The 56,894-nt window shown below is 72.9% G+C and carries 47 protein-coding genes and 3 pseudogenes (1 of these 50 cut by a window edge); 17 read left to right on the forward strand and 33 right to left on the reverse strand.

From position 1 onward, the window contains the following. Positions 1-27: 27 nt before the first annotated feature. Both ACO1BR_RS11670 and ACO1BR_RS11675 read right to left on the reverse strand, forming a co-directional pair. A complete protein-coding gene (locus tag ACO1BR_RS11670; protein ID WP_043263348.1) occupies positions 28-525 on the reverse strand; it encodes a hypothetical protein in 498 nt (165 codons plus the stop codon). Positions 526-599: 74 nt separating this feature from the next. Then, positions 600-944 (reverse strand): annotated as a pseudogene (locus ACO1BR_RS11675) (CGNR zinc finger domain-containing protein); the annotation flags it as partial. A gap of 184 nt (positions 945-1,128) precedes the next feature. On the opposite strand from ACO1BR_RS11675, the gene ACO1BR_RS11680 reads away from it, so the two are divergent. Together ACO1BR_RS11680 and ACO1BR_RS11685 are read left to right on the forward strand one after the other, a co-directional pair. After that, positions 1,129-1,638, forward strand: a complete 510-nt coding sequence (locus ACO1BR_RS11680; RefSeq protein ID WP_426794975.1) for a maleylpyruvate isomerase family mycothiol-dependent enzyme — start codon at positions 1,129-1,131, stop codon at positions 1,636-1,638. 269 nt (positions 1,639-1,907) lie between these two features. Further along, positions 1,908-3,398 carry a carboxylesterase/lipase family protein gene (locus ACO1BR_RS11685; protein ID WP_426794976.1) on the forward strand — a complete coding sequence of 497 codons (1,491 nt, stop codon included), beginning with the start codon at positions 1,908-1,910 and terminating at the stop codon, positions 3,396-3,398. Between the two features lie 90 nt (positions 3,399-3,488). Here ACO1BR_RS11685 and ACO1BR_RS11690 read toward each other — a convergent pair whose 3' ends face one another. From ACO1BR_RS11690 to ACO1BR_RS11710, 5 genes are all read right to left on the reverse strand, one after another. Continuing rightward, positions 3,489-3,731: a DUF397 domain-containing protein gene (locus ACO1BR_RS11690; protein ID WP_426794977.1), complete on the reverse strand. Its 243-nt coding sequence runs from the start codon at positions 3,729-3,731 to the stop codon at positions 3,489-3,491. Positions 3,732-3,829: 98 nt separating this feature from the next. Next, positions 3,830-4,996 carry a thiolase domain-containing protein gene (locus tag ACO1BR_RS11695; RefSeq protein ID WP_426794978.1) on the reverse strand — a complete coding sequence of 389 codons (1,167 nt, stop codon included), beginning with the start codon at positions 4,994-4,996 and terminating at the stop codon, positions 3,830-3,832. Continuing rightward, positions 4,993-6,102, reverse strand: coding sequence for a thiolase domain-containing protein (locus tag ACO1BR_RS11700; RefSeq protein WP_426794979.1), 1,110 nt, complete (start codon positions 6,100-6,102; stop codon positions 4,993-4,995). Before ACO1BR_RS11700 ends, ACO1BR_RS11695 begins: the two co-directional genes overlap by 4 nt. Beyond that, the gene (locus ACO1BR_RS11705) at positions 6,102-7,049 is read right to left on the reverse strand and encodes a Zn-ribbon domain-containing OB-fold protein (protein WP_426794980.1); all 948 of its coding nucleotides are present in this window, start codon (positions 7,047-7,049) and stop codon (positions 6,102-6,104) included. Before ACO1BR_RS11705 ends, ACO1BR_RS11700 begins: the two co-directional genes overlap by 1 nt. Before the next feature lie 23 nt (positions 7,050-7,072). Further along, positions 7,073-7,918, reverse strand: a complete 846-nt coding sequence (locus ACO1BR_RS11710; RefSeq protein WP_426794981.1) for a crotonase/enoyl-CoA hydratase family protein — start codon at positions 7,916-7,918, stop codon at positions 7,073-7,075. Positions 7,919-8,090: 172 nt separating this feature from the next. Between ACO1BR_RS11710 and ACO1BR_RS11715 the strand changes: the two genes are divergently transcribed. After that, the gene (locus ACO1BR_RS11715; RefSeq protein ID WP_426794982.1) at positions 8,091-9,719 is read left to right on the forward strand and encodes an acyl-CoA synthetase; all 1,629 of its coding nucleotides are present in this window, start codon (positions 8,091-8,093) and stop codon (positions 9,717-9,719) included. 16 nt (positions 9,720-9,735) lie between these two features. On the opposite strand, the gene aroQ is transcribed toward ACO1BR_RS11715, so the two are convergent. After that, positions 9,736-10,371: a gamma subclass chorismate mutase AroQ gene (gene aroQ / locus ACO1BR_RS11720; RefSeq protein ID WP_426794983.1), complete on the reverse strand. Its 636-nt coding sequence runs from the start codon at positions 10,369-10,371 to the stop codon at positions 9,736-9,738. Between the two features lie 408 nt (positions 10,372-10,779). Between aroQ and paaK the strand changes: the two genes are divergently transcribed. Continuing rightward, complete coding sequence (gene paaK, locus ACO1BR_RS11725; protein ID WP_426794984.1) at positions 10,780-12,108, forward strand: phenylacetate--CoA ligase PaaK; 1,329 nt, start codon at positions 10,780-10,782, stop codon at positions 12,106-12,108. Between the two features lie 2 nt (positions 12,109-12,110). Here paaK and ACO1BR_RS11730 read toward each other — a convergent pair whose 3' ends face one another. The 5 genes from ACO1BR_RS11730 to ACO1BR_RS11750 all read right to left on the reverse strand — a co-directional run bounded on the left by ACO1BR_RS11730 (position 12,111) and on the right by ACO1BR_RS11750 (position 19,097). Next, positions 12,111-12,911, reverse strand: a complete 801-nt coding sequence (locus ACO1BR_RS11730; protein ID WP_426794985.1) for a VOC family protein — start codon at positions 12,909-12,911, stop codon at positions 12,111-12,113. A gap of 81 nt (positions 12,912-12,992) precedes the next feature. Further along, entirely contained in the window at positions 12,993-14,564 is a 1,572-nt protein-coding gene (locus tag ACO1BR_RS11735) for a fatty acyl-CoA synthetase (RefSeq protein WP_426794986.1), read from the reverse strand. 167 nt (positions 14,565-14,731) lie between these two features. Then, entirely contained in the window at positions 14,732-16,282 is a 1,551-nt protein-coding gene (locus ACO1BR_RS11740) for an acyl-CoA synthetase (RefSeq protein WP_426794987.1), read from the reverse strand. Between the two features lie 44 nt (positions 16,283-16,326). After that, the gene (locus tag ACO1BR_RS11745; protein WP_426794988.1) at positions 16,327-17,430 is read right to left on the reverse strand and encodes an NAD(P)H-dependent flavin oxidoreductase; all 1,104 of its coding nucleotides are present in this window, start codon (positions 17,428-17,430) and stop codon (positions 16,327-16,329) included. Positions 17,431-17,528: 98 nt separating this feature from the next. Next, entirely contained in the window at positions 17,529-19,097 is a 1,569-nt protein-coding gene (locus tag ACO1BR_RS11750; RefSeq protein WP_426794989.1) for a phytoene desaturase family protein, read from the reverse strand. A 180-nt stretch (positions 19,098-19,277) separates the two neighbouring features. On the opposite strand from ACO1BR_RS11750, the gene ACO1BR_RS11755 reads away from it, so the two are divergent. Beyond that, positions 19,278-20,570 (forward strand): glycoside hydrolase family 27 protein, encoded by a 1,293-nt coding sequence (locus ACO1BR_RS11755; RefSeq protein ID WP_426794990.1) that lies wholly within the window; start codon positions 19,278-19,280, stop codon positions 20,568-20,570. Between the two features lie 18 nt (positions 20,571-20,588). Here ACO1BR_RS11755 and ACO1BR_RS11760 read toward each other — a convergent pair whose 3' ends face one another. The 7 genes and pseudogenes from ACO1BR_RS11760 to ACO1BR_RS11790 all read right to left on the reverse strand — a co-directional run. After that, on the reverse strand, positions 20,589-22,577 hold the full coding sequence (locus ACO1BR_RS11760; protein ID WP_426794991.1) for a protein kinase domain-containing protein: 1,989 nt from the start codon (positions 22,575-22,577) through the stop codon (positions 20,589-20,591). Positions 22,578-22,605: 28 nt separating this feature from the next. Next, on the reverse strand, positions 22,606-23,520 hold the full coding sequence (locus ACO1BR_RS11765) for an oxygenase MpaB family protein (RefSeq protein ID WP_426794992.1): 915 nt from the start codon (positions 23,518-23,520) through the stop codon (positions 22,606-22,608). Positions 23,521-23,542: 22 nt separating this feature from the next. Continuing rightward, the gene (locus ACO1BR_RS11770) at positions 23,543-24,742 is read right to left on the reverse strand and encodes an acyl-CoA dehydrogenase family protein (RefSeq protein ID WP_426794993.1); all 1,200 of its coding nucleotides are present in this window, start codon (positions 24,740-24,742) and stop codon (positions 23,543-23,545) included. A 170-nt stretch (positions 24,743-24,912) separates the two neighbouring features. Continuing rightward, a complete protein-coding gene (locus ACO1BR_RS11775) occupies positions 24,913-25,371 on the reverse strand; it encodes an SH3 domain-containing protein (protein WP_159505011.1) in 459 nt (152 codons plus the stop codon). A gap of 190 nt (positions 25,372-25,561) precedes the next feature. Further along, positions 25,562-26,326, reverse strand: a complete 765-nt coding sequence (locus ACO1BR_RS11780) for a VOC family protein (RefSeq protein ID WP_426794994.1) — start codon at positions 26,324-26,326, stop codon at positions 25,562-25,564. A 128-nt stretch (positions 26,327-26,454) separates the two neighbouring features. Beyond that, positions 26,455-27,639, reverse strand: coding sequence for an FAD-dependent oxidoreductase (locus ACO1BR_RS11785; RefSeq protein WP_426794995.1), 1,185 nt, complete (start codon positions 27,637-27,639; stop codon positions 26,455-26,457). Between the two features lie 566 nt (positions 27,640-28,205). Continuing rightward, a pseudogene (locus tag ACO1BR_RS11790) lies at positions 28,206-28,520 on the reverse strand (methyltransferase domain-containing protein); the annotation flags it as partial. A 480-nt stretch (positions 28,521-29,000) separates the two neighbouring features. Here ACO1BR_RS11790 and ACO1BR_RS11795 point away from each other — a divergent pair. Together ACO1BR_RS11795 and ACO1BR_RS11800 are read left to right on the forward strand one after the other, a co-directional pair. Then, entirely contained in the window at positions 29,001-29,237 is a 237-nt protein-coding gene (locus ACO1BR_RS11795; protein WP_426794996.1) for a DUF5133 domain-containing protein, read from the forward strand. Between the two features lie 117 nt (positions 29,238-29,354). Then, complete coding sequence (locus tag ACO1BR_RS11800; RefSeq protein WP_426794997.1) at positions 29,355-31,784, forward strand: phosphoketolase family protein; 2,430 nt, start codon at positions 29,355-29,357, stop codon at positions 31,782-31,784. Between the two features lie 33 nt (positions 31,785-31,817). On the opposite strand, the gene ACO1BR_RS11805 is transcribed toward ACO1BR_RS11800, so the two are convergent. After that, a complete protein-coding gene (locus ACO1BR_RS11805) occupies positions 31,818-32,477 on the reverse strand; it encodes an endonuclease (RefSeq protein WP_426794998.1) in 660 nt (219 codons plus the stop codon). Positions 32,478-32,744: 267 nt separating this feature from the next. On the opposite strand from ACO1BR_RS11805, the gene ACO1BR_RS11810 reads away from it, so the two are divergent. After that, positions 32,745-33,137 (forward strand): DUF7144 family membrane protein, encoded by a 393-nt coding sequence (locus ACO1BR_RS11810; RefSeq protein ID WP_426794999.1) that lies wholly within the window; start codon positions 32,745-32,747, stop codon positions 33,135-33,137. Positions 33,138-33,249: 112 nt separating this feature from the next. Beyond that, positions 33,250-34,272, forward strand: a complete 1,023-nt coding sequence (locus ACO1BR_RS11815; protein ID WP_426795000.1) for a Ku protein — start codon at positions 33,250-33,252, stop codon at positions 34,270-34,272. 97 nt (positions 34,273-34,369) lie between these two features. Here ACO1BR_RS11815 and ACO1BR_RS11820 read toward each other — a convergent pair whose 3' ends face one another. Both ACO1BR_RS11820 and ACO1BR_RS11825 read right to left on the reverse strand, forming a co-directional pair. Further along, positions 34,370-36,007 (reverse strand): alpha/beta hydrolase, encoded by a 1,638-nt coding sequence (locus tag ACO1BR_RS11820; RefSeq protein WP_426795001.1) that lies wholly within the window; start codon positions 36,005-36,007, stop codon positions 34,370-34,372. Between the two features lie 135 nt (positions 36,008-36,142). Continuing rightward, positions 36,143-37,057, reverse strand: a complete 915-nt coding sequence (locus ACO1BR_RS11825) for an NADP-dependent oxidoreductase (RefSeq protein ID WP_426795002.1) — start codon at positions 37,055-37,057, stop codon at positions 36,143-36,145. A 156-nt stretch (positions 37,058-37,213) separates the two neighbouring features. Between ACO1BR_RS11825 and ACO1BR_RS11830 the strand changes: the two genes are divergently transcribed. Further along, a complete protein-coding gene (locus tag ACO1BR_RS11830) occupies positions 37,214-38,485 on the forward strand; it encodes a LuxR C-terminal-related transcriptional regulator (RefSeq protein WP_426795003.1) in 1,272 nt (423 codons plus the stop codon). A gap of 438 nt (positions 38,486-38,923) precedes the next feature. Next, positions 38,924-39,880: a DMT family transporter gene (locus tag ACO1BR_RS11835; RefSeq protein WP_426795004.1), complete on the forward strand. Its 957-nt coding sequence runs from the start codon at positions 38,924-38,926 to the stop codon at positions 39,878-39,880. On the opposite strand, the gene ACO1BR_RS11840 is transcribed toward ACO1BR_RS11835, so the two are convergent. From ACO1BR_RS11840 to ACO1BR_RS11870, 7 genes are all read right to left on the reverse strand, one after another. Then, positions 39,874-41,490, reverse strand: coding sequence for a purple acid phosphatase family protein (locus ACO1BR_RS11840; RefSeq protein WP_426795005.1), 1,617 nt, complete (start codon positions 41,488-41,490; stop codon positions 39,874-39,876). The two genes, ACO1BR_RS11835 and ACO1BR_RS11840, sit on opposite strands and share 7 nt — an antisense overlap. A 244-nt stretch (positions 41,491-41,734) precedes the next feature. After that, positions 41,735-42,928: a macrolide family glycosyltransferase gene (locus ACO1BR_RS11845; RefSeq protein ID WP_426795006.1), complete on the reverse strand. Its 1,194-nt coding sequence runs from the start codon at positions 42,926-42,928 to the stop codon at positions 41,735-41,737. Between the two features lie 431 nt (positions 42,929-43,359). Next, positions 43,360-44,337 carry a TauD/TfdA dioxygenase family protein gene (locus tag ACO1BR_RS11850; protein WP_426795007.1) on the reverse strand — a complete coding sequence of 326 codons (978 nt, stop codon included), beginning with the start codon at positions 44,335-44,337 and terminating at the stop codon, positions 43,360-43,362. Continuing rightward, positions 44,334-45,569, reverse strand: a complete 1,236-nt coding sequence (locus tag ACO1BR_RS11855; RefSeq protein WP_426795008.1) for a cytochrome P450 — start codon at positions 45,567-45,569, stop codon at positions 44,334-44,336. Before ACO1BR_RS11855 ends, ACO1BR_RS11850 begins: the two co-directional genes overlap by 4 nt. Beyond that, positions 45,566-46,318 carry a thioesterase II family protein gene (locus ACO1BR_RS11860; RefSeq protein ID WP_426795009.1) on the reverse strand — a complete coding sequence of 251 codons (753 nt, stop codon included), beginning with the start codon at positions 46,316-46,318 and terminating at the stop codon, positions 45,566-45,568. The genes ACO1BR_RS11855 and ACO1BR_RS11860 overlap by 4 nt, the downstream gene beginning before the upstream one ends. A 14-nt stretch (positions 46,319-46,332) precedes the next feature. Continuing rightward, entirely contained in the window at positions 46,333-46,638 is a 306-nt protein-coding gene (locus ACO1BR_RS11865; protein WP_426795010.1) for an acyl carrier protein, read from the reverse strand. Next, entirely contained in the window at positions 46,632-48,491 is a 1,860-nt protein-coding gene (locus ACO1BR_RS11870) for an amino acid adenylation domain-containing protein (protein WP_426795011.1), read from the reverse strand. The genes ACO1BR_RS11865 and ACO1BR_RS11870 overlap by 7 nt, the downstream gene beginning before the upstream one ends. Positions 48,492-49,110: 619 nt before the next feature. Between ACO1BR_RS11870 and ACO1BR_RS11875 the strand changes: the two genes are divergently transcribed. Then, positions 49,111-49,845, forward strand: a complete 735-nt coding sequence (locus ACO1BR_RS11875) for a hypothetical protein (RefSeq protein WP_426795012.1) — start codon at positions 49,111-49,113, stop codon at positions 49,843-49,845. A gap of 683 nt (positions 49,846-50,528) precedes the next feature. Here the strand turns inward: ACO1BR_RS11875 and ACO1BR_RS11880 are convergent. Together ACO1BR_RS11880 and ACO1BR_RS11885 are read right to left on the reverse strand one after the other, a co-directional pair. Then, positions 50,529-51,209, reverse strand: coding sequence for a hypothetical protein (locus tag ACO1BR_RS11880; RefSeq protein WP_426795013.1), 681 nt, complete (start codon positions 51,207-51,209; stop codon positions 50,529-50,531). 315 nt (positions 51,210-51,524) lie between these two features. After that, positions 51,525-51,728: pseudogene (locus ACO1BR_RS11885) on the reverse strand (transposase); the annotation flags it as partial. Between the two features lie 498 nt (positions 51,729-52,226). Here ACO1BR_RS11885 and dhaK point away from each other — a divergent pair. The 3 genes from dhaK to ACO1BR_RS11900 all read left to right on the forward strand — a co-directional run bounded on the left by dhaK (position 52,227) and on the right by ACO1BR_RS11900 (position 54,332). Further along, positions 52,227-53,219, forward strand: coding sequence for a dihydroxyacetone kinase subunit DhaK (gene dhaK, locus ACO1BR_RS11890; protein ID WP_426795014.1), 993 nt, complete (start codon positions 52,227-52,229; stop codon positions 53,217-53,219). A 109-nt stretch (positions 53,220-53,328) separates the two neighbouring features. Next, on the forward strand, positions 53,329-53,925 hold the full coding sequence (gene dhaL / locus ACO1BR_RS11895; protein WP_426795143.1) for a dihydroxyacetone kinase subunit DhaL: 597 nt from the start codon (positions 53,329-53,331) through the stop codon (positions 53,923-53,925). Further along, positions 53,922-54,332, forward strand: a complete 411-nt coding sequence (locus tag ACO1BR_RS11900; RefSeq protein WP_426795015.1) for a PTS-dependent dihydroxyacetone kinase phosphotransferase subunit DhaM — start codon at positions 53,922-53,924, stop codon at positions 54,330-54,332. Before dhaL ends, ACO1BR_RS11900 begins: the two co-directional genes overlap by 4 nt. A gap of 37 nt (positions 54,333-54,369) precedes the next feature. Here ACO1BR_RS11900 and ACO1BR_RS11905 read toward each other — a convergent pair whose 3' ends face one another. Then, entirely contained in the window at positions 54,370-55,188 is an 819-nt protein-coding gene (locus tag ACO1BR_RS11905; RefSeq protein WP_426795016.1) for an SAM-dependent methyltransferase, read from the reverse strand. A gap of 340 nt (positions 55,189-55,528) precedes the next feature. Between ACO1BR_RS11905 and ACO1BR_RS11910 the strand changes: the two genes are divergently transcribed. Together ACO1BR_RS11910 and ACO1BR_RS11915 are read left to right on the forward strand one after the other, a co-directional pair. After that, a complete protein-coding gene (locus ACO1BR_RS11910) occupies positions 55,529-56,131 on the forward strand; it encodes an RNA polymerase sigma factor (RefSeq protein WP_426795017.1) in 603 nt (200 codons plus the stop codon). A gap of 15 nt (positions 56,132-56,146) precedes the next feature. Further along, positions 56,147-56,894 carry the 5' portion of a hypothetical protein gene (locus ACO1BR_RS11915; protein WP_426795018.1) on the forward strand. 35 nt of this gene lie beyond the right edge of the window, so the window shows 748 of its 783 coding nt (coding positions 1-748); the start codon lies at positions 56,147-56,149; its stop codon lies beyond the right edge, outside the window.

Consider the following 56,894-nt stretch of genomic DNA (forward strand, 5'->3'; position numbering starts at 1 on the left):
CGCTGCCCGCGGTATGTCCGCTCCGGGTCAGCCCTGTTGGAAGAGCTCCGCGGGCAGCGGCTTGAGCAGCGCGTAGAGGTCGTCGGTGATCGGGCGGTCCCAGCTGGCGATGGTGACCAGCACGCCGTCACTGCGGTCGAACTGCGCGCAGGAGATGCGGCTCTCGGAGCACTTGATGCGTTTGACGATGAGGAGGTTGTCCTCGTGCATCACGGGGGTGTCCTCGCTCTCGACGACCGTCACCGGCTCGTCGTTGCCGAGCGCCGCGAGCAGCTGGGCCACCTCGAAGGGCACCTGGCCCTCCTCCAGCTCGCGGGCCGGTGAGCCCTCCGGCAGATTGCCGATGATCATCGCGGGGCCGCGCCCGCCGAACAGGTCGTAGCGGAGGAAGACGCCCTGGCAGCTCCCGTCGGGCGCGGGCAGCAGCCCGGCCCCGAGATTGCCGGGCCAGTCCCCGGGGTCCATGGCGAGTACGTCGAAGTCTGGACCGGCGGGCGTGGCGCTACGGCGGCGGAGGAAGGACATGCCGCCATCGTACGTGGCCCGGCCCCGGTAGCCGCGCGGACGTCGGCCGTGACGCGTCGACGGGCGCGGCACCGTCAGCCGGTCGGATTCCCGGGCGTGCCGCCGTGTTGCTCCCGGTGCCGTTGGTGGTGCCGGGCGACCCGGGCGCGGTTGCCGCAGGAGGGCGTGCACCACTCCTGGCGGGGGTGGTCCTTGACGAAGTAGCGCACACAGCGCGGGGCCGGGCAGGCGCACAGCCGTTCGCGGTCCGGACCGTGGAGGAAGGCGATGGCGGCGCGGGCGAGCGCGGCGGTGAGCCGGTCGGCGGCCGGCGGGGAGCCAGCCGGGAGGTCACGCAGTGCGGGCTGTGCGCCCGGCTCCCAGCTGAGCCGGGGTGCGGTCGGGACCCGGGCCGCGGCGGCGCCCACCCCGCCGACCGCCGAGGCGGTACGCGACGAGGTCGAGGCCGGTCACGCGCGGCTCCGCGCCCTGCTCCCGGCCCTCACCGACACCGCCGCCCGCGAGCCCGCCGCACTGCCCGGCCCGCGCCCACGTCCTCTCCCACATCGAGGGCATCGGCCGCGCCATGGCCCGCCAGGCCCGCCACGCGGCGAGCTGATCGCCGTGTACGACGGCGGATTCCCGGCCCGGACCGCCGCCATCGAGGAGGGTTCCCGGCGCGACGCGGCGGCCCTCCGCCAGGCCGTGACGGACACCCTCGCCGAGGCGTCCGCGGCCTGGGCCGCGGTCGGCCCCGCGGACTGGTCACGGCCGGTCGGGTACCGCGACGACGACCTGCGCGGCGCACTGCTGTGCTGGTGGCGGGAGTTGACGATCCATACGGCCGATGCGCTGCTCGGCGACGGCCCCGCTCACTGGCGCCCGGCCCTGTGCCACCACCTCCTGGACCACCTGGCCCCCCGCGCTCCGAAGGACATCCGCCTCGCCCTCGAAGCGACCGACGACGCGGCGCCACCTCCGCCGTACGGACCGGCGGACGCGCCCACGGCGACCGTGCGCGGCACCCTCACCGACCTCGCCGCCTGGCTGGCCGGCCGGGCCCCGCGCGGCCCCCTCCACTGCACCCGCGCGGGAACCGGCTCCCCCCTTCCCGCACTGCGCGACTGGCCCTGAGGCCGGTCCGGCGGCGCCTCAACCACCGCCGGAAGAGGACGAGTTCCACCCCGAGCGGCTCCGCGCGCCCCTCGCCGCCGTCGAACGGCCGGTCCACGCACCGGTCTTGGTGCCGGTCCCGGTACCGGTCGATGGGGGCGAGGGCGTGGCGGGGCTCGTTCGCGCGCCCCACCCGTTTCGCCCTCGCCGACCCCTCCAGCCCTTCTCCATACACTTGACATAATACAGGTGGCCGATAACCCTGGGGGCCTATGGAGGAAGGGAGTTGCATGTCCGAGCAGCCGACAGTACGTACCGCGGAAGGCGTGTTACGAGGGCGTCGCCGGCGGGGGCACGCGGTGTTCCGCGGCATCCCCTACGCCGCACCGCCGGTGGGAGCGCTGCGGTTCGCCGCACCCGCGCCGGTGCCGCGCTGGGACGGGACGCGGGAGGCCGCGGAGTTCGGGCCGGCGGCACCGCAGTCCGGGCCGGTTCGGGCGAGTACGGAAGAGCGCACGGACTGGCTGACGCTCAACGTCTGCACGCCGGACCCGGGTGCGGCGGGGCTGCCGGTGCTGGTGTGGATCCACGGGGGCGCCTATATCGCGGGGACGTCGAGCGACCCGATGTACGACCCCGCGGCGCTGGCCGCGGCGGGACTCGTCGTGGTGAGCGTCAACTACCGGTTGGGCGCCGAGGGTTTCGCCTTCCTCGACGGCGCCCCGGCCAACCGCGGGTTCCTCGACCAGATCGCGGCGCTGCACTGGGTACGGCGGAACATCGCCGCGTTCGGCGGGGACCCCGACCAGGTCACCGTGGCCGGGCAGTCCGCCGGGGCGGGATCCGTCGCCGCCCTGCTGACGATGGAGCCGGTGCGCGGCCTGTTCCGACGCGCCATCGCCCACTCCGTGCCGGGCGGCCACTGCACACCGGCACTGGCGGAGCAGGTCACCGCCGCGCTGGCGGGCCGGCTCGGCACGGCGCCCACCGCCCGGGCCCTCTCCGGCGTCTCCCCCCGGCGCCTGGCCGCGGAACTGACATCGCTCGGCACCGAACTCCCCCGGTATCTGGAGAGTTGGGGACCGATCTCCCGCACCGGTGTGGCCGTCCATCCCGTCGTCGACGGCGAGCTCCTCGCCGTATCGCCCTGGCAGCCGCCGGCCGGTGGCCGAGCCGACGGGATCGAACTCCTCGTGGGCCATACCCGCGACGAGTTCCGGCTGTTCAGCGTGATGAGCGGACGGGCGAAGGGGTTCACCGAGGAGGAGGCCACCACCGCCCTGGAGCTCTTCGCCCCGGCGCCGGACGGTCCGGCCGCCTACCGCGCCGCCCACCCGCAGGCCACCCCCGCGGAACTGCTGGAGACGGTCTACTCGGACGCCGTCTTCCGCATGCCGTCACTGCACCTGGCCCAGGCGAACGCCGCGGCCGGCGGCACCTCGTTCCTCTTCGAGCTGCGGCTGCCGTCCCCGGCCGTCGGAGGCGCCCTGGGGGCCTGCCACGGCCTCGACGTCCCCCTGGCCTTCGGCACGCTGGACAGCCCCACCGGCAGGGATCTCGTCGGCGACCCGCCCGCCCCCGGGGCCCTCGCGGTGTCGCGGGAACTGCACCAGGCGTGGGTGCGTTTCGCCACCACCGGCGACGCCGGCTGGTCCGCCTACACCGCGGACCGGCACCTCACCCGGCTCCTGGACGCCGAACCCACGACCGCGCCCTACCCCGAAGAAGCCTCCCGCCGCATCTGGGACGGCCACGCGCTCGCACCCTTCGCTCCGGCGTAGCAGTGGGCGCGGTGGGAGGGACTTGCCCGATGAGGTGCCCGAAGCGCGACGCGGCAGCGCCGCCGTCCCGCGCTCGTCCGTTGCGCCAGGTCAGGTCAGGTCGAACTCGCCCTCGCGGGCGCCGAGGACGAAGCCGCGCCATTCGGCGGGGGTGAAGATGAGGGCCGGTACGTCCGGACTGCGGCCGTTGCGCATGGCGATATAGCCCTCGATGAACGCGACCTGGACATCGCCGCCCACCCCTTGGCTGCTCGACTGCCATTCAGCGCGCGTCAGGTCGAGTTCGGGCCTGGGCCCGCCCGTGAGCCGCTGGTCGGTGATGCTGTCGGCCACGTAACCGCTCCTCCCGGTCGTCGTCCGGGCCAGCGTAACGACTGCGCCCGGGGACCGACAGGGGACGTCGGGCGGCGGTCCGCGGGCGCGGTCGGACGTCAGCGGGCGGGCGGTTCGGCGCCCACCAGCCACATGGCGAAGAACTGGGAACCGCCTCCGTAGGCATGTCCCAACGCCCTTCGGGCGCCGTCCACTTGGTGCTCACCGGCCTGGCCGCGCACCTGGAGGGCGGCCTCGGCGAAGCGGATCATGCCGGAGGCGCCGATGGGGTTGGTGGACAGGACGCCGCCGGAGGGGTTGACGGGGAGGTCGCCGTCGAGTTCGGTGACGCCGGCCTCGGTGAGCTTCCAGCCCTCGCCCTCCCGGGCGAAACCGAGGTTCTCCAGCCACATCGGCTCGTACCAGGAGAACGGGACGTACATCTCGACGGCGTCGATCTGGCGGCGCGGGTCGGTGATGCCGGCCTGGCGGTAGACGTCGGCGGCGCAGTCCTTGCCGGCCTGCGGGGAGACGAAGTCCTTGCCGGCGAAGAGGGTGGGTTCGCTGCGCATCGCCCCGCCGTGCACCCAGGCCGGCGGGTGCGGGGTGCGGGCGGCGCCGGTGCGGTCGGTGAGGATCATCGCGCAGGCGCCGTCGGAGGACGGGCAGGTCTCGGAGTAGCGGATCGGGTCCCAGAGCATCGGCGAGGACTGGACCTTCTCCAGGGTGAGGTCGTGCTCGTGGAGGTGGGCGTAGGGGTTCTTGAGGGCGTTGCGGCGGTCCTTGTACGCGACGAGGGAGCCGACGGTGTCGGGGGCGCCGGTGCGCCGCATGTACGCGCGGACGTGCGGGGCGAAGAATCCGCCGGCGCCGGCCAGCAGCGGCTGCTGGAAGGGGACGGGGAGGGACAGGCCCCACATGGCGTTGGACTCGGACTGCTTCTCGAAGGCGAGGGTGAGGACCGTGCGGTGCACCCGGGCGGCGACGAGGTTGGCCGCGACCAGGGCGGTGGAGCCGCCGACGGAGCCGGCGGTGTGCACCCGCAGCATCGGCTTGCCGACGGCGCCGAGCGCGTCGGCGAGGTAGAGCTCCGGCATCATCACCCCCTCGAAGAAGTCGGGGGCCTTGCCGATGACCACGGCGTCGATGTCCGCCCAGTGCAACGCGGCGTCATCCAGGGCGCGGCGGGCGGCCTCGCGCACCAGGCCGGCGAGGGAGACGTCGCGGCGGGCGGCGACGTGCCTGGTCTGGCCGATGCCGACGACGGCCACGGGCTCCTTGCTCACTGCCCCTCCTCGGGTTGTCCGCCGGTGTCCGGTCGCGGGTCCCCTTCGAGGACGGCGACCAGGTTCTGCTGGAGGCACGGGCCCGACGTGGCGTGTGCCAGGGCGCGGTCCGACTCGCCGCGCCGGATACGGGCGGCGGCCTCGCCGATCCGGATCAGGCCGGCGGCCATGACGGGGTTGGCGGCGAGCGCGCCGCCGGACGGGTTGATGCGGACGTGCGCGCCCCGCGGCCCGTCGAGGCTCAGCGCGCGGCGCAGGACGACCTCCTGAGAGGCGAACGGGGCGTGCAACTCGGCCGTGTCCACGGGGCGTTCGAAGGCGCCGGCGCGCTCCGCGGCGAGCCGGGTGGACGGGGAGTCGGTCAGGTCGCGGACACCCAGGCTGTGGGCCTCGATGCGGTGGTCCAGGCCGCGGATCCAGGCGGGGCGGTCGGTGAGCCGGCGGGCGGTGTCCCCGGCGGCGAGGACGACGGCCGCGGCGCCGTCGACGACGGGCGGGCAGTCGCCGGTGCGCAGCGGCGCGACCACGTACTCGCCCGGTGGCCGCGCCGGCTCGCCGCGGCGCCGGGCGGCCGTACGGGCCGGCTCGCGCTCGTCGGTCAGTCCGGCGTCGATCAGCGCCCTGGCCTGGAGCGCGGCGAGCGCGACGGAGTCGGGCCACAGCGGGGCGACGTAGTACGGGTCGAGCTGGCGGGTGAGGACCTCGCGGACGTCGCCGGGTGAGGACTTGCCGTACGCGTAGACCAGTGCGGTGTCGGCCTCGCCGGTGAGGATCTTCACCCACGCCTCGTAGAGCGCCCAGGCGCCGTCCATCTCGACATGGGATTCGGAGATCGGCGGCCAGGCGCCGACGCCGTCCAGGGCCATGGTGAAGGAGAAGGCCCGGCCGGCGAGGTAGTCGGAGGATCCGGAGCAGGTGAAGTCGATGTCCCGGGCGCGGAGTCCGGTCTGCGCCAGGACGTCGTGGAGTACCGGCAGCAGCATCTCGACCTCGGAGGTCGCCGCGCTGTCGCGGACGTGCCCGCTCTGTGCGAAGGCGACGACGGCGACGTCCCGCGCCGCGTCCCGGACCGGTTCCCGCGCCGCCGCGCGCGCTGGCTCGGGCATCAGATCAGCTCCTTGTAGCTGTCGTAGTCGGCGTCGGGCTCGCCGGTGGGCCGGTAGTGGTCGGGGTAGCGGGCGCCGTCGGTCCAGACCGGTTCGACGCGCAGCCCCATGCGGACCTGGTCGTACGGGATCCCGCCGATCCGGGCGTGCAGGGCCAGGTCGGCGCCGTCCAGGGCGATGTGGGCGTAGACGTAGGGGACCTCGATGTCGAGGTTGCGGGCCTTGATGTTGACGATGCAGTAGGTGGTGACGGTGCCGCCGGGGCCGACCTCGACCTGGGTACCGGTCGCGACGCCGCAGGTGGGGCAGGCGCCGCGGGGCGGGACGTAGACCTTGCGGCAGGAGGGGCAGCGTTCGCCGATGGTCCGGTGGTCGGCGAGGGCCTGGAGGTAGCGGGACTGGGCGCGGCCGGGCGAGTAGGTGTAGTCGAGCCGGGCCGGGGTGGTGATCCCGGTCAGCGGGTCGTCGAACTCCCCGCTGTGCGGGATGGGTTGATGGACCGTCCGGTCGCCTTCCGCCGGTTCGAAGCAGGCGATGTCGGTGATCGCGCCGGTGCGCTCCGCGGCCCAGCGGATGCGGACCCGCATGCCGGTGCGTACCGCCTCGGGGCCGGGGGCGTCCAGGGCGTGCAGCAGGGCGGTGTCGGCGCCGTCGAGCCGGACCAGGACCCAGGCGAAGGGCGCGGCGAGGGGCTGGCCGCGGCGCGGGGACGGGTTCCACGCCCAGGTGGTGACCGTGCCGCTGGTGCCGACCTCGACCAGGTCGCGGATCTCGTCGGCGGTGACCGGATCGTATTCGACCGGCGGTACGACCACCCGCCCGTCGGTCGCCCGGACCCCGAGCACGCACCGCTCGCGCAGCCCTGTCAGGAAGGCGCTCTGGACGGGGCCCAGCGAGCGGGTGAACGGGAATTCCACGACGAGCGGCGCCGTGAGGACCTCTGACATGCGGACTCCTCGGTCTTGGGGGGTCAGGCGCGCCGGAAGACGGGTGGGCGCTTCTCCGCGAAGGCGCGGGAGCCCTCCTTGGCGTCGGCGGTGTCGAACACGGGCCAGCCGCGGGCGAGTTCGGCGGCGAGCCCGTCGGCCTCGGTCATCCCGGCGGTCTCGTACACGGACGCCTTGACGGCCTCGACGGCGAGCGGGCCGCAGGCGTTGATCCGCTCGGCGATCTCCAGCGCCTTCGGCAACGCGCCGCCGTCGGGCACGACATGGCCGATCAGCCCGATGCGGGCGGCCTCGGGTGCCGGGTACGGCCGCCCGGTGAGCAGCATCTCCAGGGCGTGGGTCCGCGGGATCTGGCGGGCGAGGCGGACGGTGGAGCCGCCGATCGGGAACAGTCCGCGCCGGACCTCGAAGAGCCCGAACGTGGCGCTCTCGCCGGCGACGCGGATGTCGGTGCCCTGGAGGATCTCGGTACCGCCGGCGACGCAGTGGCCCTCGACGGCCGCGATGACCGGCTTGCGCGGACGGTGGTGCCGGAGCATCGCCTTCCAGTGCAGATCGGGGTCGGCGCGCAGCCGGTCGCGGTACCGCTCACCGGCCATTCCGCCGCCGGCGAGCGCCTTGAGGTCCATACCGGCGCAGAAGGCACCGCCGGCGCCGGTCAGCACGATCGACCGGATCCCGTCGTCCTCGTCGGCGGCCAGCCAGCCGTCGTACAGGCCCACCAGCATCGGCAGCGAGAGCGCGTTTTGGGCCTCCGGCCGGTTGAGGGTGAGCACCAGTGTCGCGCCGACGCGCTCCACGGTGAGGTGTTCGGTGCCCTCGGCCCGCTGCGGTCGCGGTGTGGTCGAGGGTCGTTCGGTCCCGCCCATTGCGTCCTCCCGTCTCACGACGAGAACAGGTTGCAGTAGCGGCACGGCGAGTTCAAGGCTTTTCTGACGCGCAGTCAGTTTTCTTGGCCGCGGCCCTTCCCTGCTCCTCCCCGCGGCGCTCTAATGACCGCCGGGCCGCCGTCCGCCGCCGTCCGCACGATCTGGAGGAGACGTGGAGTACAACCTTGCCGACCTCTTCGAATCGATCGTCGACACGGTCCCGGACCGCGAGGCGCTGGTGTACCTCGACCATCCCGGCACCGGCGCGGAGCGGCGGCTGACCTATGCGCAGCTCGACCGCGCCGCCAACCGCCTCGCCCACCACCTCGGCGACCGGGGCATCGGCCCCGGCGACCACGTCGGGCTGCACCTCTACAACGGCGTCGAGTACCTCCAGGCCGTCTACGCCTGCCTGAAGATCCGCGCCGTGCCGGTGAACGTCAACTACCGCTACGTCGAAGAGGAGTTGGTCTATCTCTACCGAGACGCCGACCTGGTGGCGCTGGTCTTCGACGCGGAGTTCACCGAACGGGTCGCCGCCGCCCTGCCGCAGACCACGAAGCTGCGGCACCTCGTCCGGGTCGGCACCCCGCCCCCCGGCGTCCCCGAGCCACGGCTCGCCCCCGTCCCGCTCGCGGACGCCGAGGCGGCCGGCTCGCCGGAGCGCGGCTTCGGCCCCCGCTCCGCCGACGACCGGATCGTCATCTACACCGGCGGCACCACCGGCATGCCCAAGGGCGTGGTGTGGCGCCACGAGGACATCTTCTTCTCCGGGATGGGCGGCGGCGCACCGACCGGAGAGCCGGTCGGGCGCCCCGCCGAACTGGCCGAACGGGTCGCGGCCGGCGGCGACGGCCTCGTCTTCTTCCCGACGCCGCCGCTGATGCACGGCACCTCCACCCTCACCGCGTTCATCGCCTTCCACTTCGGCCAGAAGGTCGTCCTCCACCGCAAGTACGTGCCCGAAGAGGTCCTGCGCACCGTCGAGCGGGAGCGGGTCACCAGCGTCTCGCTGGTCGGTGACGCGATGCTGCGCCCCCTCGTCGACGCGCTCGGCGGGCCCCTCAAGGGGACGGACTGCTCCTCCCTCCTCAGCGTCAGCAGCTCCGGCGCGATCCTCTCCGAGACGGTGCGCGCGCAGTTCCGCGCACTCGTCCCGGACGCGATGCTGCTGAACAACTTCGGCTCCTCCGAGTCCGGCTTCAACGGCACCGCGACGGACGACTCGGGGCCGCGGAACGGATTCCGGCTGAACGTCAACTCCCGTACGGCCGTGGTCGATCCGGTCAGCCGCGAGCCGGTGGCGGTCGGCGAGCCGGGCCGTATCGCGCTGCGCGGCCACGTACCGCTCGGCTACCACAACGACCCCGCCAAGACCGCCGAGACGTTCTTCGAGGCGCACGGCGACCGGTGGGTGCTGCTCGGCGACATGGCGACCGTCGACGCGCAGGGCGTCGTCACCGTCCTGGGCCGCGGCTCGCAGTGCATCAACTCCGGTGGCGAGAAGGTCTATCCGGAGGAGGTCGAGCAGGCCCTGAAGTCCCATCCGGATGTCTACGACGCGCTGGTGGCGGGCGTTCCGGACGAGCGCTGGGGACATCGCGTCGCCGCCGTCGTCCAACTCCGCGACGGGGCGGACGTGCTGGACGCCGCGGGGATCCAGGCCCACTGCCGGGCCCGGCTCGCCGGCTACAAGATCCCGCGCGACGTCGTCTTCACCGACCGCATCCAGCGCTCGCCCAGCGGCAAGGCGGACTACCGCTGGGCGAAGGCCGTGGTGTCGGGCGAGCGGGGGGTGTGAGAGCCGGGGCCGCGACTCAGCCTCCGCAGACCGACCGCAGCGACCGGGCCAGCCCCACCGCGTGCAGGACGTCCAGGTGGTGCCGATGGCCGACCCGCACCGCGGACACCGCGAGCCACGGCACACACCCGGAGCCCGAACGCGCCTGCGGGGACACGGCGATGGCCCGCACCAGCTCGCCGTTGAGGCGGTTGATCTCCTTGCGGACCCGGGCGAGATCCGGCCGGCCGGTCGGCGCCTGCGACGGATCCGCGGCCCACCGGCGGTGCAGCCCCCGCTGCACGACCTTGTTCGCCTCGATCTGGTCCCGGAAGATCCGCACCGTCGCCTCAGGGTCGGCGCCCAGCCGCCGGGCCTGCTGCGACACGGCGTCCAGCACCTCACGCTCGCGCACCGGGTCGTCGATCGGGCTGCCGGTGCCCCACTTCGCCGCGGCCACCGCATCGGCGGTGGCCAGCCGCTCCTCGGAGAGCGCGGCCAGGGACCGCAGCCGGTCGTAGGGGGCGGGCGCCGTGCGGGCGGCCGGAGCGCCGGCGGTCGCGGCCGGGGCGCCGCCGCGGGGCGCCGCGACGGCCCCGCCGGCCCCGGCGAACAGCGCCGCCGCGGTGGCACCGGCGAGCAACGTACGGCGCAGGGAGGAGGTCAGCTGCACGGTCGGCCTTTCTCGTAACTGCGGGAGGCGTGCGGGCAGATGGAGCCTACGGCCCGGTGGGGGTGCGGACGCCACCGGGCCGGCCGACCACCTCCCCTGCCCCACCGTCAGCCCGCGCCGCGGACCCCGCCGGGCACGACGCCACCGCGGCCGGGAACTCCCCCGGCCGCTCCTCGTGGACGGGCTGGCCCGCGCCCTCGAGGGCGGATCGGACGGACACCGCTGCCCCCCGCGCCCGGTATGCCGGCCGGACGTCACCGACCTGCGCCTTCCGTACGCCGCCCAGGGCCGGGACACTGGCCCGAGGCTGCTCGCGGCACGCCCCTTGACGTGGTCGCCGCGCGCTGATTACTTGGATCCGCATGCGGCTACCGAATGATCGGTAGGTACACGAGGCGGTGAGACTCCATGCCACAAGCGGCTGCGGGCAGCGGGACGTCCGGACAGGTCAGGGGGTTCGACGATGCCGAGCGGCTCTCCCCGGACGCCCTGCGCGCACGGCAACTCACCCGGCTGCAGGCCACGTTGCGGCACGCGTACGAGCGCGTCCCCTTCTACCGGGAGTCCTTCGACCGGGCGGGCGTGCGGCCCGAGGACTGCCGCTCGCTGGGTGATCTCGCGCGCTTCCCGTTCACGGTCAAGGACGATCTGCGGGCGCAGTATCCGTTCGGGATGTTCGCCGTCCCCAGGAGCGAGGTACGGCGCATCCACGCGTCGAGCGGCACCACCGGGCGCCCGACGGTCGTCGGCTATACCGAGCGCGATCTGTCGCACTGGGCGGACGTGGTGGCCCGGTCCATCCACGCGGCCGGCGGGCGCCCCGGCCACACCGTCCATATCGCCTACGGATACGGGCTGTTCACCGGCGGGCTGGGCGCGCACTACGGCGCGGAGCGGCTCGGCTGCACGGTCGTGCCGGCGTCCGGCGGGATGACCAGCCGCCAGGTGCAGATCATCCAGGACTTCCGCCCGGAGATCATCATGGTGACGCCCACCTACATGCTGACCCTGCTGGACGAGTTCGAGCGGCAGGGCGTCGACCCCCGCAAGACCTCGCTCCAGGTGGGCATCTTCGGCGCCGAGCCCTGGACGGAGGAGATGCGCCGGGAGATCGAGGAGCGGTTCGCGATCGACGCCGTGGACATCTACGGCCTGTCGGAGGTCATGGGGCCCGGCGTCGCCCAGGAGTGCGTGGAGACCAAGGACGGCCTCCACATCTGGGAGGACCACTTCTACCCGGAGGTCGTCGACCCGATCACCGGCGAGGTGCTGCCGGACGGCGAACACGGCGAACTGGTCTTCACCTCCCTCACCAAAGAGGCCATGCCGGTCGTCCGCTACCGCACCCGGGACCTGACCCGGCTACTGCCCGGCACCGCCCGCCCGGCCTTCCGCCGCATGACGAGGATCACCGGGCGCAGCGACGACATGATCATCCTGCGCGGGGTCAACCTCTTCCCCGCGCAGGTCGAGGAGATCGTGCTGCGCACCCCCGGCGTCGCCCCGCACTTCCAGCTCCGGCTGACCCGCGAGGGCCGGATGGACCGGCTGACCGTACGGGCCGAGGCCCGGCCGGACGCGACTCCCGAGGACCGTACGGCGGCCGCCGGGCGGATCGCCCGGGGCGTGAAGGACGGCATCGGGGTCTCGGTCGCGGTCGAGATCCTCGACCCGGAGACGCTGGAGCGGTCGGTCGGGAAGTTCAAGCGCATCGTGGACGCCCGCCGGGACGGGTGACGTCAGGTCGTCGACGGGTCCCCCTTGATCAGCGCGAAGGGGGCGCCCGCCGGATCCATCAGCATCGCCAGGCGGCCGACACCAGGGGTGTCCATCGGGGCGATGAGCAGCGTGGCGCCGTGCTGGACGGCGGTGTTGAAGGTGGCGTCGCAGTCGGCCACGCCGAAGTACGGGTGCCACTCGGACGTCGAACCGGCGTCCACATGGACCTGCTGGAGCTGCATGATGCCGCCGTGCGCGGTGTCGTCGCCCTGCCCGGCGCCGGGTGCGGAGGCGAGGGTGTAGACCATGTCGCCGCCCATCGGCGCGTCCGTGTAACTCCAGGAGAAGACGGAACCGTAGAAGTCCTTGGCCGCGGCGGCGTCGGTGGTGTACAGCTCCGTCCAGCAGAGGGCGTTCGGCTCCATGACCACGTCCAGGCCCTTGACCTCGCCCGGCTGCCAGACGGCGAAGTCGGCGCCCGTCGGGTCGGTGAGCATGGCCAGCCGGCCGGCGGTGAAGACGTCCATCGGCGCGACCCGGACCCGGCCGCCGGCCTGCTCCACCGCCTTGCAGGTGGCGTTCGCGTCCGCGGTGTGGAAGTACGGCGTCCAGGCCGAACCCGCGCCCTCCTCCGTCAGCGGGCCGACCGCGCCGACCGTCCTGCCGTCGCGCTGGAAGAAGCCGTAGCCGCCGCCGTCCGGGCCGGCCGACTGGAAGGTCCAGCCGAACACCGCGGAGTAGAAGGCCGCGGCGGCGTCGACGTCGGGTGCGCCGAGGTCGAGCCAGTTCGGCGAGCCCGGGACGAAGTGGGTCGTCAACATCAGAGGTGCTCCCATCACGCGGTGGTCAGTGCCGGTTCCCAGCATGGCAGGGGGCACTGACAGCCGCCCTCCGCGCGCCGCTCAGGGAGTGCCGAACCGCTCCCGCAGCTCGCGCTTGAGCACCTTGCCGCTGGCGTTCCGCGGCAGCGCGTCCACGAACACCACCCGCTTGGGGGCCTTGAACGGAGCCAGCCGGGCGCGGGCCGCGGCGATCAGCTCCGCCTCCCCCACCGCGGCGTCGCCGCCGTCCGCTCCGCAGCCGTCCGCGCCGCCGGTGCGCCGGACCACGACCGCGGTCACCGCCTCGATCCAGCGCTCGTCCGGCAGCCCGATGACCGCGACCTCGGCGACCTGCGGATGCTCGTAGAGCACGTCCTCCACCTGGCGCGAGGCGACCAGGACGCCACCGGAGTTGATCACGTCCTTGACCCGGTCGACCACGGTGAAGTAGCCCTCGGCGTCGCGGACGGCCAGGTCCCCGGAGTGGAACCAGCCGCCCCGGAACGCCTCGGCGGTCTCCGCCGGCTTGTCCCAGTAGCCGGTGCACAGCTGCGGCGAGCGGTAGACGACCTCGCCCCGGGTGCCGTCCGGCACCTCCCGGCCGTCCTCGTCGACCACCCGCGCCTCGACGAACAGCACCGGGCGCCCGCAGGAGTCCATCCGGCCCTCGTGCTCGTCGGGGCCCAGGACGGTGGCCAGCGGCCCGATCTCGCTCTGCCCGAAGCAGTTGTAGAACGCGAGTCCGGGAAGCCGGGCGCGCAGCCGCTCCAGGACGGGCACCGGCATGATCGACGCCCCGTAGTACGCCTTGCGGAGCCCGCTCAGCTCCCGGACGGCGAAGCCGGGGTGGCCGGCGAGTGCGATCCAGACCGTCGGCGGGGCGAACAGGCTGTCCGCCAGGCCGGATTCCACCAGGTCGAAGATCCGGTCCGGGTCGGGCCCGTCGAGGATGGTGTTCTCCGCACCGACCGCCAGATAGGGCAGCAGGAACACATGCATCTGCGCGGAGTGGTACAGGGGCAGCGAGTGCACCGGCCGGTCGCTCTCCTTGAGGTCGAGGGCGACGATCGCGCTGGTGTACTCGTGCACCAGCGCGCGGTGGGTCATCATCGCGCCCTTGGGGAGGGCGGTGGTTCCCGAGGTGTAGAGCAACTGGACGAGGGCGTCGCCGGACCCGTCGGCGGTCGGGTCACCGGGATCCTCGGCGGGCTCCTCGTCCGGTGCGCCGCACGCCCCGGCGATCCGCTCCAGCAGCCCGTCGGGCGCGCCGTACAGCGGCAACGCGCGCACCGATTCAGGCAGTTGGTGCGCCAGCGCCGGGTCGGTGAGCACCAGCGTGCTGCCCGACTGGGTCAGGAGGTAGTCCAGGTCCTCGCCGGTGAGGGCGTGGTTGACCGGTACGTGTACCAGTCCGGCGCGGGCGCAGGCCAGGAAGCCGATCAGATACGCGTCGGAGTTGTGCCCGTAGGAGGCCACCCGGTCACCGGCCCGCGGCCCCGCCGCCAGCAGCACCCGGGCCGCGGCGCTGACCGCGGCGTCCAGTTCGCGATAGGTCCAGCTCCGCGCTCCGTAGCGCACCGCCGTGCGCTCCGGCACCCGCCGGGCGCTGCGCCGCAGGACTCCGTCGACCGTGTTGCTCCGCGCTTGCGTCATGCGGCGATCCTGGGGCGCGGCCGGGGGCGGGTCAAGGCACCGGGCGGCGGCGTCGCGCGGTCCGTGCAGCCCGGTTGGGCACGAGGGGTTCCGGATGACCGACCGCTTGGTTCGCTCAACCTTCCTCGCTCTCCCGTCCGTTGGGAGAAGTCATGCGCCCGGCACGGCTACACGGCGCGCTCCCGGCCCGCCCAGTACGGGTCACGGAGCCGCCGCTTGTAGAGCTTTCCGTTGGGGTCGCGGGGCATGGCCTCGGTGAAGTCGACCGAGCGCGGGCGCTTGTAGCCGGCGAGTCGGCGCGCGCAGTGGGCGAGGATCTCGGCGGCGAGCGCGGGCCCGGCCGGGTACCCCTCGGCGGGCTCGACGACCGCCTTGACCTCCTCGCCCCAGTCGTCGTGCGGGATGCCGAAGGCGGCGGCGTCGGCGACGGCGGGGTGGGCGAGGAGCGCCGCTTCGATCTCGGCGGGGTAGATGTTGACCCCGCCGGAGATGATCATGTCGATCTTGCGGTCGCGGAGGAAGAGGTAGCCGTCCTCGTCGAGGAGGCCCAGGTCGCCGACGGTGAAGAAGTCGCCGATGCGGTTCTTCCGGGTCTTGCCCTCGTCCTTGTGGTACGAGAATCCGCCGGTGCTCATCTTCATGTAGACGGTGCCGAGTTGGCCGGCCGGCAGTCGGTTGCCGGCGTCGTCGAAGACGGCGAGTTCGCTGATGGGCCAGGCGCGGCCGACCGTACCGGGCTTCTTCAGCCACTCCTCGGCGGTGGCGAAGGCGCCGCCGCCCTCACTGGCCGCGTAGTACTCCTCGACGCAGCCGCCCCACCACTCGATCATGGCGCGCTTGACGTGGTCGGGGCAGGGCGCGGCGCCGTGCACGGCATGCCGCATCGAGGACACGTCGTACGCCGACCGCACCGCCTCCGGCAGGGCGAGGAGCCGGTGGAACTGGGTCGGGACCATATGGGTGTGGGTGCAGCGGTGCCGGTCGATGGCGCGCAGCATCTCCTCGGGCGTCCACTTGTCCATCAGGACGACGCGGTGGCCGATGTGCAGGGAGGCGCCGGCGAATTGGAGTACGGCCGTGTGGTAGAGCGGTGAGCAGACCAGATGGACGTTGTCGTCGAACGGCCGGATGCCGAAGATGGCGAGGAAGCCGCCCAGGTAGGTCTCCTCGGGGGGCTTGCCGGGCAGCGGGCGGCGGATGCCGCGGGGGCGTCCGGTGGTGCCCGAGGTGTAGTTCATCACCCAGCCGAGGGTCCGTGCGGCGGGCGCGGACTCCGGTTGCCCGCCGAGGAGTTCGGCGTACGGGCGGAAGCCGGCGACGGTTCCGACGGCGTACCGCCGCCCGGCCGGCAGCCCGGCCTCGTCGGCGGCCTGCCGGGCCGCCGCCCCGAACCGCTCGTGGGCGATCAGCACCTTGGCGCCGGAGTCGGCGACGATCCAGGCGATCTCGGGGCCGACCAGGTGGTGGTTGACGGGCACGAGGTAGAAGCCGGCCTGGGAGGCGGCGAGATAGGCGGTGAAGAACTCGACGCCGTTGGGGAGGACGGCGGCGAACGCGTCACCGCGCCCCAGCCCGGCCGCGCGCAGCCCGTGGACGAGCTGGTTGGCGGCGGCGTGCAGCCGGCCGGCGGTCCACTCCTCGCCGTCCGGGGCGATCAGGACGGTCCGGCCGGGGTCGGCGGTGGCCTGGGCCCAGAAGCCGTTGGGGGTGTCGGGCATGGGCGGGTCCTCCTCGGGCGGTGGCGGATCGGCGGGACTACGGGTCAGGCGCGGCCGGCGATGCGGTTGATGCGGTCGATGGCCCGCTCGAAGCCGCGGGTGAGGTCGTCGAAGACGGCCTGGACGCTGCGTTCGCTGGTCATCCGGCCGACGATCTGGCCGACCGGTGTGCCGAGCAGCGGCTCGACCTCGTGCCGCTGGATACGGGAGTTGGCCTCGGCGACCAGCAGCCCCTGGAGCGGCATCGGGAGGGTGCCGGGGCCGTCCGGGCCGTCCCAGGCGTCGGTCCACGCGGTGCGCAGCTGGCGGGCGGGCTTGCCGGTCAGGGCGCGGGAGCGGACGGTGTCGCCGGGTCCGGCGGCGAGCAGTTTCGCGGTCAGCCGCCGGGAGTGCAGATCCGCCTCCTCGGTGGTGAGCCAGATCGAGCCGAGCCACACGCCCTGGGCGCCGAGGGCGAGTCCGGCGGCGATCTGCTCGCCGGTGCCGATGCCGCCGGCGGCCAGCACCGGCAACGGGTGGACGGCGGCGACGACTTCGGGGGTGAGCACCATGGTGGCGATCTCGCCGGTGTGGCCGCCGGCCTCGTAGCCCTGGGCGACGACGACGTCGATCCCGGCGGCCTTGTGGTGCAGCGCGTGCCGGGGACTGCCGGCCAGCGCGGCGACCCGTACGCCGTGGTCGTGGGCGCGCCGGACGACGTCCGGGGGCGGTGGGCCGAGGGCGTTGGCCAGCAGCTTGATCGGGTAGTCGAAGGCGACGTCGAGCTGGGTGCGGGCGACCTGTTCCATCCAGCCGGTGATCCGCCAGCCCGACGCCTCCCCCGGCGCGAGTGGCGGCACGTCGTACTTCGCCAGGATCCCGTCGACGAACCGTCGGTGCCCGGGCGGAATCATCGCCTCCACCTCCACCTCGGTGACGCCCGCCACCTTCGTGGCGGGCATCACGACATCGAGGCCGTAGGGCAGTCCGTCGCTGTGCTCCTGCATCCAGTCCAGGTCGCGGGCCAGTTCACCGGGCGCGGTGTAGCGGACCGCGCCGAGCACCCCGAACCCGCCGGCCCGGGTGATCGCCGCGGCGACCGCGGGAAAGGGTGTGAACCCGAAGACGGCGTGCTCGACTCCCAGCGCGTTGCTCAGCTCCGTCTGCATGGGCGAAGGATGCCGCAGCGGGCCGTACGAGGGAAGAGATTTTCTGATGCCGCGTCAGAAACCGCCAACGGCCCCGGTGCCGGCGGACGGAGCCGCCCTCACCCCTCCTCCAGCACCGCCATCGCCGCGTTGTGCCCCGGGATCCCGCTCACGCCCCCGCCGCGGATCGCGCCCGCGCCGCAGAGCAGGACGTTGGCGTGCCCGGTCGCCACCCCCCAGCGCGCCGGTGCGCTCACCGCGCCGCCCTCCTCGTCGGTGTAAGGGAAGGCCAGTTCGCGGTGGAAGATGTTGCCGCCGGGCAGGCCCAGTTCCCGGTCCAGGTCGAGCGGGCTGCGGGCCTCGATGCAGGGCCGGCCCTCGGCGTCCCGGGCCAGGCAGTCGGCGAGCGGTTCGGCGAGGTGCGCGTCCAGCTGGGCGAGGGTGGCGGCGAGGAGGCGGTCGCGGGTGACCGGCTTGCCGGCGGTGTCGGCGGTGAAGAGCCGGGCGGGGGTGTGCAGGCCGAACAGGGTGAGGGTCTGGTAGCCCTGACGGACCAGGTCCGCGCCCAGGATGGAGGGGTCGGTCAGGGAGTGGCAGTAGATCTCAGAGGGCGGCGCGGCGGGCAGCTCGCCGGCCGCGGCCTGCCGGTGGGCGGTCTCCAACTGGCCGTATCCCTCGGCGATGTGGAAGGTGCCGGAGAAGGCTTCGCGCGGGTCGACGCCGGCGTCCCGGAGCCGGGGCAGCCGGGTGAGCAGCATGTTCACCTTGAGCTGGGCGCCTTCGGCGGGCGGCGGCTCCGACTCGCCCAGCAGCCGGGCCAGTTCCCGGGGGGCCGCGTTGACCAGGACGCGACGGGCCCCGATGGTGCCCTGGTCGCAGGTGACCTCCGCGGTGCGGCCGTCGGTGGCGATGGCGGTCACCGGGCAGCTGGTGACGATCTCGGCGCCGGCCCGGCGGGCGGCGTCGGCCAGCGCGTCGGTGAGGGCGCCCATCCCGCCGATCGGGACGTCCCAGTCGCCGGTGCCGCCGCCGATGACGTGGTAGAGGAAGCAGCGGTTCTGGCGGAGTGACGGGTCGTGGGCGGTGGTGAAGGTGCCGATGAGGGCGTCGGTGAGGACCACCCCGCGGATCAGGTCGTCGTCGAACGTCTCCTCGATCAACTCGCCCAGGGGGCGTGCGAAGAGGGCGTGCCAGGTGGCGTCGTCGTCGATGCGGGCACGCAGCGCGGCGCGGGTGGGCAGCGGTTCGGTGAGGGTGGGGAAGACCCGGCCGGCGAGCCGGTGGGTGGTGTCGTAGAAGCGCTGCCAGGCGTCGAACTCCCGGTCGGATCCGGTGAGTTCGGCGAACGACGCGCGGGTGCGGTCCGGCCCGCCGCCGACCAGCAGACCGGTGGGCCGGCCGCCGCGCACAGTGGGGGTGTACGACGAGACGGTGCGCTTGCGGACGGCGAAGCGCAGCCCGAGGTCCCGCACGATCTTCGGCGGGAGCAGGCTGACGAGGTAGGAGTAGCGGGACAGCCGGGCGTCGACCCCGGCGAAGGCCCGTGTCGACACGGCGGCCCCACCGGTGTGGTCCAGCCGTTCCAGCACCAGCACGCTGCGCCCGGCGCGCGCGAGATAGGCGGCGGCCACCAGTCCGTTGTGGCCGCCGCCGACGATGACCGCGTCATACGAAGTCCGTTCCGGCATGCCCCTTGGTAGCACGCGGTGATCTCGCTCGCCAGGCCCGCGCGGCTGAATGCCTCACATCGGCCGGTGCGTCTTCTTGACCGAATCCGTACGGGCTCCTAGCGTCCGGCCGTGCGCCGCCCCGGAACCGCCCCGACGGCCGATCGACCAGGCCGTCCCACCCACCACGTGAGGTGACCCGTGTCCCATCCGTCGGTATCCCGCATCGGCCGCACCCTCGCCGGACTCACCGCCGTCGCCGCCTGCTCGGCGGGACTGATCTCGGCCACCGCCCCCGCCTCCGCCGCCCGCGCACCCGGGCCCCAGCGCGACGGCCAGTACCCGAACCTGGCCCCGACGCCCCCCATGGGCTGGAACAACTGGTCGTACTACATGTGCAACGTCAACGAGCAGGTGGTCCTGGACAACGCGCGGGCCCTCGTGCGCAGCGGGCTGGTGCACAAGGGCTACCGCACCGTCACCGTCGACGACTGCTGGATGGCCAGGCAGCGCGGCCCCAAGGGCGAACTGGTTCCGGACAGGGCGAAGTTCCCGCACGGTATGGCCTACCTCGGCCAGCAACTCCACAAGCTGGGCCTGAAGTTCGGCATCTACGAGGACGTCGGCACGCTGACCTGCGGCAAGTACCCGGGCAGCCTGGGGCACTTCCCCCAGGACGCCAAGCTGTTCGCGAGCTGGGGGGTCGACTACCTCAAGGCCGACGGCTGCAACGTGCCGGTCGCCAAGGGGCAGAGCAAGGAGCAGGTGTACCACGACCTGTACCGCCAGCAGAGCCGGGCGCTGCGAGCCACCGGACGGCCCATCACCTTCTCCATCTCCGCGCCCGCCTACTTCCAGTACAACGGGGACAAGGTCTGGCACCAGGTCATCGGCTGGTCGGCGCAGTTGGGGAACCTGTGGCGGGGCGGGGCGGACATCGCGGTGCAGCAGAGCACCCCGGCCAAGAAGTGGGCCTCCATCGCCTTCAACTTCCGCTACAACGCCAACCTGGCCGAACTCCAGCGGCCCGGACGCTGGAACGACCCCGACTTCCTGCTGGTCGGTGACGCGGGGCTGTCGCGGGCCGAGATGCAGAGCCAGATGTCGCTGTGGGCGATCATGGCCGCGCCGCTGATCTCCAGTACGGACCTCGGCAAGCTCTCCCCCCAGGCGCGGTCGATCCTGGGCAACCGCGGGATCATCGCCGTCGACCAGGACCCGCTGGGCATCCAGGGGCATATCGTGCAGCAGGACGGCGACGGCGTGGTGCTGTCCAAGCCGCTGAAGAACGGTGACCAGGCGGTCGCACTGTTCAACTCGGGCAAGTCGGCCCGCACGCTGTCCATCGCGGCCGGCGCCACGGGGCTGCCGGAGGCCGGCGCGTACCGGGTGCGGGATCTGGTCACCGGCCGCACCACGCTCACCCGCCGGGACCTGATCGCCCGGAACGTCCCGCCGCACGGCACGGTGCTCTACCGGGTCACCCCGCACTGACGACCCGTCAACCGCCCACTACTGCCGGCGTCGCGCGCGCTCCTGGCGCAGCGCCGCGACCCGGCGGTAGAGGGCCCCGGCCTCGTCCGTGCGCCCCAGTTGCTCCAGGCACTGGGCCTGGTCGCCGCGGCTGGCGAGCGCGTCGAGGTGAGCCGGGCCGAGGACCCGTTCGCGGTCGTCGGCGACCTGGCGGTACACCTCCAGCGCATCGCCCCAGCGCCCGAGCCGGCCGAGCGCCACGGCGGTCTCCCGGCGGCTGGTGAGGGTGTCGGGGTGGTCGGCGCCGAGCACCCGGGCGCGCGCCGCGGTCACCTGGCGGGCCTCGGCCAGCGCCTCCTCCCAGCGGTTCTGGCGGCCGTAGTTGACGCCGAGTCCGTGCCGGGCGCGCAGCGTCTCCGGGTCGTCGGCGCCCTGGGCGCGGGTGCGGGCCGCGACCAGCTCGCGGTAGTGCGTCAGGGCCTCCGCGCTGCGGCCCAGCCGGCCCAGGCAGATGCCGACCTCGTAGCGGGCGGCGAGGGTGTCCGGGTGGTCCGGGCCCAGCGACTCGGCGCGCGCCGCGGCCACCTCCCGGTACGTCCGCAACGCCTCCGGCCAGGCACCCAACTGCCCTGTGACGCTGGCGAGGTGGAAACGGCTCGCCAGGGTGTCCGGGTGGTGGGCGCCGAGCACCCGGGCACGGGCTGCGGCCACCTCGTGGGCGGTGCTCCGGCTGTCCTCCAGCCGGCCCAGCCGGCCCAGGCCGACCGCGAGGTGGTGCCGGCAGTCGAGCGTGTCGGGGTGGTCGGGGCCCAGGGTGCGCTCCCGGCCGGCCAGCACCTCGGTGAAGAGCCGGTGCGCCTCGAAGTGCCGTCCGATTTCGGCCAGTTGCCGGGCGCTCTCCAGACGGTCGGCGAGCGCCGCGAGGGTGGCGTGGTGGCCTTCGACCGGTACCGGCTGGAAGAGCCCGACGGCCGGGGACGACTCGCCGCGCTGCGGGTCGCCGCCGACGGTCCAGGCGTCGGTGAGGACCGCGGCGGCCCGGTCGGGTGCCGGGCGGCGGCGTCCCCGGGCGCCGGCGGCCGGGGAGCCGACGGTGATCCCCTGCGTCCAGGAGGGCAGCCGCGGGGTGGGCACCGTGACGTCCCCGGGCACGCTGCCCGGGCCCCGGACGGTGCGCGGATGGCGGGCGTCGGCGAGCCGCTTGCCCAGCTCGTCGGCGTCCGCGGGGCGGTCGTCCGGCGCCTTGGCGAGCAGGTCCAGCACGATCCGCTCATACGCCTCGGGCAGGTCGGGGCGTACCGCGCGCGGCGGTTCGGGGGCCGTGTCGCGGTGTCCGACGAGCACCGCCCAGGCGTCGCCCTGGGCGAACGGCGGGGCGCCGGTGGCGATCTCGTAGAGCACGCAGCCGAGGGAGTACAGGTCGCTGCGGTGGTCGACGGTGCCGGCGCCGATCTGCTCGGGCGACATGTAGTGCGGGCTGCCCATGGCGACGCCGGTGCCGGTGAGCCGGGCGGTGAAGCCGATGTCGTGGCCGAGGCGGGCGATGCCGAAGTCGCAGATCTTGACCGTGCCGTCGGTGGTGCGGACGATGTTCGCCGGTTTCAGATCGCGGTGGACAATGGCTTGTTCGTGGGTGTACGCGAGCGCCGAGGTGACCTGTTCGGCGATCTCGATGACGTCCGCGACGGGCAGCGGCTGGCGCCGGTTGTCGTCGAGCAGCTGGCTGAGATTGCGGCCGTTCAGCAGCTCCATGACGATGAAGAGGATGCCGCCGTCCTCGCCGAAGTCGTGGACGACGGTGATGCCGCGGTGCTGGAGCGCGGCGGCGACCCGGGCCTCCCGGCGGAAGCGCTCGCGCAGCACCCGCAGGAACCCCGGCTCCTGCCGCTGGCCCATGGGCTTGAGGCACTTGACCGCGACCTGGCGGCCCAGCGACTCGTCACGAGCCCGCCACACCTCCCCCATGCCTCCGCGCCCGATGATGTCGAGCAACCGGTAACGCCCCTGGATCAGTCTGTTCTCCGCCATCCTGAATCGCCGCCCCCGCCCCCCGCGTTCAGCCGCGTGGATCCCCCTGCGTGCCCTGCCCGTCCAGTATGGCGGCGAAATCGCGGAGCTTGTAGGGCCCTGGCCGGGTACCGGGGCCAAGCCGCGCCACCGCGCGCAGAATGTGCTTCGGCGGCAGCTGCCAGCGGAGGGTGGGCGGAACGGTGCGCAGCAGCCGGCCGGTGGCGCGCAGCCTGCGGGTGACCGCGGCGGGCGGCGGTGCCGGCCGGCCGTACAGCCGGTGGGCGTAAGCGGGCAACGCCCCGTACGCCAGGTCCGCCACCGGGCGCCAGAGCAGCGCGCGGAGGGGGACGAGCGGGGCCGGGGTCGGTGGGCGGCGCAGGAATCCGTCGATCAGTCGGGCTTCCGGGGTGAGCGCGAGCTCGGGCCGTACGCGTGCGAAGTAGGCGGCCAGCGCGGCCCGGTCGGCGGGGACCTGTGCCGGGTCGAGGCCGACGAGCCGGGCGCCGGCGCGCTGTTCGCGCAGATAGCGGTCGGCCTGGGCGTCGCCGACCGGGTAGCCGGAGCGGCGGAGCACCTGGAGGTAGGAGTCCACCTCCGCGCAGTGCACCCAGAGCAGCAGCGCGGGGTCGTCGACGCGGTAGCGCTCGCCGGTGGCCGGGTCGGTGGCGGTCAGCCGGCGGTGGATCCCGCGGACCGCGGCGCCGGCCCGCTCGGCGTCGCCGGTCGTCCCGTAGGTGACCGTCCCGACGAAGTTCGCGGTCCGCATCAGCCGGCCCCAGGCGTCGCGCCGGCCCCGCCCGGTCATGCGGAAGGCGGCCGAGTTCTGGGTGACGCCGCGCACCGCGCGCGGGTGGAGCGCCTGGAGGTACAGCGCGCGGACGCCCGCGATCCACATCATCGGGTCGCCGTGCAACTGCCAGGTCACCGAACGCGGACCGAAGAGCCCTTCGTCAGCCGCCATCACCGCACCTCCCGTTGCCGTCTCAGCGCCGTACGCGAGGCATACCGAGGCCGATCCACGAGATGATCTCGCGCTGGATCTCGTTGTTTCCGCCACCGAAGGTGAAGATGACGGCGGAGCGGTAGCCACGCTCCAGTTCGCCGTGCAGCACCGCGCCGGCCGAGCCCTCCCGGAGCGGACCGGCCGCACCCACCACCTCCATCAGCCAGGCGTACGCGTCCCGCCGGGCCTCGGAGCCGTAGACCTTGACCGCCGAGGCGTCCTGCGGGGTCAGCGTGCCCTGCTGGAGCGCGTCGACCATCCGCCAGTTCAGCAGCTTCATGGCGTCCAGCCGGGTGTGCGTACGGGCCAGCCGGCCGCGGACCCAGGCCAGGTCGATGACCCGGCGGCCGTCGGCGAGCTTGGTCCCGGCCGCCCAGCGCTGGACGTCGTGCAGCGCGCGGATGGCCATGGTGCCGTGGGCGGCGAGGGTGACCCGCTCGTGGTTGAGCTGGTTGGTGATGATCCGCCAGCCCTGGTTCTCCCGGCCGACCCGGCGGGCGGCGGGGACGGTGATGTTCTCGTAGTAGCTGGCGGTGGTGTCGTGCGAGGCGAGGGTGTTGATCACGGTGCAGGAGTAGCCGGGATCGCCGGTGGGGACCAGGAGCATGGTGATGCCCTTGTGCGGCGGGACGCCGTCCGTCACGGGCGCGGTGCGGACGGCCAGCCAGACCCAGTCCGCGGTGTCGCCGTTGGTCGTCCAGATCTTCTGGCCGTTGACGACGTAGCGGCCGGTCTCCTCGTCGCCTTCGCGCACCGCGCGGGTCTTGAGGGAGGCCAGGTCGGTGCCGGCGTCCGGTTCGCTGTAGCCGATCGCGAAGTCGATCTCGCCGGAGAGGATCCTGGGCAGGAAGTACGCCTTCTGCTCGTCGGTGCCGAACTGCATGATCGTCGGGCCGACGGTGTTCAGCGCCATCAGGGGCAGCGGCACCCCCGCCTGCGCCGCCTCGTCGAAGAAGACGAACTGCTCCATGGGCGTCATCCCGCGCCCGCCGAACTCCTTGGGCCAGCCGACCCCGAGCCAGCCGTCCGCGCCCAGCCGGCGCACCGTCTCGCGGTAGAAGCGCTTCCGGGCGGCCGGCTCGGCGTACCGGGCGTAGGCGTTGTCCGGCACCAGCTCGCCGAAGTAGGTCCGCAGCTCGGCGCGCAACTGCTGCTGCTCCGGGGTGTATTCGAGGTGCACGGCCCCTCCCGTTCGTCCTGACGGTCCGTCGGATTCCAGGTCGAGGGGCACAGTAGAACTTGTTCCAGTGATACGGAAGGGCGGCGGCCGGGTGTCCGGACGGCCGGGGCACACAACGGCCCGGCGCGACACCTCCGCGGTACCGCGCCGGGCCTCCTCGGTGTCGCTGCTCAGCCGGCGCGGCGCGCCCCGTCGCTGTCCCGGCCCGTGGTGCGCTGGACGTCCTTGCAGTACCGGACGTAGCCGTTGTTGGTCACGTACTTGCCCGACACCCAGCCGTGCCCGTGAACCCGGAACCAGACATCGTTGCCGCGGATGCCCTGCGCGCGGACCTTGCACTCCAGGACGAGCCCCTCACGATTGCGGAGGAAGCCCTTCGTGGGGGCGTCGGTGCTCGGAGCCATGCGCTCGGAGATGCCACGCGCGGCGGTGACGGTGCCGTACGGCCCACCGAGATCGCTCGGCGACTGCGGCTGCGGCTGGGACTGCGACTGCGGCTTGGGCTGCGGGGTCGCCTGCGCCGGAGCCGCCGCGAGCAGCGTCGCCCCCAGGGCGACAACCATGGTCAGTGCGCCCGCACCGGCTGCGAGCTTCTGGCCTCGGACCACAAAGACGTCGGTCGTGGACATAGGGGGTCTCCTGTTCTTGACGCGCGATCCTTTGACGCGCAATGCCACCGATTGGCGCGTTGGGGACATTACGCGCAAATCAGTTGTGCAGTGTGGTGAAACGACGACCGGGGAGCCAATCGTGTGACGCCGCCGACGCCCGGTGGACGAGGAAAATCACCCGTCCGTCGGCGCGCCGCCCCGGGAGCGGTCAGCCCTCCGTGCCCACCTGGTGGATGCCGAAGACGGCGCCCTGCGGATCGCGGACCATCGCGATCCGGGGCCCGTCCGGGACGTCCGACGGAGCCAGCAGCAGCATGCCCCCGGACTCGGCGGCGCGCGCCGCGGTCGCGTCCACGCTCGCCACCGCGAAGTACGGGAGCCAGTGCGGCCGGACGTCCTCCCGGTCGCGCGCCTCAAGGGTGCTCATCCCGCCGAAGTCGGCACCGCCGACGCCCCACTGCGGATAGCTGCCATGGGCGCTGACGGTCCATCCGAAGACCCGCGGGTAGAACGACTTGGCGGCCTCGGCGTCGCCGGTGGCGAGTTCGACCCAGCCGAGCGAGCCGGGCGCGTTGAGCAGCCCGGCGCCGGCGAACTCCCGGGCCTGCCAGAGCGAGAAGACCGCCCCCGCCGGATCGGCCAGTACGGCGAACCGGCCCAGGTCGAAGACGTCCATCGGGCCCATCAGCACCCTGCCGCCGGCCTCGGTGACGGCGGCGGCCAGCGCATCGGCGTCCCGGGTCGCGAACGAGACGGTCCAGGCGGTCGGCTGCCCCGGCGCGTACAGCGGGGTGACCGCGGCGACCGGGGCGTCGCCCGCCGAGAAGGTCGTGTAGCCGCCGGCCTCGGGGCGCGGATCGGTCTCGGCGCGCCAGCCGAAGACCTGGCGGTAGTACACCTTGGCGGCGTCCACGTCCGAGGTACCCAGTTCCACCCAGCAGGGCGCTCCGGGCGTGGGCTCAGTGATCTTCACGGTCGGTTCCGTCCCTCCGCGCACCGCGGGCCGGGCCGCGGTCCTTGCGGGTACGCCGCCCGCCGCCTCCGTACGCTGCCGATCGTCCGACGGGCGGCACGGGGCCGCAACCCGGGTGCCGGGCCCGGTCAGCGGCGGTGCAGCGGGCGGATGAAGCGGTGGCGGGGAGGGCGGTGGGCGGGCTCCGGGGCGAGGGCGTCCTCCAGGGCGCGGGCGGCGCTCGCGGCAGCCGCGGCCGAGCGGGCGAACAGGGCCGCCTCGTACGCGCGCACCCCCTGGTCCGGATCGGACTGCCAGGTGTGCGCCTCGGCGAGGTGCCGGGCCAGTTCGCAGCCGTCGAGCAGCGCGAGGTCGGCGCCCGACGCGGCGAGCGGCGTCATCAGGTGCGCGGCGTCGCCCAGCAGGGTCAGGCCCGGGGTGTGCGGCCAGGTGTGCGGCACCGGCAGCGCGAGCAGGGGCCGGTGGGTGAAGCCGCTGTCGCTGTCGCGGAGCAGCGCCAGCAGCCGCGGGTCCCATCCGGCGAACCGGCCGAGCAGCGCGGCGCGGACGGCGGCGGTGTCCGCCAGGTCCAGCCCGGCCGCGCGCGCCCAGTCCTCGGAGCCGCGGAAGGCGGCCTGGACCCGGATGCGGTCGCGGCCGTCGCGCCGGGCGATCAGGCCCTCGGTCCCGGAGAACGCCATCACCCGGCCGTGGCCGACCAGCCGGGCGATCTCCGGATGGCGGGCGTCGACGTCCTCGAAGCCGGTCTCGACGAAGGTCACGCCGGAGTAGTGCGGGGTGGCGTCGGAGAGCATCGGCCGCACCCGGGACCAGGCGCCGTCGGCCCCGACGACCAGGTCGAAGGTCTCCCCGCGGCCGTCGTCGAACTCGGCCTCGTGGCGGCCGGCGCCGCGCGGGTGCAGCGTACGGAGGTACCGCCCCCAGTGGACGGTTCCCGGAGCGAGGGAGTCCAGCAGCAGCCGGCGCAGCTCCGGCCGGCCGATCCCGGGCAGCGCCGGGGCCCCGGCGGTCCCGGCCGCGCCGGGCTCCGCGGCGGGCCGGGCGAGCGCCGCGCTGGTGCGGTCCAGCAGCCGGGTCTCCTGCCCTTCGGGCCGGGCGAGCGCCCGGAACTCCCGCTCCAGCCCGGCCGCGCGCAGGGCCGCCTGCCCGGACTCCGGCCGCAGCGCCAGGGTGCCGTGCCACGGGCGCGCGGCCGCGCGCGCCTCCTGCTCGAAGACCTCCGCCGGTACGCCGTGGCGCTGGAGCACCCGGGCGCAGACCAGCCCGCCGGGGCCGGCGCCGATGATCGCGATGCGGAGTGTGGTGGCGGGCATGGCGCGGTGCTCCTCGGTGCGGATCGTCCTCCGTACCAGAGGAGCACAGCCGCCCGGAAAGTGCGATCGCGGCCGCCGGCCGGCCGCCGCACGGTCGGTCCGGTCAGTCCGGGACGGCACGCAGGATGACCAACGAGCCTTCCAGGAAGGGCTGTTGGCGCAGCGCGCCGTAGCGGCATCCCAGCTGCCGGCATCCAGGTCGCGGCGCGGCTCGGCGGCGAACCGGGCCCGGATCGCCTCGTCGGTGAAGCTCCAGGCGGAGCACGCCTGCCGGGCGCCGGGGTCGAGGAGCCGCTCGGGGCGGCCGTAGTACGCCTCGTTGAAGCCGTCGGAGCAGTCGAGCGGATCGGGACCCGTTCGACGGTGGCCCGGCCGCCGACCGCGGCCGTCAGGTCGGCGATCGCCGGGTGGCGGCGGGCCTCGGTGTCCAGGACCTCGGGGGCGTACGCGTACCGCCAGAAGTCGCGGACCAGCGCGGGGTCGCAGGTCAGCACCACGACCGGGCCGCGGGCCACCCGGCGCAGCTCCCTCCGCCCGGCCGCCGGGTCGCTCCACTGGTGGACGCTGAACGTCGACATCGCCGCGTCGAAGGAGTCGCCGGGCAACGGGAGTTGCTCGGCGGCCGCGTCAACTGCCGGGGAGAGGTGGGCGGGCCGCTGGGCGCGCATCGACGCGGAGGGTTCGACGGCCGTCACGTCGAGCGGGGTCGCCTCGTGGGAACCGGCCCCCGCGCCGACGTTCACGACCGTGCGGGCGGTCCCGAGGGCCGCGCGGATCCGGGCGGCGATCCGCGGGTCGGGCTGCCGGTAGGCGGCGTAACCGCCCCCGGCACTGCCGTAGTCGACGTCTCCGGCGCTGCCGCCGAAGGTGCGTGCGGCCATGCGGCGGACCCAGCAGCGCCGGACGCCGCCGTACGGGGTGTGCGGCCCGCAGGGGCGGCGGGAGGACGGGCGGCGCACCAGGGAAGGGCGAGCGCAGACGGGCAGGCGGGGGGCCGGTCATGAGCAGGGGAACGACGGGTGAGACGGGCCGGGGCCGGCGCCCCGGGAGCCGCATCCGGTACCGCACGATCCGGAGCCGCTCGGCCTCGGGCCGGAGCCGGAAACCGTACCCGGGAGCGCGCCGGACGGGCCGGCGGCCGCCCCGGAGGAGCCGCCCGGAGCCGCACCGGGTGAGCAACCGGCCCCCGAGCCGCCCGACCGATCGGCCGGTGGCCGCGGGCCGCGTCCCCCGATCCCCCGCTCCGAGTTGCAGGTGCCGTGGCGCCGACGCAAGGTGGGACCACTCCGGTTCGGGCGCCGCATCCGCGCGCCCATCAGCCGCCCCGGGCACGCCGGGCCGATGTCGGGAGAAGAGACGGCATGCTGCTGCCGGACAAGTCCGTGCTCACCTCGCTGCTGCGGCGGTATCGCCTGTGGGAGCGGATGGTGCTTGCGGATCCGCACGATCCGGTGGCTCGGCGGCGGCTGGAGGACATCGCCTACACCCTGTGCGTGCTGATGGGCCGGCGCACCGTCCAGGAGGCGATCATCGAGGCGGAGCGCTACCTCGCGGCCGGCCGGACCGTCCCCCGGACGGTGGAGCGGGGGAAGGGGTAGCGGATCGCCGGCGACCGGCTCGTGCGGGCGCCACAGGGCGAGACCGCCGAGGAAGGTGCGGAAGGCGCGGAGGCCGAATAGGCCGAAGAGGTCGCAGAGGGCGAGGAGGTCGAGGAGATGCCAGGGGACGATGCGGGACCGGCGAGCGCCGCGGTGGCTGTGGCGCCGGCGGTCGCGGACCCTCTCGGTGCGGCGGAGCTCGCGGCGCTGGACGCACACTGGCGGGCCGCCAACTACCTCTCCGCCGGGCAGATCTACCTGATGGCCAACCCGCTGCTGGAGGAGCCGCTGCGCCCCGAGCACATCAAGCCGCGGCTGCTGGGGCACTGGGGCACCTCACCGGGGCTGAACCTGGTGCACACGCATCTCAACCGGGTGATCGCGGCCCGGGGCCTGGACGCGCTGTGCGTGTGGGGGCCGGGGCACGGCGGTCCGGCCGTCCTGGCCAACTCCTGGCTGGACGGCACGTACTCCGAGACCTATCCCGACGTGAGCCGGGACCGGGCGGGGATGGAGCTGCTGTTCCGGCAGTTCTCGTTCCCGGGCGGGGTGCCCAGCCACGTCGCGCCGGAGACTCCCGGCTCCATCCATGAGGGCGGTGAGCTGGGCTACTCCCTCACCCATGCCTACGGCGCGGCGTTCGACCACCCGCGGTTGCTGGTCGCCTGCGTGATCGGCGACGGGGAGGCGGAGACCGGGCCGCTCGCCGCGTCCTGGCACTCCACGAAGTTCCTCGACCCGGTGCACGACGGCGCCGTGCTGCCGATCCTGCATCTCAACGGCTACAAGATCGCCAATCCCACGGTGCTCGCCCGCATCCCGGAGGCCGAACTGGACGCGCTGCTGCGCGGCTACGGCCACGATCCGGTCCATGTCACGGGCGACGACCCGGCCGCGGTACACCAGGCGATGGCCGCCGCCATGGACCGCTCGCTGGACCGGATCGCGGCGATCCAGCGCCGGGCGCGCGAGGAGGGCGCGACCGACCGTCCCCGCTGGCCCGTGATCGTGCTGCGGACGCCCAAGGGCTGGACCGGGCCGCATGAGGTCGACGGGCAGCCGGTGGAGGGCACTTGGCGCGCCCATCAGGTGCCGCTCGCCGGCGTACGGGACCACGCGGACCACCGGCACCAACTGGAGCGGTGGCTGCGCTCGTACCGGCCGGAGGAGCTGTTCGACGAGGCGGGCCGGCCGCGTCCTGTGGTGCTGGCATGCGTGCCCGAGGGGCGGCACCGGCTGGGCGCCTCGCCGTACGCCAACGGCGGGCTGCTGCTGCGCGCGCTGCCGCTGCCGCCGCTGGAGCGGCACGCGGTGGACGTCGCCAAACCCGGGACCGCGCTGCACGAGCCGACCCGGGTGCTCGGCGGGCTGCTCGCCGATGTCATGGCGGCGACCGCCGCGCGCCGCGACTTCCGGCTCGTCGGCCCGGACGAGACCGCGTCCAACCGACTGGACGCGGTATACGCCGCCACCGGCAAGGCGTGGCAGGCGGCGACGCGGGACACCGACGAGCATCTGGCGCGCGACGGCCGGGTGATGGAGGTGCTGTCCGAGCATCTGTGCCAGGGCTGGCTGGAGGGCTATCTGCTCACCGGGCGGCACGGCCTCTTCTCCAGCTACGAGGCGTTCGCCCATATCGTCGACTCGATGGTCAACCAGCACATCAAGTGGCTGCGGACCGCGCGCCGGCTGCCCTGGCGGCGCCCCGTCGCCTCCCTCAACTACCTGCTGACCTCGCACGTCTGGCGGCAGGACCACAACGGCTTCTCGCACCAGGACCCCGGTTTCGTCGACCACGTCCTCGACAAGAGCCCCGAGGTCGTCCGGGTCTACCTCCCGCCGGACGCCAACACCCTGCTCTCGGTGGCCGATCACGTGCTGCGCAGCCGCGACTACGTCAATGTCATCATCGCCGGCAAGCAGCCGAGCTTCGACTGGCTCACCCTCGACGAGGCCCGCGCCCACTGCGCCCGCGGCGCCGGGGCCTGGCACTGGGCGGGCACGGAGGACGGCAGCCGCGGCCCGGACGTGGTGCTGGCCTGCGCCGGCGACGTCCCCACCCAGGAGACGCTGGCCGCCGCCGATCTGCTGCGCCGCCATCTGCCCGACCTGGCCGTGCGGGTGGTCAATGTCGTCGACATGGCCCGGCTGCTGCCGGCGGACGCCCACCCGCACGGGATGCCGGACTCCGAGTACGACGCGCTCTTCACCCGCGACAAGCCGGTCATCTTCGCGTACCACGGCTACCCCTGGCTGATCCACCGGCTCGGCTACCGCCGCGCCGGACACCCGAATCTGCACGTCCGCGGCTACAAGGAGGAGGGCACCACGACCACGCCCTTCGACATGGTCGTCCGCAACGACCTCGACCGCTTCCGGCTGGTGATGGACGTGGTGGACCGGGTGCCGGGCCTGGGGGTCCGCGCGGTGGCGCTGCGGCAGGCGATGGCGGACATCCGGGCCCGCCACCACGACTGGATCCGCGAGCACGGCACCGATCTGCCCGAGGTCGCGGAGTGGACCTGGGCGGGCAGCGCACCCGGGTAGGAGTTTCGTGCGGACAGGTCGGCGACGCGGCCGTCAGGCGGCGGTGTGCGCCCGTACGTCGTCGGCCACCGCGGGGTCGAGCGCCGCCCGCACCAGCCCCGAGGCGAAGGCGGCGATCCGGTCCGGGCCGACCAGCCGGGCCAGCCGCCCGGGGTCGCCGGGCAGTCCCAGTTCCGCCGCGCCCTGGAGGGCCTTGGCGTCGAGATACGGGGCGAACTCGGGCCATACGCACTGCACTTCGCGCACGAAGATGCCGGACCCCGCGGGCCCGATGCCGGGCAGCTCCTGGAGTGCGCCGCGCAGCGCCGCGGTGTCGCCGCCGGCCGCGTCCCGCATCCGCCGCAGATCGCCGCCGTACCTGCCGAGCAGCAGCACCGCGCCCTCGCCGAGGCGGGTGGCGGTGCTCTCGTCGTAGCGGCGGTAGCCGCCCTCGCCGAGTGCGTCGACCCGCTGCCGCCACGGCGCCTCGGCCATCCGGCGCGGGGTGCGCAGCCCGGCGGCGAACAGGGCGCGGGCGGCGGCCACCGCCACGGAGGCGCGGATCCGCGCGCTGAGCAGATCGGCGACGACGAGCGCCTGGTAGAGCGGCTGCGGGGTGTTGCGCAGCGGGACGCCGGCCTCGGCGGCGTAGGTCCGGCCGTGGCGGTCGAGCAGTGCGCGGACGATGTCCTGCTGGGACGGGCGCCGGCTCATGGCGTCACTCCTGGGGAAACGGGGCGGGCGGGTGGTAGGCGGACGTCCGGGCGGCGCGCGGGGGGCCGTGCCGGGACCGGAAGGAGTCCCTGCGGGCGGGGTACCCGGTCGGTGCGGCAGTACGCTCCGGCGTCCGGGTGGCGGCCGGGCGCGGGGAGCTCGCGGGCGGGCGCGGGCAGAGATGCGGGGTCCGGGGGCTGTGGAACCGTTGAAGGGACGGCCTGGTTCCTCGGGGGTCGCCGGGCTCCGCACGTGAGGGAGCGACCCATGGCTACTCGGAACGCCATGATCACGGGCTGGACGGCGTTCGCCGCGGTCCTGATGATCTTCGGAGGCGCGATGGCCTTCCTTCAGGGCATCGCCGCCCTGCACAAGGACAAGGTCTTCGTCGCCACCCGGAACTACGTCTTCTCCTTCGACCTCACCGGCTGGGGTGTGGTCCACCTCGTCCTCGGCATCGTCATCCTGCTCGCGGGCTGTGCGCTGCTCGCGACGGGCGCGATGTGGGCGCGGGTGGTCGGCGTGGTGCTGGCCGGCCTCGGAGCGGTGGCCAACTTCCTGTGGATTCCGCACTACCCGTTCTGGGCGATGGTGCTGGTCGCCATCGACGTCTTCATCATCTGGGCGCTGTGCGCGGGCGATCGCCACGCGCCAGCCTGAGGGCCCCCGGGCCCGGCCCGAGGGCGCGGGCCGGGAGGTGGTGGCCGGCCGGCCCGCCTAGCATGGAACGGCAGCGATCCGCACCGCACCGGTATCGATGAAGGCGGCTCCCATGCGCCCCACGGCGAAGTTCTCCATCAGCTTCGGCCTGGTCACGATCCCGGTGGCCGCGTACAACGCCACCGACACCTCCGCCTCGGTCAGCTTCGTACGGATCCACAGGGCGGACGGCGGCCGGGTGCGCAACCAGCCGGTCTGCTCCCGGGAAGGCGTCGAGATCTCCCCCGACGAGATCGGGCGGGGCTACCGGACGGACGACGACACCGTCGTGCCGCTCACCGACGACGATCTCGGCGCCCTTCCGCTGCCGACCGCGAAGACCCTGACCATCCTGGCCTTCGTCGCCGGCGGCGACATCGACCCGCTCCAGCTGGGCAAGGGCTACTACCTGGGCGTCGACGGCCCGGCCGCGGCCAAGCCCTACGTCCTGCTGCGGGACGCCATGGAGCGGCACCAGCGCGTCGGGCTCGGCAAGATCGCGCTGCATGGCCGCGAGACGCTGGCGGTGATCCGGCCGGTGGAGGGCGTGCTGGTGATGCAGGTCCTGCTGTGGCCGCATCAGATCCGCCCGATGGACGGGGTGCTGCCCGAGCGGGAGGTGACGGTCGCCGCCAACGAGGTGCGGGCCGCCGAGACCCTGATGGACTCCTTCGGCGAACTGTCCGAGGAGGATGTGCACGATCACTACCGCGAGGCGCTGGAGGAGATCGTGGCGGCCAAGCTCGCCCATCGCGCACCGGAGTTCGCGGCCGGCGCGGCGCAGCCCGCGGGCCGCGTGACGGACCTGATGGCGGCCCTCCAGGACAGCGTCCGGGCGGCGAAGGAGGCCCGCGGGGAGGTGCCGGCCGGAGAGCAGGCGGCGGCCCGGCGTACGGGGACCGGGGGCACGGGGACCGGGGGCACGGGGACCGGGGGCGCTGCGAAGAAGACCGCGACGAAGAAGGGCACGGCGCAGCAGACCACCGCCGCGAAGAGGACCGCGGCGAAGAAGACCGCGGCGGGCGGAAAGGCCGCGGAGACGGCGGCCGCGGCGAAGCGGACCGCGGGCGCCGGGCGCGGACGGCGGGCGGGCTAGGGGCTGTCCGACGAGTCGTGGCTCCGACGGGTCGTGGCCGGGGCCCTCGCCGTACGGGCGCTCCGGAGCACTCCGCACCCCGGCCCCGTGCCGGGTTTCAGCGGCAGCCCGTGCCACCCACCGGCAGCGCGCCGTCCAGGAGGAAGCCGTCGACTTCCCGCAGGACGCAGGGGTTTCCGGAGGTGTACGCGGCGTGCCCCTCGCCGTGGTATGTCAGCACCGGGCTGGCGTTCCCCAGCGCGCGGGCCATGTTCGCGGCGCCCTCGTACGGCGTGGCCGGGTCGTCGGTGGTGGCGACGAGGAGCAGCGGCGGTGCGTGGGGGGCCGCGACCTGGCGGGAGGCGTCGTCGCCCGCGACGGGCCAGCCGTAGCAGTCCAGCAGGGTCGGCGCGATGTCCGGGCCGAACAGCGGGGACGCCTGGGTGAGTTCGCGCTCGGCGCGCGGGTAGTCGGCGGGGCCGTAGCGCTCGGAGGTGTCCCGGCAGCTGATCGCCCGCAGGGCCAGCTGCTCCTGGGAGGGCAGCCGGCCGCTCGCGTCGCCCCGGGCCCGCCCCGCCCCGCTGCTGCGGCTCCCGCTGCCGCTGCCGCTGCCGCTCAGGTTCAGGATCCCCGATCCGTCGCCGTTGCGCAGTTGGGTCAGTGCCTGGCGCAGCGCGGGCCAGGTCTCCCTGCTGTAGAGGGACCCCCGGAGGGCGTAGACATAGGTCGTCTGGTCGACCGTGGCGCCCTGCGACTGGAGCGGATGGTCGGTCAAGTTCCGGTACCACGTGGCGAGTTGGTCCTGCGCCGCCTTGGTGTCGGTGCCCAGCGGGCAGGCGGGGCCGTGTACGCAGTCGGCGGCGAAGGCGTCGACCGCCCGCTGGAATCCGCGGGCCTGGGCCACCGCGGTCTGCCAGGTGTTCTTGGTCGGGTCCTCGACGCTGTCCAGGGCCATCCGCCCGACGTTGCGGGGGAATTCGTGGGCGTAGACCGCGCCGAGCCGGGTGCCGTACGAGAAGCCCAGGTAGTTGAGCTTGGCGTCGCGGACGGCGGACCGCAGCACGTCCATGTCGCGGGCGACGTCCGGGGTGCCGACCCAGGGCAGCAGCGGGCCGGAGTACCGGCCGCACGCCTCGTTGAGGCGCTGCTCGCTCGCCCCGAGGCTCTCCGCGCCGGCGCCGGTCACCGGGGTGAAGGTGGTGCCGCAGGAGATGGGTTCGGTGCGGCCGGTGCCGCGGGGGTCGAAGCTGACCAGGTCGTAGCGCTGCCCGAGGTGGGCGAAGGCGTCGGCGTTGTCGACGAGGTAGTTGACGCCTGAATCACCGGGGCCGCCGGGGTTGATGACCAGCGACCCCAGCCGCTTCCCGGGGCCGGTCGCGGCGAGCCGGATCAGCTGGACACGGAGCGTGGCCTGCCCGGGGTGGGCGTAGTCGCGGGGGACTTCCAGCCGGGCGCACTGGAGGCGGTCCGCGTAGCCGGGCCGCGGCGTGCCCTGTCCGGACGAGCCGGACCGCAGCACGTCGGGCGGGCACCGCTCCCAGGCCGGCTGCTGCTGGTAGAAGCGCGCCAGGCCGGGGTTCGGAGCCGGGACCGGGACCGGCGTCCCGGCACCGTCCGCCGCCGGGGCCACGGCCCCCGTCAGGGCGCCGGCCAGCGCGAACGCCGCCAGCGCGGCGACGGCTCCGCGTACACGCCGCCCTGCCCCGGCTGCCCTGCGCGGCGCCGCGGTACGCCACGGTGCGCGGCCTCCCGGCATACACCGAGCGTAGGACCGCGGCACCGTAGGGGCATCCGGACGGGCCGCGGCCCCGCGACTGCCCACCGGAAGGGACCGGTTGAGCCAGGGAGCGCGCCGCCCCTCCCCGATCCGCCCGGCCCCGCCGGCGGCGGCTCAGACCGTGAGGATCAGCTTGCCGCGTGCGTGCCCCGCCTCGCTGACCTGCTGCGCGGCGGCGGCCTCGGCGAGCGGGAAGGTGCCGGCGACCGCCACCGCCAGCTTGCCCTCGACGGCGAGCCGGGCGTGCCGAGCCAGCCCCGCGACCATCTCGGCCGACGGGGTACCGCCCGCGGAGAAGGGGATGCCGTGCTCGGCGGCGTTCATGTCGGCGATGGTGACGATGCGGTCGGTGGTGCCGCCGCGCAGCGCGACCGAGAGCGGGAGCACGTCCTTGCCGGCCGCGTCGAAGACCGCGTCGACGCCCTGCGGGGCGGCCGCACGGACCCGCTCCGCCAAGCCGTCCCCGTAGGCCACGGGGACCGCGCCCAGGGTGCGCAGGAAATCGTGGTTGGCCGGGGAGGCGGTGCCGATCACGGTGGCACCGGCGGCCACCGCGAGCTGGACGGCGACCTGGCCGACCGCGCCCGCCGCGCCGTGCAGCAGCAGCGTCTCGCCGCCCTTCAGGCCGAGTTCGTCCAGGACGCGCTGGGCGGTCTCACCGGCGACCGGCAGGGTGGCGGCGGCCTCGAAGCTCAGCCCGGCGGGCTTGGGCGCGATCTCCGCGGCGATGGCGTACTCGGCGTAGGCGCCCGTCCGGGTCCAGCCGAACACCTCGTCGCCCACGGCCCATCCGGTGGCACCCGGGCCCAGCGCGTCCACGACACCGGCGAACTCCAGGCCCGGGACGGCGGGGAAGGTCGTCGGGAAGTACTGCTCGACCCAGCCATAACGCCGTTTGTGGTCGACCGGGTTGACGCCCGCGGCCACCACCCTGACCCGGACCTCGCCCGCCGCCGGCTCCGGCGTGCCGGCGTCTTCGTGGGACAGCACCTCCGCACCGCCGAACTCGCGGTACACAATCGCTCGCATATCGATCTCCCCGTCGCCCCTCATGAGGCGTGGCGTTGATGGTCGGACGGGATCAGCCTGACGTGCGGCGGGCGGTGCGGCGGCCGGTCATCGGAACAGTCGCACCTGGCCGAAAGGCCAGGTGGGACGGCGCAGTCCGGGACTACGCTGAGCCGCATGGAGTTGACCGGCCCGCTGCCCGCCCTGACCGCCGCCCACGAGGTGATCCGCGCACCCATGGGCGAGATCCTGCCCCGGCTGTCCGGGCTGCTGGCCGGACCGATCCCGCACCACGCGGCGGCCGAACTCTCCACGCACTGCGCCCATTCACCGTTCAAGGTGTACGGCGATCCGGAGATCACCGGCCGGCTCTCCACCGCCGACATGACCCCGCTGCTCGCCTCGGGCGTCCCCGGCCGGCCCTGGCTCGGCACCCTCCCGCTCGCCGGCGCCGAGCGCCCCGTCCTCGCCGTCACCAGCCACGCCACCCCCAGGGGCGCCGTACTGCTCCTCGTGCGGACAGTGCCGGACGACGCCCCGGTGCCACCTCTCGACGACACCGTCACCGCCGTCGTGCAGGCCCTCTGGGACATCGTGACCAGCCACTTCGACCGGTTGGCGGCCGAGGCGATGCCCGGCGCGCTGGCCCGCTCGCGGACCGCCGCCGGGACCCGTGCGCGGGTCATCGCCGAGCTGGGCGAGGCGCATTCGGCCGTCCTCACCGGGCTGCTGGGTGTGCTGCGGAGCCGCAGCCTGGACGACGCGGCGGCCCGCGCCACCGCGACCGACCTGGCCGCCTCGGCGCTGGTGGAGCTGCGCGCGGAGGCCGAACGGGACCGGGAGATCGCCGAGGAACCGGCCGGCCAGGCGTTCGCCCGGCTCGCCGACTCGCTGCGGCCACTGGTGCGTTACAGCCCGGTGCGGCTGGAGTTCGGCGCGCCCGACTCCGCAGGCAGCCTGGCCGCCGACGTCGCCCACACCGCCCGGGCCGTCGTCCGGACCGTGCTGCTGGAGGCGCTGGCGCAGGACGGGGTGAGCCGGGTCCACGTCGGCTGGCAGCTCATCGACGGCGAACTGCGCGCGACCGTACGGGACGACGGGCCCGGCACCCTCACCGCGCACGCCCTCACCCCCGGCCAGGTCAGGGAACGGCTGGACGTCCTGGACGGCCGGCTGGACATCGACGCGGTCCCCGGATGGGGCTCCACGGTCACCGCGACCATCCCGCTGGCCGCCTTCCAGGCTCCGGCGCCCGACCCGCTGACCAGCCTGGGCGAGCGGGAGTTGGAGGTGCTGGCGCATCTCGCACTGGGCCACCGCAACCGCGTGATAGCCGAGGAACTGCACATCAGCCAGTCCACCGTGAAGTTCCATGTCGCCAACATCCTGACCAAGCTGGGCGTCGGCTCGCGCGGGGAGGCGGCGGCGCTCTTCCACTCCGCGGCGTAGGGAATCCGTGGTGTGGGGAACGTCCGCCGGGTCCGGGCCAACCGGGCGGAAGGCCGCCGCCGCAACCGCCCAGGTGTCGACCTGGTCGTCGAGCGCCGCCACATCTCCGGCCTCGGGCCGGACGGCAGGGTCCCGTCCGCATGGTGGGCACCTTCACCGCCCGCCCCGCGAACCCCCGCCGAACGACAACCGGGATGCACCGCCCGCCAGTTGACGCACCCGCGCCGACGCGCACACACCGCCGAGGGACGATGCGACAAAGGGCATGCGTGTCACGATCATGCGGCGGTACCGTGACGTCCGCCGAGTCGATCTCCGGCACCAGCGGGCTACAACGACGTGGTTCCACGATGAAGAGAACCGTCCACGCAGCGCTGCTCGCCCCCACCACGGCCTGACCCGTGGGGCTCGCCGCCACCGTCACCGTTGGGAACCTCCATGCCCCCTGCCCGCTCGTCGCACCGCGGCCGGCTGACCGACGCACCCGTGCTGGCCGTCGCCGTCACCTGGGGCTCCAGCTATCTGGCGACCAAGAGCATCACCGGCCCGTCGACCGTCGTCGCCACGCTGCTGCTGCGTTTCCTGATGGCCACTGCCGTACTCGGGCTGCTCCGCCTCCGCGCCGTCCGGCGCCTCACCGCGGCCGAGGTGCGCGGCGGAGTCCTCATCGGGCTCATCCTCGCCTGCGTCTTCCTGCTGGAGACCTACGGCGTCGTGCACACCTCGGCGACCAACGCCGGCCTCATCATCAGCCTGACCATGGTCATGACCCCGTTGGCCGAGGCGGCGCTGCGCCGTACCCCGCCCACCGCGTCGTTCGTCATGGCCGCCGCCGGCTCGGTCCTGGGGGTGCTGCTCCTCACCCAGGGCGGCGGATTCACCACGCCCTCGGTCGGGGACCTGCTCATGCTCCTCGCGGCCCTCGCCCGGACCGCCAACGTGCTCACCACGCACCGGCTCCCGTCCCTCAAGAACGCCGATGACGGCGCTCTCACCTTCGTCCAGCTGTCCACCGCCGTCATCTGCTTCGCGGCGCTCTCCACCGGTGTGGGCACCTCGCCCCTGCGGGTGGCCGCCACCCTGGAGGCGGGGCAGTGGCTGGCCCTCCTCTACCTGGCGGTGCTGTGCACCCTGTTCGCCTTCTTCGTCCAGCTGTGGGCCGTGCGCCGCGCTGGCCCGTCCCGGGTCAGCCTGCTGCTGGGGACGGAACCGCTCTGGGCCGCCGTGATCGGTGTCGTCCTCGGCGGTGACCAGCCGGGGGCGCTCGGCTACGCAGGAGCGGCGCTGATCCTCTTCGGAACCGCCTGGGGAAGGAGGGCCGCCGAGACCCCCCGGCAGCCGGCCGAGGCAGCCGACGCGGCAGCACCCGTACGAGAAGGCGCCGTTGCTCAGTGACCGGCGTCCCGGCGGGGGCGTTCCAGGGTGAAGGTGTCCACGGGGGTGAGGTCTCCGTAGGGGCCGTCGAAGGTGTAGTAGGTGACGTGGATGCGGGTGCGGCCGGTGCGCCGGTCGCCCGGGTCGACGTCGAACGCGGCGAAGCCGTGGGTGTGGACGCGGTCCTGGACAGCGCGCCAGGGGGCGTCCTCGGTGACGAAGACGGCCTTGCGGTGGCGGCCCTCCGTCTCCTTGGCCAGGTCGACCACGACGCGCCCCTTGGGCTCCTGGAACAGGTCGTCCTGGGTGGTGGCGAAGTTGCCGCCGCCTCCGATGATCATGTGGACCGTGCCCTTGGCGGTGTCGGCGACATCGGTCCTGGTGGACACCGGCACCGGAGTGCGGGCCTCGTTCGGCAGCGCGCCGCGGACCGGCAGCGAGCGCTCGTAGTAGTGCTCGTGGCCGCAGAGCACCAGATCGACCCCGTACGCGTCGAAGAGCGGGCCCCACGCCGCGCGGATCCCGAGGTCGCTGCCGCTGCCGCCACGGCTGCTGGAGATCATCGGGTGGTGCATGAAGACGACGATCCAGTCGATGCCCGCGTTGCCGCGTGCGGCCTTCAACTCCCGCTCCAGCCAGCGGCGTTGCGCCCCGTCGGAGTAGCCGCGCAGATAGCTGTCGCCGGTGTCCTGGATCGCCACGTCGTCGTTGGCCAGGCTGATGAAGCGGACCGCGCCGACCGTGAAGGCGTACCACAGGCCCCGCGTCTCGGGGTCGGTGCCCGTCGGACCGGGCAGGGTGAAGTAGGTCTGGTAGCCGGTCAGCCCCAGGGGGCCGTTGCCCTTCTCGTTCTCGCCGTTGCCGACGCACGGCATCCACGGGCGCAGCCGCGTCGACCGGCTGTTGCCGATGAACCAGTCCGCCCAGGTCGCGACGCGGTTCTGGCCGAAGACGCCGGCCGCGGAGGCGTAGCACAGGTCGCCGTTGACCAGGTTGAACAGCGGTCCGACCCGTTCCACCGCGGCCACGATGTCGGCGGAGGCGGGACTGCCGGCCTGGCTGCTGGTGTAGAGCGGGAAGCGCCCCGAGGGCGACGGGGCGCCGCCCGCCGGCCAGGTGACGACCCGGCGCAGATTGGGCGCGCCCTGGTCGCCGAAGCTGGTGAACGTGAACGCGGTGCGCCCGCGCGGTGCCGTGGTGAACGCACCGGTCTCCGGCGCGGCGCCGTCGTGCCCGGCCGAGTAGAGGTAGGTGGTGTCCGGCCGCAGTCCGGTGAGGCGGGCGTGGTGGACGTACACCTCCTCACGGCTCAGTCCGTCGCGGTAGGTGCGGGTCTCGGCGTCGACCACGCTGCCGGTGCCTGCGTCGGGGGTGCCGAGGCGCACCTGCGGGCGGCGTACGGAGCGGGGGCTGATCCAGGAGACCGTCATCTCGGTGGCGGGGTCGGCCCCGAACTGGAGGTGCAGGCCGGTGACACCGGGTACGCCGAGGCGGCCCGGTGTGCGCGGCAGCAGGGGCAGCGGCGCGGCCCGCGCCGGGGCGGCGGCCTCGGCGCTCCCCGCGGCGCCGAGTGCGGTGGCAGCGGCGGCCGCCGTCGAACCGGTCAGGAGGGATCTGCGTGCGATCGGCATGTAACGCCCTTCTCATGGAAGGCGGTTGGTCAACGGAAGGCAGTTGGTCAACTGCACCTTAGGCGTCACCGACCGGGCCGCCGCCAGCGGATATCGCCCCGGCCCGGCGGGCGGCTCGGAGGAGCGTTCGCGCCGCGGGCCCGCCCGACTGGCTGATCGCCGGTCCGGGAAGTCGGCACCACGTCGGATCGGTCCCGCCACAGCCCGCGCCGGAACGCCTCCCCGGTTGGCCGGCTGCGCGTTGTCAGCCCACTCGCTCCCCTGCCAGTTGCTCCTCGATCAGATCCACGGCCCGGCGGGTGCCCCCCTCGGTGCGCACCTCGGCCCACAGCCATGCCGAGCGCGCGGCGACCTGTGGATCGCCGATGAGTTCCATCAGGGCCGTACGCAGTGCCGCCGCCGTGACGTCCGCGGCGTCGATCCGGCGGGCGACACCCAGTTCGACGAGCCGGTCGGCGTTGAGGCACTGCTCGACCCCGTGCGGTACCGCGATCATCGGCACACCGGCGTACAGGCCCTCACTGCTGCTGCCCATACCGGTGTGCGTCACCCATGCGTCCACCTGCCCGAGGATCGTCAACGGCGCCACCCACGGCCGCACTTCGAAGTTGGGAGGAATGCGTTCCCTCAGCTGGGCCGGCTCGCCGCCGCTGTCGATCTGCAGCACCACATGCCAGCCCGGAAGATCCGCGAAGGCCGCCATACACTGCCGGTAGACCTCCCGCTGCCTGGGGTACGCCGAGCCGCCCAACGACACCAGCAGCACCTTCTCCGCACCGGCCGGCCGCATCCAGCTGCCGTGCTCCTCGCCGGCGCCGAAGCACGGGCCGACGAACGTCACCGCCTCGGTGTCGACCCGGTCCGCATGTGGCTGCATGGCGCGCGGGATCAAGGCCAGCACTCGCCGCGGCCGAGCTGTGAACTCCTCGACGTTCGTGGTCACCGCACCGCACCGGGCCAGCCAGGCGGCGAACCGCGCCCGGTGGGCGGGACCTCCGGGCAGCCCGGAGAACGCCGCACCGATCTCCTCCTCGGCGCCCTTCCAGGCCACGTGCATCGGTGACAGCTGGACGAGGCCGCGGCGCTGCGCCTCGGCCAGCGCGCGGCCCGCGTACGCGCCGATGTCGTAAAGGTAGAGGTCGGCGGGGGCGCCGTCGTACACGGCGCGCAACTGCGGCAGTACGGCCATCGCCTCATCGAGGAAGAGGGAGGCGGCGGCGATCGGATCCTGCGGCCAGTCGCTGTCGGCGACCGGCAGCGTGGAGGTCAAGCGGACCAGCTCGGCACCGGTGTCGGTGACGAGCCCGGCGACGTGGTCGGCGTTGGCGTACGTCACGCGATGGCCGCGGGCCACCAGCTCACGGATGATCTCCAGGCTGGGCAGCACATGGCCGACCACAGGGGTGCCGATCATGGCGATATGGGCAGGGCGGGGCATATGGGACTTCCTTGCATAGAGGTCTACGGCAGGGAAACGCCGAGGGACCCAACTTGGCAACGCGGCGGTGCGCAACAGAGCAACGCGGCACGCGGCGCCCAGGACACTCCTGCGCCGACGTGGTCGCCGAACGCATCTGCGCATGATCCGTGACCTCGATCGCCACGGGGCCGACACTGAGGCCGAACGGCTCCGGGAGAGGGTGACGCAGGGCTCCGGTCGCAATTGACGGCTCACCAGAGAAGTCGGCATCGAGTCGGCGTCAGTCCCGCCGAGGGCCGTTCGACACCGCCATGGACCGCCAGGATCAAGAGCCGGGTACGGTCCGTATCCCGAGCGGCTGCGGCAGCAGTTCGAGCCGCCGATCTGCCTCCAGGTCGGCCAGGTACATGGGGCTGTAAGACGTTCTTGCAGTCCCTCTCTGCGGGCCCTTATGAGGCCGGTGGGCTGGCGGGGTGGTCACGGTTTGCCGGTTTGCCGTCATGGGGGTGGGTGAGCGAGGTGGTGTAGTCGGTGTCGTCGCCGGCTACGACGCGGCTGGGTTCTCCCTGTACCGAGACGGGGATGTCTCCGGCGATGCTGACGCGTTGCATCCGGCGGGGGTGCGGGTCGTAGTCCCGGACGGCGTAGTGCTCGGTGGAGCGGTTGTCCCAGAAGGCTACGTCTCCTTGGGCCCAGCGCCACCGTACGGCGCGTTCGGGGACGGGGATGTAGGTCCGGAGCAGTGTGAGCAGGGGCCGGGATTCTTCGGGTGTCCAGCCGACGAAGCGGCGGATGAACTTGCTGAGCAGCAGCAGTCGTTCGCCTGTTTCGGGGTGGACGCGGACGACCGGGTGTTCGGTGACGAAGGTGCGTGCTGTGAATGTCTCGCGCATCGCGTGGGCCTGGGGGCTGTCGTCGGAGCTCTGCGTCGGCGCGTTGTCGGGGGTGTTGGCATGGACGGCCCACAGGTTCTCTGCGAGGGTGCGCAGTTCCTTGGGCAGTGCGGTGTAGGCGGTGGCGGTGTTGGCCCATACGGTGTCGCCGCCGTAGGGCGGGAGGGATACCGCGCGGAGGATGGAGCCGAGCGGCGGACGTTGGATGAAGGTGACGTCGGCGTGCCAGAAGTCGGCGCGGAGTGGGGAGTTCTGGTAGTCGAGGTCGAGGATGGCGGGGGCGCCGTCGAGGGACGGCAGGGTGGGGTACGCGGTGGTGGGGGTGCCGAAGCGGCGGGCCAGGCGTTCTTGGGCCGGGCCGTCCAGGGCGTGTTGGTCTCGGAAGAAGATGACCTTGTGGGTGACGAGGGCGGTGCGGATGGCGGTGATGGTGTCCTGTGGCAGGTCCGAGGTGAGGTCGATGCCGCGGATCTCGGCGCCGATGTTGCCGGTGATCCTGACGATGTCCAGATCCTTGGCAGAGGGTGTGGTCATGGTGGGCTTGTCCCTCCGATGGAGTGCTGTCGGGTGGGGGTGGTCCGTGGGATGAGTCGTACGGGGAGCTCGGTGGGGTAGTGGAAGGGGCCGGCTCGGAAGTTGGCGGCCGGGTGAGCGGGGCCCGCAAGCACATAGCGTTGGGCCAGTGCGGTCAGGAGGAACTGCAGTTCTGTGAGGGCGAGTTGAGCGCCGACGCAGGCGTGCGGTCCGCCGCCGAAGGCGTGGTGCGGTTGTGGGGGGCGGTGGGGGTTCCAGGATGGCGATGCGCCGATGCGTGCGGGGTCGCGGTTGGCGGCGGCGAGCAGCAGCTGTACTCGGGCTCCCTTGGGGATCGCGGTGTCGCCCAGTGTGAGATCGCGGCGGGCGAAGCGGACCGTGCTGTGCAGTGGCGGGTGGAGCCGAAGGCTTTCGGTGACGACCGCTTCGGCGGGGATCGTGCCGCTGGCCACCTCGTCCCAGGTGTGCGGGTGGTGCTGCAGGCACCAGAGCAGGTTGCCGATGGCGGCCGCTGTCGTCTCCGTGCCGGCGGCCAGGAGCAGGAGGGCCGTGCGGATGGGTTCGGCCCGTCGGCCGACGGCGGAGTCGGGCGGGTCGCCGGCGCACAGGCGTTGCAGGAGTGAGCCGTGCGGCGCTCCGGTACGGACCGCGTGGCGGAGCCGGTCTGCGAGGATGTCCCGGGAGGCCAGTGCCGCTTGCATGCCGGTTCTCTGGTCGGCGATGTGGCCGATGACGGGCCTGAGTTGTTGCCAGATCCACGGCCATTGATGGTCCGGCAGACCCAGGACGCGGCAGATGACACGGGTCGGCAGGGGCTGGGCGAAAGTCTTGATCACGTCGACCGGCGTGCCGGTGGCGGCCCGCTCGATCAGGTCGTCGATCACGGGGATGACGGCCGTCTGGGTCCAGGTGGACATGTGGCGGGTGGTGAACCGTGAGACCCGTTGGCGGGCCGGTCGGTGTCCGGGGGCGTCCAGGTCGATCGCGGTGGGGCCGAACAGCTGGCGGGTCGCCCTGAAGGGGAAGCCGACGGCCAGCTCCGGGTGCCGCAGGCCGTGGTGGACATCGCTGTGCCGGGCCGCGTAGTACGTGTGCTCGGCCTGTCCGTAATGGAGTCCCGGACGCGCCAGCAGGGCCGCGTATCCCGGCCAGGGATCGGGGGATTCGAGCGGTGGGAGGGCTGCCTGCGCGCAGGGCCGCGGCGCGGTGGCGTGCGGGTCTGGGCCGGTCATGGTGGTCTCGTTTCCTCGGGCAGTGCGGCTGCCAGGACGGGGGCGGGGTCGGCGTGGACGAAGAAGTGATCGCCCGGCGTGATCCGCAGGCTCCAGCGGCCGGCGGTGTGGTGGTGCCACTGGGCGACCTCCGCTACCGGCACCAGGCGGTCCTCGGTGGCGGCGAACGCGGTGATCGGGCACGGGAGCGGGGCACGCCGGCGGGGGGCGTAGGTGTCGTAGATCTCCAAGTCCGTGCGGATGCGCGGTAGCCACAGCCTGGCCAGCCGTGGGTTGTCTGCCAGGGAGGGGGGCAGCCCTCCCAGGTGGTCCAGGGCTTTGAGCAGGTCGGGGCCGGGCAGGTGGTGCAGTGGTGGTGAGCTGCGGGGCAGGTGGGGTGCGGGGGCGGAGGCGACGATGAGGATGCGGGGGCCGGGGAGTCCCTGCTGGAGGAGCCAGTGCGCGGTCTCGAATGCCAGCAGGGCGCCCAGGCTGTGGCCGAAGAAGGCCCACGGCACGGTGTCCTTGCGGTCCGCCAGGGTGGGACCGAGCGCCTCCGCCACGGCCCGCGCGCTGCGCAGCGGCGGCTCGGTGACGCGGCTGTCTCTGCCGGGTGGCCGCACTGCGGCGATCCGCACGCCGGGGGGAGCCGCGGCAGCCCAGTTCAGGCAGCCGGCTGCTGAGCCGCCGGCGTGCGGGAAGCATAGGAGGTGCAGCCGCGGGAGAACCGTCTTGGGCCCCAGACAGATCCAGTCCGTGCTCGGTGTCATGGTGCACCTACCCGTCACTGCGTTCCCGACGTCGACGTCCGGTCGGCGCCCCGGACCGTTGTGTCGCGCGGTGTGGAGTCGGCCACGACGTCATGGATCCCGGCAAAGGTGTGGAAGGACTCCAGCTGGTAGTTCTCGACCACGATCTCCGTGCCGATGAGGTGTTCCAGGAAGACGATGAGTTCCACGACGGCGAGCGAATCCAGGATCCCCAGCTCGAACAGGTTGGAGTGGGGGGTGACGGCCGCCAAGTCAGCATCGGGGCGAAGGGTGGACAGGAACGCGCGCAAGCGCGCTTCGAGGTCTGGTCGACTCAGCATGGCTCTGTCTCTGTCTCTATCTCTGTCCCTGTCCCTGTCCGCGTCGGGGTGTCCCGGTCGTGTGCGGTACCGGGAAGCCACGAGGGCTCGGGGAGTGGGTGTTTCGTTGTCGAGTGCTTACACGGCCCACGGGGATTGGCCGCTGCCGGGTGTGCGGGAGTGTCTGGGGCGCCGCCTGGAGCCGCTGCGATCAGGCGCAGTGCCATTCCGTGCGCCGCGCGCCGGTCGAGCTTTCCCCCTACGGTTCGTGGCAGCGCGGGCACGACCAGCACGTAGGTGGGCTGCATGTACGGCGGCAGGCGCGTGCTGCACCAGGCGCGCAACTCCTCTTCCACGTGGTGGTGTTCCTCCCCGCCGGTGACCACGGCGACGAGGGCCGCCAAGCGGGTGCCCAGGTCGCCGTTCACGGTCACCACGAGGGCTTCGGTCACCGCGGGGTGTGCGGCCAGGTGCGACTCGACCTCCCCCAGCTCCACCCGATTGCCATGGATCTTGACTTGTAGGTCCTTGCGGCCGGCGAAGGTGAACAGCCCGTACCGCTCTCTGCGTAGCAAGTCGCCGGTGCGCAGGACGCGCTCGCCGCCTTCCGGATCTCCCGGCGGCGGGACCAGTGTGCGGCCGGTGGCGTCGGCGTCCAACCAGTAACCGGAGAACAACGCGTCGCTCCGCAGGAAGAGTTCGCCCGTCTCGCCCACGCCGACTTCGCGACCCGCGTCGTCGAGCACGAGCATCTCGGCTCCGGGATGGGCGGGGCCGATCGGCACCTGCCGCAGATCATCCGGGAGCGGGTCGGGGAGCTCCAGGAAAGAACAGGCAATGGACTCCGACTGCCCGAAGACGTTCACCAGTTGCACACCCGGCAACGCCTTCCACAACGCCCGCAACAGCTCGACAGGGTACGCCTCGCCGCCGATGACCAGCCCTCGCAGCGAGGTACACGCGGACAACTCCTGTGTGGCATGCCGCAACACCGGCGACCAGATCGAGGGAACCCCGCTCACATGGCTCACACCCATCCGCGCCAAGTGCTCCACGAAACGCCGGGGATGGCGCAGCAGCATCCGCGGAACCTGAACCAGCGTCCCGCCCGCACCCGTTGCCCAACCCAGGTCGAGCAGCGAAAAGTCGAAGTTCAGCGGGGCGAACGACGCGACGCGGTGCTGCGGCGAAGCCGGCAGCTGCCGGGCCATCCCCCGGAAGAAGGCCAGTGCGGCCCGGTGCGTCATCATGATGCCCTTGGGCCGCCCGGTGGTACCCGAGGTGAAGATCAAGTACGCGACGTCGTGCTCCGTCGGCGCGCCACGGACGCGCTCCGAAGAACCGGGGACACCGCCCGATACCGCCACGCCACCGGGCGACAACCGCATGCGCACCGGGATCTCGGCAGCCACCGGCTGACCCGCGGCCACGGCGTGAGCGGCTGGCCGAGCCGCCCCGGCGATCGCCGCCTTGCGAGCCAGGGGGACATCCGGAGCGACCGGCACGTAGATCGCACCAAGCAGCGAACACGCCACCAGGACCACCACCGCCTGGGGGATCGGGTCGCATTCGACCAGCACCCTGTCGCCGCGGCCGATCCCACGCTCCGCCAGTTCCGCGGCCAGGCACTCGGCACCGAGCGCCAGATCCTCGTACGTCAGGCACTCGTCCTCGCGCAGCACCGCCGCCTGGCCGGGCCTGGCCAGCCCGGCATGCAGGAAGTACTCGCCGATGGACCGCGGACAGCGGCTCATCGCGCCGTGGACCAGCGACATCGTGTCCTGCATCAAGCCCCCTTCGCTCATGCCCGATGCAACCGCAGTGAGGTCTGAGCCCGGGGGCCTGCGAACGCTGCGCAAGCCCACCGGCGTCATGAGCGGCTCCAGCGCCTGCCGGCCCGCGCCAGCGTGGCGCGCGCCTCCTCGCAGGCAACCGGCCGCACCGGCCCTAGGCACCCCATCGTCCGACGAGCTGCTCACCGGCCACGCCCACAGTCCGACAGAACCGGGAGCGGAAGAGAACGGTTACCGCCCAGTAGGTGCGTGAACGTGTTGAACGCGCTCCCGGGCTGCGGGCGCCTCTACGAGCTGCCGCGCCATCGACAGCGGACCGGACGGTTCGTCAGCGACGTGCGTGGGAGCGGTTGTCCGTCCCGCGATCCGGCTCTGTGGCACCGTCGAGGTGTGACTGAGCGCGCAAGCTGGCCCGTGAGTGGTCGAGTTGGCCTGGCGGGGCGTTGTGGCCGGCCCGCAATCAACGCCCCTGCGTAGCGGGAGGTTGTTCGGCGAACGAGGTGCGGTAGGCGCGCGGGCTGACTGACGGATCGTCCCGGAGACCCGATGGATTCATTGAGCCTCCCGGCCGACGTGAATTTTTTGACAGAATGCACTTGACCAGGGGTAGCGTCGAAGCCGATTGGCACGCAGCCGCACCGACTACGCGAAGAGCGTGTTGGCCACGGGCACCGGCAACCACTCGTGGATAATTCGAGCCGTGCAGACACATCTGGCGCTCTCCGTCATTGCAATTGTGGTCGCGTTGGCTTCTGCGGCGCTCAGCGTCTGGGGCGGATTGAGGTCCGTGAAACTGCAGGCGCGGATCAGGCAGCAGCAGGAGCGAATGGACCTGATGAAGCGATTCCGGAACCCACTGCTCTTGGCTGCATTCGATCTACAGAGCCGGATTTACAGTCTGCACAGGGATCAATTCATCTTCTTTCAGAACGGCACGGACGCCGAGAAGCGTTACGCCCGTCACAGCACACTCTTCGTCCTGGGTGAATACCTGGCCTGCATCGAACTCGTGCGTCGACACGTACAGTTCATCGAGGTGGGGACGACCAGCGAGAGTCGAACCACCCTCATGAAACATCTGACACAGATCAACGAGGTGCTGAGCGACTGGAGGAATCACGGCAAACTCTTCCGGGTGTTCCGTACGGAACAGCGGGCGATCGGCGAGATCATGCTCACTCCGACCACGGGGCCTGAGGCCGCCATCCCGATCGGATACGCAGAATTCTGCTCACGCCTGGCAAGGGATCCAAATTTCTCCGGATGGTTCGCGCAGTTGACCGATGATCTCGACCGGCTGGTTGAGAACCCGCAGGAGGGCACGCGTTTCCCTGCGCTGCAGCACCAGCTGATCGATTTGATCAACTTCCTTGACCCTGAATCCGAACGCTTTCCTGACTGGGACCGCAGCAAGATGCCCAAAGAGTCGGCGTGACCGGCGCCGTGGACAACTGAACATCCCAGCGCCCGACAACCTCAAAAGGTGCAGCCCGATCTGTCACCCCGCGGGCGCGGATGACGGCCTGCGTACCGCGATCACAGAGCTCAGCGTCGGCCGATGGACGACGATGCGGAACCTCCTGGCGGAGACCGGATCTCACTGGCCCGTGCGGCGTTACCGCACCCAGGTCCTCGGCATCCTGGCAGCCGGCGCCGACGTGGTGGAGGCATGGCTCACGGAGGAACCCGACCGCTACGACGCGCAGGTGATGCTCGCCCGAGTCGCAGCGGAGCGCGCAGTGCGCTCACACCGGCAACGACACGCGGCTGCCTGGGGATTGGAGTACCGGGCTCGGTGCGCGGCGTCATTCGCGCCGGCCGGGAGCCGTCCGATCCGGTGCCGTGGCTGTGTCGGCTCTCGCTGGCGCAGATCGATGTGCGGCAGGTGTGGGGAGAGCACCGTGAGCAGGCGGCCGAGCCCATGCTGCCGACGGATCCGTCGGCGCTGTTGCACCAGGTCGCACCACGTGATCCCGGCAAACCGAGAGGGGTACCACCGGATGGTGAAGACCGCCGTACTGCCCGGCGTCTCCCACTCACGGGCTCCCACAGTCCACACCGCCGGACCTCGCCAGTCACCTCACCGCGTTCCTGTCCGGCGACTGAGGCTCCCGGGCCTCACCCCGCCTTCTCGATCAGTGCGTGGCGGATGAGGAACTTGCCCGGTTCCCGGACCTGTTCGAAGGCCGCGTTGTTGAGCAGGACGCAACTGCCGGAGACCGAGGTGACCTTCACCGTCGTGGACTTCTTGTTGTCCAGGTTGGTGACCTTCAGGGTCGTCCCCGCCGGGAACTGGTCGCTGGACGCGGCCGGGGCACCGCCCTCGCCGGAGAGCGTAACGGTGGAGCCGTTGCAGACCTGCTGACCGGATGCGGCACCACCACCCGCGGCACCGCCTCCGCCGGCGGCGGACTGCGAGGGCTGTGCGCTCGCCTGGGCGCCGCCAGGCTGCTGCTGCCCCGTCTGGGAGCCCTGAGCCGACTCCCCAACGGTGCAACCGGCCGCCTTCTGCTGGACCTTGATCTGCGCGACGACCGCCTGCCGGTTGGCGATCCGGGCCGCCGACTGGGCGTCCGGACTCGCCTGCTGCCCGGCGATGAACCGCTCGTTGTTGCCGAGAGCGGTGGCGAGCCCCTGGCAGACGGTCGAGTCCCCGGCCGACAGCGTCTTCGCGTGCTGCGCGGGCTGGGCGGCGTTGGACGTGGTGGCGAGTGCGAAGGCCCCACCGCCCGCCACCGCCGCGGCACCGACGAGCAGCGCGATCGTCTTCTTCGGACCGAGAGTTCTCCTGTGCGACATGCGTGCCTCCTGAAGAGGTAGGGGAACGTACGTCGCAACGTACGAGATACCGAACGAGGCGACTCAGCGACTGCTGGAATCGTTGATCTCTCCGCAAACCCCGGCGGCAGCAGCATCAAGTGTGCTACCAGGGGTCCGTTAGGTCTCAGTGAATCTTGTGTGTTGTCGCTGGTGGGAGGGTGGTATCGGGCGGTGGCAGGTGGTGCAGATACCGGTCGAGCACCTCAGTAGGTCGTGGATGGCATCCAGGACCTGGTAGAGGGTGAGGCCAGGGCGGGGCCTTTGGGGGAGAGCCGTTGTTCGGCGAGGAAGGCGGGATCGCATGGGTCCGCGTGAGCCCTGCCGCCAGGTGGCCTCGGCGCATGCCTGGCGCCCCAGTCCGGCCGCGAGGTCGGCCAAGGAATGCGGGGCCTGGCGGTAGCGGGGCTGCGGCCGACATCCGATCGTCCCCTTGCGGGGCGGCGCGAGGGGCACGGCATCGAAGGGATGAACCGTGACATCGGAGCGGACGGCCAGTACGCCCGGCGGCCGGGGAGGCGGCGGAGCCAGTCGTCGGATGGGCCGACTCCCCAACGTGAGGCGCCATCGGCCCGTCGTAGGTGATCTCGCCGGTCTCCGGCACTTCCGAGGATGCCAACGGTCATGTCGCGACCGCCGTCCGGGCACAGGCCGCGCGGTGCCGAGCATGGCATGCGGCACTGGCAACGCAGCCTGATGAGGAGGATGCCGATGATGAAAGTCGCCGAGTGCACTTCTGCGCATGTTCCGTGACCTCGATCGCCACGGGGTCGATACTGAGGCCGAACGGCTCCGGGAGAGGGTGACGCAAGGCTCCGGTCGCAATTGACTGCTCGTCAGAGAGGTCGACATCGAGTCGGCGTCAGTCCCGCCGAGGGCCGCTCGACACCGCCATGGACCGCCACGATCAAGAGCCGGGCACAAGTCCGGGCATAAGTGCCGTGACCAGCGGAAACACTGCTCAGAGGCCAAGGCTGCCAGTCTCACCAGGAGGTACCCGTGAAGATGCTGATCAATGTCGCCGAGACCGTGGTGGCGGACGCCCTGCGCGGGATGGCCGTGGCCCACCCCGAGCTGGTGGTGGACGTGGAGCAGCGGGTGATCGTCCGTCGGGACGCGCCGGTGGCGGGGAAGGTGGCGCTGGTGTCCGGAGGCGGTAGTGGGCACGAGCCGCTGCACGGCGGGTTCGTCGGGCCGGGGATGCTGGACGGCGCCTGCCCCGGGGAGGTGTTCACCTCGCCGGTGCCGGAACAGATGGTGCGGGCCGCGGCGGCGGTGGACAGCGGGCACGGGGTGCTGTTCGTGGTCAAGAACTACACCGGGGACCTGCTCAATTTCCAGATGGCGGCCGAGCTGGCGGAGGACGAGGGGGTCCAGGTCGCCAGTGTGCTGGTCGATGACGACGTCGCGGTCACCGACTCGACCTTCACGGCGGGGCGGCGCGGCACCGGCGCGACCCTGTTCGTGGAGAAGATCGCGGGGGCGGCGGCGGAGGACGGGATGCCGCTGGAGCGGGTGGAGGCGGTGGCCCGCCGGGTCGTGGAGTCGTCACGGAGCTTCGGTGTGGCGCTGAGTGCCTGTACGACGCCGGCGAAGGGCAGCCCGACGTTCGATCTGCCGCCCGGTGAGCTGGAGTTGGGGGTGGGCATCCACGGCGAGCCGGGGCGGGAGCGGCGGCCGATGATGACCTCGGGCGAGATCGCGGACTATGCGCTGGACGTGATTCTGGAGGACCTGCAACCGCGGCTCCCGGTACTGGTGCTGGTGAACGGGATGGGGGGCACCCCGCTCTTGGAGCTCTACGGCTTCTCCGCGGAGGTGCGGCGGGTGCTCGACGAACGGGAGGTGCCGGTAGCCCGTACGTTGGTGGGGAACTATGTGACGTCCCTGGACATGGCCGGCTGCTCGGTGACGCTGTGCCAGGTGGACGGGGAGTTGCTGCGGTGGTGGGATGCCCCGGTCGCCACGGCGGGGCTGCGCTGGGGGCGCTGAGCGGCGCCGCGGCCGTGTGCGCGGGCGGGTTGCGGTGCGTCGCCGGCGTGGTGCCGGCGGACGGGACGGGTGAGACCGGTGGGAAAAGGAGCAGTGGGTGTCCGAGGCAATCCTTGACGCGGGTTTTTTCGTGCGGTGGATGACGGCGGCGGCCGGTCTGGTCGACCGGGAGGCGAAGCGGCTCACCGAGTTGGACTCGGCGATCGGGGACGCCGATCACGGGAGCAACATGCAGCGGGGGTTCGCCGCCGTGGTGACCACGCTGACCGCACGGCCGCCGGAGACACCGGGGGCCGTACTGACGGCCGCGGGGCGGCAGTTGATCTCGACGGTGGGCGGGGCGTCCGGGCCGCTGTACGGGACGCTGCTGCGGCGGGCCGGGAAGAGTCTGGGCGAGGCGCCGCAGGTGACGGCGGCGGAGTTGCGGGCGGGGCTGGACGCCGGTGTGGCGGCCGTGGGTCAGCTCGGGGGCGCGCGGACCGGGGACAAGACGATGCTGGACGCGCTGGTGCCCGGCGTCCAGGCGCTGGAGACGTCCTTCGACGCGGCGGCCACCGCGTCCGAGGAGGGGGCGCTGGCCACCGTGCCGATACTGGCCAGGAAGGGGCGCGCCAGCTATCTCGGGGAACGCAGTATCGGTCATCAGGATCCGGGGGCGACGTCGTCGGCGCTGCTGTTCGCAGCCCTGGCGGAGGTGGCGCGATGAGCGGCGGTCCGTTGGTCGGGGTGGTGCTGGTGTCGCACAGCAAGGAGGTCGCCGAATCCGTGGCGGCCCTCGCGGTGGGGCTGGCCGGCGGGGGCACGACGGCGCCGGTGGCCGCGGCCGGCGGGACGCCGGACGGCGGGCTCGGGACGAGCACGGAGCTGATCGCCGCGGCGGCGCGGGAGGTGGACCGGGGCGCGGGGGTGGCGCTGCTGGTGGACCTCGGTAGTGCGGTGCTGACGGTGAAGGCGATGATCGCGGAGGGGGACGAACTGCCGGACGGAGCACGGCTGGTGGACGCGCCGTTCGTGGAGGGGGCGGTGGCCGCCGTGGTCGGCGCGTCGGCCGGGGCGGACCTGGCGGCGGTCGCCGCGGCGGCCGGGGAGGCGTACGGCTACCGCAAGGAGTGAGCCGGGGCGCCACCGAGGGCGGGATCTGTCCGGTGGGTCAGGGTTTGCGGGCCACGGCGGCGTAGCTGGCGGCCTCGGCGTCGGTGACGTGGGTGGCGTCCTCGGGGTGGTCGGGGCGCCATTGGTGGGAGAGGGCGACGCCGGGGTCCAGCAGCTCCCAGCCGTCGAAGAAGCGGAGGAACTCGGCGCGGGTGCGGAACTGGAGGGTGGTGCCGGCGTCGCGGTAGATCTTGATGATCTTGTCCATCGTCCCGGGGCTGAAGTCCGGGGTGGCATGGGTCATCGCCAGGGTGCTGCCGCTGGGGAGGGCGGACTTGAGGGCCTCGACGATGGTGTGTGCGCGGTCGCGTCCGTCGTCGGTGACGAAGTGCATCAGGGCGTTGAGACTGAGTGCGACCGGTTGGGTCAGGTCGAGGGTTTCGCGAAGTTGTGGTGCGGTCAGGATGCTGTCGGGTTCCGTGACATCGGCCTGTACGTACGCGGTCCGGCCCTCGGGGGTGCTCAGGAGCAGGGCGGCGGCGTGCGCGAGGACGATGGGGTCGTTGTCGGTGTAGACGATTCGGGCGTCGGCGGCGATGCCCTGGGCGATGTCGTGCAGGTTCGGCGGGGTGGGGATGCCGGTGCCGATGTCCAGGAACTGGCGCAGGCCCGCGCGCGCGAGGTGGCGGGTGGTGCGGTGCATGAACTCGCGGTTGATCCGGGCGGCCACCAGAGCCGCGGGGAAGACGCCCAGGACGCTGCCGGCGGCCATCCGGTCGGCGAGGAAGTTGGTCTTGCCGCCGAGCATGTAGTCGTAGATCCGGGACGAGTGCGCCCGGTCCAGTTGCAGGTCCACGACCGGCTCGTGTGCGCTCATGGTGTGCCGCCTCCCCGGCGCCGGGAGCCTCGCGTGCCCGGCTGGCAGAGCCCTGCCCCGGACCGGGCCGGATCATGCGACGGGGAGCGATCATGCGATGTCCCGATCCGGTCGGCCCGGGATCACGGTCAATGACAGTCAGTCACCTGGGGTGTGTGCCTGACCAAACTTCGTCATGGGTAGTCATACGAATACGGAGCGCAGGATTATTTGCGTCCGGGTGCCACAAAACGGCTCGGTTTCCTGTTCATTGGAAGGTGAGGGCAAACCACCTTCCTGCTGCGGTCGCCGTTCCCGGCGCCACCGCGGCGGTGCACGGCGAACGGAACGAGGACAGCGCGTGAGCAGAGACCGGGACCGACATCCGCCGGCGTGGAGCCCGGCCCGCGCTGCCACAGTGGAGATAGCCATCGGCCCGCAGGAATCCGACGGATCGTTATCGATCACCTTCGAGGCGTTCCTGGCGACCCACGCCCGGAAATGGTTCACCTACGCCTATCTGCACACCGGCAGCGAAGCCGCGGCCCGCGAGGTGACCCGCGCGGCGTACGGGCGGCTCGGCCGGGTGTGGCCGCACGCGCTGCGGCAGGCGTCGGTGGAGGCGTACGCCTGGTCGGTGCTCAAGGAGCGGGTGGTGGAGTGGCTCTACGACCACCAGCAGCCCACCGCACTGACCGAGACCGCCGCCTTCGCGGTCGTCACCCATGCGCTGCTGCGCGAGTGCCAGCAGCAGTTCGCCATGCTGGAGAGCCAGTTGGGGCTCTACGCGGCGATCTCCCGGCTGCCGGAGCGGCAGTGCGACGTGATCGTGTTGCGGCATGTCATCGGGTACAGCGACGCGCAGATCGCCGCGCTGCTCGGGGTGGACGAGGTCACCGTGCGCTCGTACGCGAGCCGGGGCAAGCGCAAGCTCGCCGGCGCGCTGGGAATCGACCAGGGATAGCTCGGGGAAACGGAAATGGGGGAACGGACCATGCGGTACAGCGATCCGCTCGAACGCCGGGAGACCGTCGAGACACTGCTCAGCGCCGCCGCCGCGGTGGCCGGCATCGACGGGCTGGCCGGCTTCGGCGATCTCGACGAGGCGGGCACACTCGACGGCCTCGGCCACCGGGGCACCCGCGCGGGGGTGCGGGACCGGCGGGCGGGCGCGGCGCCCGCGGCGGCGCCGCCGATCGTCCGGCCGGACCTCGGGGCGCCCAGCGGCTACCCGAGCGCCCGTGACGAGGCCACGCACGAGCTCCAGCTCGCCTGTGCGCTGGTCGTCAACGCGGCGGCGGCCGCGGCCAGTCTGGAGCGGCTGGTGAACGACCACCACATCGACCCCGAGGGCGCGCTGGTCTTCGCCTGTCTGCTGCACATCACGGGGCGCACCGACGCGGCGCACTTCTGGTGGCACTTCGGCGCCGGCGCCGGCAGCCGCACCGCCGCCTACTGCCTGTATCTCGCCCACCGCCGCGACGGCGAGTTCCGCGACGCCGCCTACTGGCGCGAGCAGGCGGCGCACGCGCCCGACGAGGATCGCCGGGCGGTGGCCGCGTTCGACGAGAAGCAGCTGCTGCCGGACGACGCCCGGCACAACCTCCTCGTGCAGTGGCACAGCGGGCTGGCGCCCACCCTGCCGGCCGCGCTGGAGAGCGTGATCAGCCAGCTGGTGGTGGAGGGCGACGACGAGGACTTCGGGGAGATCCCGCGTCCGTCACCGA

Origin of the sequence: Streptomyces sp. YGL11-2 (genome assembly GCF_050054615.1) — a bacterium.
In the GTDB taxonomy this organism is placed as follows: domain Bacteria; phylum Actinomycetota; class Actinomycetes; order Streptomycetales; family Streptomycetaceae; genus Streptomyces.

Coding starts and splice junctions, on each gene's coding strand:
- ACO1BR_RS11900 (WP_426795015.1), top strand. CDS start 53,922: ATGAGCGGCGGTCCGTTGGTCGGGGTGGTGCTGGTGTCGCACAGCAAG.
- ACO1BR_RS11860 (WP_426795009.1), bottom strand. CDS start 46,318: ATGACACCGAGCACGGACTGGATCTGTCTGGGGCCCAAGACGGTTCTC.
- ACO1BR_RS11670 (WP_043263348.1), bottom strand. CDS start 525: ATGTCCTTCCTCCGCCGCCGTAGCGCCACGCCCGCCGGTCCAGACTTC.
- ACO1BR_RS11735 (WP_426794986.1), bottom strand. CDS start 14,564: ATGACGCAAGCGCGGAGCAACACGGTCGACGGAGTCCTGCGGCGCAGC.
- ACO1BR_RS11750 (WP_426794989.1), bottom strand. CDS start 19,097: ATGCCGGAACGGACTTCGTATGACGCGGTCATCGTCGGCGGCGGCCAC.
- ACO1BR_RS11730 (WP_426794985.1), bottom strand. CDS start 12,911: ATGTTGACGACCCACTTCGTCCCGGGCTCGCCGAACTGGCTCGACCTC.
- ACO1BR_RS11775 (WP_159505011.1), bottom strand. CDS start 25,371: ATGTCCACGACCGACGTCTTTGTGGTCCGAGGCCAGAAGCTCGCAGCC.
- paaK (WP_426794984.1), top strand. CDS start 10,780: ATGCCACAAGCGGCTGCGGGCAGCGGGACGTCCGGACAGGTCAGGGGG.
- ACO1BR_RS11865 (WP_426795010.1), bottom strand. CDS start 46,638: ATGCTGAGTCGACCAGACCTCGAAGCGCGCTTGCGCGCGTTCCTGTCC.
- ACO1BR_RS11685 (WP_426794976.1), top strand. CDS start 1,908: ATGTCCGAGCAGCCGACAGTACGTACCGCGGAAGGCGTGTTACGAGGG.
- ACO1BR_RS11820 (WP_426795001.1), bottom strand. CDS start 36,007: ATGCCGGGAGGCCGCGCACCGTGGCGTACCGCGGCGCCGCGCAGGGCA.
- ACO1BR_RS11800 (WP_426794997.1), top strand. CDS start 29,355: ATGCCAGGGGACGATGCGGGACCGGCGAGCGCCGCGGTGGCTGTGGCG.
- ACO1BR_RS11825 (WP_426795002.1), bottom strand. CDS start 37,057: ATGCGAGCGATTGTGTACCGCGAGTTCGGCGGTGCGGAGGTGCTGTCC.
- ACO1BR_RS11835 (WP_426795004.1), top strand. CDS start 38,924: ATGCCCCCTGCCCGCTCGTCGCACCGCGGCCGGCTGACCGACGCACCC.
- ACO1BR_RS11870 (WP_426795011.1), bottom strand. CDS start 48,491: ATGACGCCGGTGGGCTTGCGCAGCGTTCGCAGGCCCCCGGGCTCAGAC.
- ACO1BR_RS11830 (WP_426795003.1), top strand. CDS start 37,214: ATGGAGTTGACCGGCCCGCTGCCCGCCCTGACCGCCGCCCACGAGGTG.
- ACO1BR_RS11850 (WP_426795007.1), bottom strand. CDS start 44,337: ATGACCACACCCTCTGCCAAGGATCTGGACATCGTCAGGATCACCGGC.
- ACO1BR_RS11760 (WP_426794991.1), bottom strand. CDS start 22,577: ATGGCGGAGAACAGACTGATCCAGGGGCGTTACCGGTTGCTCGACATC.
- ACO1BR_RS11765 (WP_426794992.1), bottom strand. CDS start 23,520: ATGGCGGCTGACGAAGGGCTCTTCGGTCCGCGTTCGGTGACCTGGCAG.
- ACO1BR_RS11785 (WP_426794995.1), bottom strand. CDS start 27,639: ATGCCCGCCACCACACTCCGCATCGCGATCATCGGCGCCGGCCCCGGC.
- ACO1BR_RS11795 (WP_426794996.1), top strand. CDS start 29,001: ATGCTGCTGCCGGACAAGTCCGTGCTCACCTCGCTGCTGCGGCGGTAT.
- ACO1BR_RS11810 (WP_426794999.1), top strand. CDS start 32,745: ATGGCTACTCGGAACGCCATGATCACGGGCTGGACGGCGTTCGCCGCG.
- ACO1BR_RS11710 (WP_426794981.1), bottom strand. CDS start 7,918: ATGGGCGGGACCGAACGACCCTCGACCACACCGCGACCGCAGCGGGCC.
- ACO1BR_RS11840 (WP_426795005.1), bottom strand. CDS start 41,490: ATGCCGATCGCACGCAGATCCCTCCTGACCGGTTCGACGGCGGCCGCC.
- ACO1BR_RS11905 (WP_426795016.1), bottom strand. CDS start 55,188: ATGAGCGCACACGAGCCGGTCGTGGACCTGCAACTGGACCGGGCGCAC.
- ACO1BR_RS11855 (WP_426795008.1), bottom strand. CDS start 45,569: ATGACCGGCCCAGACCCGCACGCCACCGCGCCGCGGCCCTGCGCGCAG.
- ACO1BR_RS11740 (WP_426794987.1), bottom strand. CDS start 16,282: ATGCCCGACACCCCCAACGGCTTCTGGGCCCAGGCCACCGCCGACCCC.
- ACO1BR_RS11815 (WP_426795000.1), top strand. CDS start 33,250: ATGCGCCCCACGGCGAAGTTCTCCATCAGCTTCGGCCTGGTCACGATC.
- ACO1BR_RS11805 (WP_426794998.1), bottom strand. CDS start 32,477: ATGAGCCGGCGCCCGTCCCAGCAGGACATCGTCCGCGCACTGCTCGAC.
- ACO1BR_RS11700 (WP_426794979.1), bottom strand. CDS start 6,102: ATGCCCGAGCCAGCGCGCGCGGCGGCGCGGGAACCGGTCCGGGACGCG.
- ACO1BR_RS11705 (WP_426794980.1), bottom strand. CDS start 7,049: ATGTCAGAGGTCCTCACGGCGCCGCTCGTCGTGGAATTCCCGTTCACC.
- ACO1BR_RS11880 (WP_426795013.1), bottom strand. CDS start 51,209: ATGTCGCACAGGAGAACTCTCGGTCCGAAGAAGACGATCGCGCTGCTC.
- ACO1BR_RS11745 (WP_426794988.1), bottom strand. CDS start 17,430: ATGCAGACGGAGCTGAGCAACGCGCTGGGAGTCGAGCACGCCGTCTTC.
- ACO1BR_RS11845 (WP_426795006.1), bottom strand. CDS start 42,928: ATGCCCCGCCCTGCCCATATCGCCATGATCGGCACCCCTGTGGTCGGC.